General features: G+C 59.0%; 58 protein-coding genes, 1 tRNA gene and 1 pseudogene (1 of these 60 only partly in view). 9 read left to right on the forward strand and 51 right to left on the reverse strand.

Annotated features, from left to right (window positions below):
- Positions 1-502 precede the first annotated feature (502 nt).
- The 7 genes from GGQ68_RS21920 to GGQ68_RS21950 all read right to left on the reverse strand — a co-directional run bounded on the left by GGQ68_RS21920 (position 503) and on the right by GGQ68_RS21950 (position 7,435).
- Positions 503-577: transfer RNA gene (locus tag GGQ68_RS21920), tRNA-Val, on the reverse strand.
- Positions 578-596: 19 nt separating this feature from the next.
- Entirely contained in the window at positions 597-1,088 is a 492-nt protein-coding gene (locus GGQ68_RS24490) for an HU family DNA-binding protein (protein ID WP_246429504.1), read from the reverse strand.
- 578 nt (positions 1,089-1,666) lie between these two features.
- Entirely contained in the window at positions 1,667-4,075 is a 2,409-nt protein-coding gene (gene lon, locus GGQ68_RS21930) for an endopeptidase La (RefSeq protein WP_183969798.1), read from the reverse strand.
- A 240-nt stretch (positions 4,076-4,315) separates the two neighbouring features.
- Entirely contained in the window at positions 4,316-4,480 is a 165-nt protein-coding gene (locus GGQ68_RS21935; RefSeq protein ID WP_183969800.1) for a hypothetical protein, read from the reverse strand.
- A gap of 118 nt (positions 4,481-4,598) precedes the next feature.
- Positions 4,599-5,690, reverse strand: coding sequence for an alkene reductase (locus GGQ68_RS21940; protein ID WP_183969801.1), 1,092 nt, complete (start codon positions 5,688-5,690; stop codon positions 4,599-4,601).
- Between the two features lie 114 nt (positions 5,691-5,804).
- Positions 5,805-6,248, reverse strand: coding sequence for a response regulator (locus tag GGQ68_RS21945; protein WP_183969803.1), 444 nt, complete (start codon positions 6,246-6,248; stop codon positions 5,805-5,807).
- On the reverse strand, positions 6,245-7,435 hold the full coding sequence (locus tag GGQ68_RS21950; protein WP_183969805.1) for a sensor histidine kinase: 1,191 nt from the start codon (positions 7,433-7,435) through the stop codon (positions 6,245-6,247). The genes GGQ68_RS21945 and GGQ68_RS21950 overlap by 4 nt, the downstream gene beginning before the upstream one ends.
- 260 nt (positions 7,436-7,695) lie before the next feature.
- On the opposite strand from GGQ68_RS21950, the gene GGQ68_RS21955 reads away from it, so the two are divergent.
- Genes GGQ68_RS21955 through GGQ68_RS21965 form a run of 3 tightly spaced genes read left to right on the forward strand, consistent with a single transcriptional unit; the run spans position 7,696 to position 10,525 of the window.
- Positions 7,696-8,913: an NAD-dependent epimerase/dehydratase family protein gene (locus GGQ68_RS21955; RefSeq protein WP_183969807.1), complete on the forward strand. Its 1,218-nt coding sequence runs from the start codon at positions 7,696-7,698 to the stop codon at positions 8,911-8,913.
- Complete coding sequence (locus tag GGQ68_RS21960) at positions 8,913-9,707, forward strand: glycosyltransferase (protein WP_183969809.1); 795 nt, start codon at positions 8,913-8,915, stop codon at positions 9,705-9,707. Before GGQ68_RS21955 ends, GGQ68_RS21960 begins: the two co-directional genes overlap by 1 nt.
- On the forward strand, positions 9,704-10,525 hold the full coding sequence (locus tag GGQ68_RS21965) for an NAD-dependent epimerase/dehydratase family protein (RefSeq protein ID WP_183969811.1): 822 nt from the start codon (positions 9,704-9,706) through the stop codon (positions 10,523-10,525). Before GGQ68_RS21960 ends, GGQ68_RS21965 begins: the two co-directional genes overlap by 4 nt.
- 26 nt (positions 10,526-10,551) lie before the next feature.
- Here the strand turns inward: GGQ68_RS21965 and tgt are convergent, their stop codons facing one another.
- Positions 10,552-11,679, reverse strand: coding sequence for a tRNA guanosine(34) transglycosylase Tgt (gene tgt, locus GGQ68_RS21970; RefSeq protein ID WP_183969813.1), 1,128 nt, complete (start codon positions 11,677-11,679; stop codon positions 10,552-10,554).
- 169 nt (positions 11,680-11,848) lie between these two features.
- Here tgt and GGQ68_RS21975 point away from each other — a divergent pair, with 169 nt between their 5' ends.
- The 3 genes from GGQ68_RS21975 to GGQ68_RS21985 all read left to right on the forward strand — a co-directional run bounded on the left by GGQ68_RS21975 (position 11,849) and on the right by GGQ68_RS21985 (position 16,201).
- Positions 11,849-13,606 (forward strand): glycosyltransferase family 2 protein, encoded by a 1,758-nt coding sequence (locus tag GGQ68_RS21975; protein ID WP_183969815.1) that lies wholly within the window; start codon positions 11,849-11,851, stop codon positions 13,604-13,606.
- Entirely contained in the window at positions 13,603-14,538 is a 936-nt protein-coding gene (locus GGQ68_RS21980; RefSeq protein WP_183969817.1) for a glycosyltransferase family 2 protein, read from the forward strand. The genes GGQ68_RS21975 and GGQ68_RS21980 overlap by 4 nt, the downstream gene beginning before the upstream one ends.
- A 196-nt stretch (positions 14,539-14,734) precedes the next feature.
- Positions 14,735-16,201 carry a DEAD/DEAH box helicase gene (locus tag GGQ68_RS21985; RefSeq protein ID WP_183969819.1) on the forward strand — a complete coding sequence of 489 codons (1,467 nt, stop codon included), beginning with the start codon at positions 14,735-14,737 and terminating at the stop codon, positions 16,199-16,201.
- A 68-nt stretch (positions 16,202-16,269) separates the two neighbouring features.
- On the opposite strand, the gene GGQ68_RS21990 is transcribed toward GGQ68_RS21985, so the two are convergent.
- The 17 genes from GGQ68_RS21990 to GGQ68_RS22070 all read right to left on the reverse strand — a co-directional run bounded on the left by GGQ68_RS21990 (position 16,270) and on the right by GGQ68_RS22070 (position 33,092).
- Entirely contained in the window at positions 16,270-16,695 is a 426-nt protein-coding gene (locus GGQ68_RS21990) for an OsmC family protein (protein WP_281374922.1), read from the reverse strand.
- Positions 16,696-17,107: 412 nt separating this feature from the next.
- Positions 17,108-18,775, reverse strand: coding sequence for a ribonuclease J (locus GGQ68_RS21995; RefSeq protein ID WP_183969823.1), 1,668 nt, complete (start codon positions 18,773-18,775; stop codon positions 17,108-17,110).
- Positions 18,776-18,799: 24 nt separating this feature from the next.
- On the reverse strand, positions 18,800-19,582 hold the full coding sequence (locus tag GGQ68_RS22000) for a type III pantothenate kinase (protein WP_183969915.1): 783 nt from the start codon (positions 19,580-19,582) through the stop codon (positions 18,800-18,802).
- A 14-nt stretch (positions 19,583-19,596) separates the two neighbouring features.
- A complete protein-coding gene (locus GGQ68_RS22005) occupies positions 19,597-20,334 on the reverse strand; it encodes a biotin--[acetyl-CoA-carboxylase] ligase (protein WP_183969825.1) in 738 nt (245 codons plus the stop codon).
- Positions 20,335-20,416: 82 nt separating this feature from the next.
- The gene (gene nuoN, locus GGQ68_RS22010; RefSeq protein WP_183969827.1) at positions 20,417-21,871 is read right to left on the reverse strand and encodes an NADH-quinone oxidoreductase subunit NuoN; all 1,455 of its coding nucleotides are present in this window, start codon (positions 21,869-21,871) and stop codon (positions 20,417-20,419) included.
- Positions 21,872-21,879: 8 nt separating this feature from the next.
- Complete coding sequence (locus GGQ68_RS22015; RefSeq protein WP_183969829.1) at positions 21,880-23,460, reverse strand: NADH-quinone oxidoreductase subunit M; 1,581 nt, start codon at positions 23,458-23,460, stop codon at positions 21,880-21,882.
- Positions 23,460-25,595 carry an NADH-quinone oxidoreductase subunit L gene (nuoL, locus tag GGQ68_RS22020; RefSeq protein WP_183969831.1) on the reverse strand — a complete coding sequence of 712 codons (2,136 nt, stop codon included), beginning with the start codon at positions 25,593-25,595 and terminating at the stop codon, positions 23,460-23,462. Before nuoL ends, GGQ68_RS22015 begins: the two co-directional genes overlap by 1 nt.
- 6 nt (positions 25,596-25,601) lie before the next feature.
- The gene (gene nuoK, locus GGQ68_RS22025) at positions 25,602-25,907 is read right to left on the reverse strand and encodes an NADH-quinone oxidoreductase subunit NuoK (protein WP_183969833.1); all 306 of its coding nucleotides are present in this window, start codon (positions 25,905-25,907) and stop codon (positions 25,602-25,604) included.
- Positions 25,908-26,248: 341 nt separating this feature from the next.
- A complete protein-coding gene (locus GGQ68_RS22030) occupies positions 26,249-26,851 on the reverse strand; it encodes an NADH-quinone oxidoreductase subunit J (protein ID WP_183969835.1) in 603 nt (200 codons plus the stop codon).
- Positions 26,848-27,255 carry a carboxymuconolactone decarboxylase family protein gene (locus GGQ68_RS22035; protein WP_183969837.1) on the reverse strand — a complete coding sequence of 136 codons (408 nt, stop codon included), beginning with the start codon at positions 27,253-27,255 and terminating at the stop codon, positions 26,848-26,850. The genes GGQ68_RS22030 and GGQ68_RS22035 overlap by 4 nt, the downstream gene beginning before the upstream one ends.
- A 142-nt stretch (positions 27,256-27,397) precedes the next feature.
- Entirely contained in the window at positions 27,398-27,892 is a 495-nt protein-coding gene (gene nuoI / locus GGQ68_RS22040) for an NADH-quinone oxidoreductase subunit NuoI (protein ID WP_183969839.1), read from the reverse strand.
- Entirely contained in the window at positions 27,893-28,255 is a 363-nt protein-coding gene (locus tag GGQ68_RS22045; protein ID WP_183969841.1) for a hypothetical protein, read from the reverse strand.
- Positions 28,256-28,384: 129 nt separating this feature from the next.
- Positions 28,385-29,422 carry an NADH-quinone oxidoreductase subunit NuoH gene (gene nuoH / locus GGQ68_RS22050; protein WP_183969843.1) on the reverse strand — a complete coding sequence of 346 codons (1,038 nt, stop codon included), beginning with the start codon at positions 29,420-29,422 and terminating at the stop codon, positions 28,385-28,387.
- A gap of 7 nt (positions 29,423-29,429) precedes the next feature.
- Positions 29,430-29,798 carry a hypothetical protein gene (locus GGQ68_RS22055; RefSeq protein WP_246429505.1) on the reverse strand — a complete coding sequence of 123 codons (369 nt, stop codon included), beginning with the start codon at positions 29,796-29,798 and terminating at the stop codon, positions 29,430-29,432.
- Positions 29,799-29,822: 24 nt separating this feature from the next.
- On the reverse strand, positions 29,823-31,841 hold the full coding sequence (gene nuoG, locus GGQ68_RS22060; RefSeq protein ID WP_183969846.1) for an NADH-quinone oxidoreductase subunit NuoG: 2,019 nt from the start codon (positions 31,839-31,841) through the stop codon (positions 29,823-29,825).
- 269 nt (positions 31,842-32,110) lie between these two features.
- Positions 32,111-32,503, reverse strand: coding sequence for a DUF5333 domain-containing protein (locus GGQ68_RS22065; RefSeq protein WP_183969848.1), 393 nt, complete (start codon positions 32,501-32,503; stop codon positions 32,111-32,113).
- A gap of 133 nt (positions 32,504-32,636) precedes the next feature.
- A complete protein-coding gene (locus GGQ68_RS22070; protein ID WP_183969850.1) occupies positions 32,637-33,092 on the reverse strand; it encodes a hypothetical protein in 456 nt (151 codons plus the stop codon).
- Between the two features lie 171 nt (positions 33,093-33,263).
- On the opposite strand from GGQ68_RS22070, the gene GGQ68_RS22075 reads away from it, so the two are divergent.
- Positions 33,264-33,449: a hypothetical protein gene (locus GGQ68_RS22075; protein WP_183969852.1), complete on the forward strand. Its 186-nt coding sequence runs from the start codon at positions 33,264-33,266 to the stop codon at positions 33,447-33,449.
- Between the two features lie 67 nt (positions 33,450-33,516).
- Here GGQ68_RS22075 and nuoF read toward each other — a convergent pair whose 3' ends face one another.
- The 11 genes and pseudogenes from nuoF to GGQ68_RS22130 form a co-directional block, all read right to left on the reverse strand.
- Complete coding sequence (nuoF, locus tag GGQ68_RS22080; protein WP_183969854.1) at positions 33,517-34,815, reverse strand: NADH-quinone oxidoreductase subunit NuoF; 1,299 nt, start codon at positions 34,813-34,815, stop codon at positions 33,517-33,519.
- Positions 34,816-34,818: 3 nt separating this feature from the next.
- Complete coding sequence (locus GGQ68_RS22085; protein ID WP_183969856.1) at positions 34,819-35,037, reverse strand: DUF5337 domain-containing protein; 219 nt, start codon at positions 35,035-35,037, stop codon at positions 34,819-34,821.
- A gap of 27 nt (positions 35,038-35,064) precedes the next feature.
- Complete coding sequence (locus tag GGQ68_RS22090) at positions 35,065-35,757, reverse strand: hypothetical protein (RefSeq protein ID WP_183969858.1); 693 nt, start codon at positions 35,755-35,757, stop codon at positions 35,065-35,067.
- A 185-nt stretch (positions 35,758-35,942) separates the two neighbouring features.
- Positions 35,943-36,710: an NADH-quinone oxidoreductase subunit E gene (locus GGQ68_RS22095; protein ID WP_183969860.1), complete on the reverse strand. Its 768-nt coding sequence runs from the start codon at positions 36,708-36,710 to the stop codon at positions 35,943-35,945.
- A 498-nt stretch (positions 36,711-37,208) separates the two neighbouring features.
- Positions 37,209-37,922 (reverse strand): annotated as a pseudogene (nuoE, locus tag GGQ68_RS22100) (NADH-quinone oxidoreductase subunit NuoE); the annotation flags it as partial.
- A gap of 50 nt (positions 37,923-37,972) precedes the next feature.
- Positions 37,973-38,299 (reverse strand): hypothetical protein, encoded by a 327-nt coding sequence (locus GGQ68_RS22105; protein WP_246429506.1) that lies wholly within the window; start codon positions 38,297-38,299, stop codon positions 37,973-37,975.
- A gap of 43 nt (positions 38,300-38,342) precedes the next feature.
- Complete coding sequence (locus GGQ68_RS22110) at positions 38,343-39,566, reverse strand: NADH-quinone oxidoreductase subunit D (RefSeq protein ID WP_183969864.1); 1,224 nt, start codon at positions 39,564-39,566, stop codon at positions 38,343-38,345.
- Positions 39,566-40,051 (reverse strand): hypothetical protein, encoded by a 486-nt coding sequence (locus GGQ68_RS22115; protein WP_221235691.1) that lies wholly within the window; start codon positions 40,049-40,051, stop codon positions 39,566-39,568. Before GGQ68_RS22115 ends, GGQ68_RS22110 begins: the two co-directional genes overlap by 1 nt.
- A 150-nt stretch (positions 40,052-40,201) precedes the next feature.
- The gene (locus GGQ68_RS22120; protein ID WP_183969868.1) at positions 40,202-40,810 is read right to left on the reverse strand and encodes an NADH-quinone oxidoreductase subunit C; all 609 of its coding nucleotides are present in this window, start codon (positions 40,808-40,810) and stop codon (positions 40,202-40,204) included.
- Positions 40,811-40,998: 188 nt separating this feature from the next.
- Entirely contained in the window at positions 40,999-41,523 is a 525-nt protein-coding gene (locus GGQ68_RS22125) for a NuoB/complex I 20 kDa subunit family protein (protein ID WP_183969919.1), read from the reverse strand.
- Positions 41,523-41,888 carry an NADH-quinone oxidoreductase subunit A gene (locus tag GGQ68_RS22130; protein ID WP_183969870.1) on the reverse strand — a complete coding sequence of 122 codons (366 nt, stop codon included), beginning with the start codon at positions 41,886-41,888 and terminating at the stop codon, positions 41,523-41,525. Before GGQ68_RS22130 ends, GGQ68_RS22125 begins: the two co-directional genes overlap by 1 nt.
- Positions 41,889-42,248: 360 nt before the next feature.
- Between GGQ68_RS22130 and GGQ68_RS22135 the strand changes: the two genes are divergently transcribed.
- Complete coding sequence (locus GGQ68_RS22135; RefSeq protein ID WP_183969872.1) at positions 42,249-42,995, forward strand: glutaredoxin family protein; 747 nt, start codon at positions 42,249-42,251, stop codon at positions 42,993-42,995.
- Between the two features lies 1 nt (position 42,996).
- On the opposite strand, the gene GGQ68_RS22140 is transcribed toward GGQ68_RS22135, so the two are convergent.
- From GGQ68_RS22140 to GGQ68_RS22210, 15 genes are all read right to left on the reverse strand, one after another.
- Positions 42,997-43,383: a hypothetical protein gene (locus GGQ68_RS22140; protein WP_343056049.1), complete on the reverse strand. Its 387-nt coding sequence runs from the start codon at positions 43,381-43,383 to the stop codon at positions 42,997-42,999.
- Between the two features lie 3 nt (positions 43,384-43,386).
- Entirely contained in the window at positions 43,387-44,166 is a 780-nt protein-coding gene (locus tag GGQ68_RS22145) for a crotonase/enoyl-CoA hydratase family protein (RefSeq protein WP_183969874.1), read from the reverse strand.
- 43 nt (positions 44,167-44,209) lie between these two features.
- The gene (locus tag GGQ68_RS22150; RefSeq protein ID WP_183969876.1) at positions 44,210-45,064 is read right to left on the reverse strand and encodes a hydroxymethylglutaryl-CoA lyase; all 855 of its coding nucleotides are present in this window, start codon (positions 45,062-45,064) and stop codon (positions 44,210-44,212) included.
- 208 nt (positions 45,065-45,272) lie between these two features.
- Positions 45,273-45,950: a glutathione S-transferase family protein gene (locus GGQ68_RS22155; protein ID WP_183969878.1), complete on the reverse strand. Its 678-nt coding sequence runs from the start codon at positions 45,948-45,950 to the stop codon at positions 45,273-45,275.
- Positions 45,950-46,219 (reverse strand): hypothetical protein, encoded by a 270-nt coding sequence (locus GGQ68_RS22160; RefSeq protein ID WP_183969880.1) that lies wholly within the window; start codon positions 46,217-46,219, stop codon positions 45,950-45,952. The genes GGQ68_RS22155 and GGQ68_RS22160 overlap by 1 nt, the downstream gene beginning before the upstream one ends.
- Positions 46,216-48,147: an acetyl/propionyl/methylcrotonyl-CoA carboxylase subunit alpha gene (locus GGQ68_RS22165; protein ID WP_183969882.1), complete on the reverse strand. Its 1,932-nt coding sequence runs from the start codon at positions 48,145-48,147 to the stop codon at positions 46,216-46,218. The genes GGQ68_RS22160 and GGQ68_RS22165 overlap by 4 nt, the downstream gene beginning before the upstream one ends.
- A gap of 27 nt (positions 48,148-48,174) precedes the next feature.
- Positions 48,175-48,597 carry an ASCH domain-containing protein gene (locus GGQ68_RS22170; protein WP_183969884.1) on the reverse strand — a complete coding sequence of 141 codons (423 nt, stop codon included), beginning with the start codon at positions 48,595-48,597 and terminating at the stop codon, positions 48,175-48,177.
- 77 nt (positions 48,598-48,674) lie between these two features.
- Complete coding sequence (locus GGQ68_RS22175) at positions 48,675-50,276, reverse strand: carboxyl transferase domain-containing protein (protein ID WP_183969886.1); 1,602 nt, start codon at positions 50,274-50,276, stop codon at positions 48,675-48,677.
- A 52-nt stretch (positions 50,277-50,328) separates the two neighbouring features.
- Positions 50,329-50,700, reverse strand: a complete 372-nt coding sequence (locus tag GGQ68_RS22180) for a hypothetical protein (protein ID WP_183969888.1) — start codon at positions 50,698-50,700, stop codon at positions 50,329-50,331.
- Positions 50,700-51,302 (reverse strand): hypothetical protein, encoded by a 603-nt coding sequence (locus tag GGQ68_RS22185; RefSeq protein ID WP_183969890.1) that lies wholly within the window; start codon positions 51,300-51,302, stop codon positions 50,700-50,702. The genes GGQ68_RS22180 and GGQ68_RS22185 overlap by 1 nt, the downstream gene beginning before the upstream one ends.
- Positions 51,299-52,837: an AMP-binding protein gene (locus tag GGQ68_RS22190; RefSeq protein WP_183969892.1), complete on the reverse strand. Its 1,539-nt coding sequence runs from the start codon at positions 52,835-52,837 to the stop codon at positions 51,299-51,301. Before GGQ68_RS22190 ends, GGQ68_RS22185 begins: the two co-directional genes overlap by 4 nt.
- Positions 52,837-53,322, reverse strand: coding sequence for a lysozyme inhibitor LprI family protein (locus tag GGQ68_RS22195; protein ID WP_183969894.1), 486 nt, complete (start codon positions 53,320-53,322; stop codon positions 52,837-52,839). The genes GGQ68_RS22190 and GGQ68_RS22195 overlap by 1 nt, the downstream gene beginning before the upstream one ends.
- The gene (locus tag GGQ68_RS22200) at positions 53,319-53,711 is read right to left on the reverse strand and encodes a DUF1622 domain-containing protein (protein ID WP_183969896.1); all 393 of its coding nucleotides are present in this window, start codon (positions 53,709-53,711) and stop codon (positions 53,319-53,321) included. The genes GGQ68_RS22195 and GGQ68_RS22200 overlap by 4 nt, the downstream gene beginning before the upstream one ends.
- Positions 53,712-53,732: 21 nt before the next feature.
- Positions 53,733-54,020 (reverse strand): hypothetical protein, encoded by a 288-nt coding sequence (locus GGQ68_RS22205; protein WP_183969898.1) that lies wholly within the window; start codon positions 54,018-54,020, stop codon positions 53,733-53,735.
- A gap of 25 nt (positions 54,021-54,045) precedes the next feature.
- Positions 54,046-55,206, reverse strand: coding sequence for an acyl-CoA dehydrogenase family protein (locus GGQ68_RS22210; RefSeq protein WP_183969900.1), 1,161 nt, complete (start codon positions 55,204-55,206; stop codon positions 54,046-54,048).
- Positions 55,207-55,416: 210 nt separating this feature from the next.
- Here GGQ68_RS22210 and GGQ68_RS22215 point away from each other — a divergent pair, with 210 nt between their 5' ends.
- Positions 55,417-55,941: the 5' end (the start) of a sensor histidine kinase gene (locus tag GGQ68_RS22215; RefSeq protein WP_183969902.1), read on the forward strand. Its footprint extends 840 nt past the window's final position; the window shows 525 of its 1,365 coding nt (coding positions 1-525); it begins with the start codon at positions 55,417-55,419; its stop codon lies beyond the right edge, outside the window.

Here is a 55,941-nt window from a genome sequence, read left to right on the forward strand (position 1 = left end):
GCGCCCGGCGCGCTTGCGCCAGACGGCGAAGCCGAATACCCAAACCCAACCTGCAGACTCTCGTTATAAGTGAGGGACCAGAAGGGGGCAGGTCATTTGGAATGCTTTGCTCCAGCATAACCAAGGCGGAAAATCACATCGCAAACGCCAGGAAACCGTTCGGACAAGCCGAGCCACCTCTGACTGTCTTCCAGGCCTTGAAATACGTTGGATGCGCGGTCAGGCGAAAGTGGAGCGGATCCCACTACGGGAACCACATCGAGACGAAACGTCTAGGAATGCGCTGATGACGGTGCAATTTGACGGCAACGACCATCGACCTTCAGGTCTGCGTTCCCGCAATGAGCCGCTTCAACGCACTTGGCCTGCCCATCAGAGAAGCCATCGGCAAGTGTACGTGAGGAAGTATGTGGCCTGGGGATACCCCAATTCACACGACAGCGGCGCCATTAAACCGAGTGAGATTTCACCAGTCTGCAAGATCTCAGCATCAATAGGGGAATGGTGGGTGATAAGAGATTTGAACTCCTGACATCTTCGATGTGAACGAAGCGCTCTACCACTGAGCTAATCACCCGGTAGCGCGGCTTTTAGACTCACTCCGCAGCCTGTGCAAGAGGGTCTTGGACAGAAATTCCGCTCTCTTCTGGCTGACGCACTCGGGCGTTGATGATCTGAGCATTGCCACCCTTTTTCATGCCTGTGACCTTGAGTTTTCCCAGCGGTAAAAGGTTCAATTCACGGCCTTCAGCCAAAGCTTCCCCCAAGACGGCGAGCGCCGCTTCTATGGCCAGCTTAGCGTCGCGTTTTTTCACGCCGGAGCGTGCTACGGCAGCTTCGACGAGCTCCTTCTTTTTCATCTCGGGCTGAGGAACGAGCGGCAGAGCTGAAACTTGAACAATCTGGGGCTGCTTTGTCTCTCGGGAGACGCCCCAAGTTTCTGAATCCTCGTGTAGGACGTTTTCATCTGTACCAATGGTTATGAGCGGGGGTTCGACACGCTCGATTATGGTCGCGATGCCACGTGTGGACGTAGAGAATTCACGCGTTTTAGACCAACGACTCGTCGGCTTGCTCGTGCTTGTCATGATACCTGCCTCTGATCGATTGTTGCGCCACGGCTCTCCGCAGTCACTTTTTTTTATGAGGCAACGTTAAACCGATAGGAGGTGCCCTGCCAACAGTTGCTTGCCTCCGAAATCCCGCATTTTAATGAGGTCTGGCCGTAGGATTTCTACGGCTGTTTTCAGCTTCATAGATGGGAGTATTCCGCCAATAGCCCTGTTGGGTCACTCGTTGCTGTTCAAGATCAGAGCATGAACTCCTCTTGTTCGAGAGAATGATTGCATAAGCCACTCAGATACCTTGCCGAGAAAACTCCACTTGTGAAGATGCTCTAGTTTTTCGGGATTATCCAAGTTTTTGACTGCCGGCCTGCAGAGTCAGCAATGAGCCTGATCTCGAAATGCTGGGTCCGTTCCGGAATGGATAAAAATGCGCCGCTGCTGATACTTACGACCGCGCCATAGACCGCCGGGAATTGAAGATTTTGAACCGCATTGCAAATCAATCTTTAGACTCGCAGACCCCGGTCCAAAGAGATTTTAATACGCCCGGCACGAGGACCGTACCGGGCGTACTATTAAAACAATCAGATCGCGCAGCTTCAGTGCGCTGTAGCGCTTCGATTGTCATCCGGCTTAGACGCCGCCGCTGCAGCTGCCGCTTCTTCTGCAGCCTCGTCCCATTCAATGGGTTCTGGCTTCGATACCAGCGCCTGCGCCAAAACTTCAGACACGTGTTTGACTGGAATAATCTGAAGACCTTCCTTCACGTTGTCCGGAATATCGGCCAAGTCCTTTTCGTTTTCTTCAGGGATGAAGACCGTCTTTATCCCCCCGCGCAAAGCCGCCAACAGTTTTTCCTTCAGGCCACCAATGGGCATGGCATTGCCGCGCAACGACACTTCGCCAGTCATAGCGATATCTTTGCGAACAGGGATCTGTGTCAGAACTGACACGATAGACGTCACCATAGCTAAGCCGGCAGATGGCCCGTCCTTCGGCGTCGCGCCATCCGGAACGTGAACGTGGATGTCCAGCTTATCGAACTTTGGTGGTTTCACTCCAATCATGGGAGAGATCGACCGAACATAAGACGAAGCCGCATCAATCGACTCCTTCATGACGTCGCCAAGCTTACCGGTGGTCTTCATCCGACCTTTCCCGGGCAGCTTTAGCGCCTCAATGTGAAGAAGGTCGCCACCAACGGATGTCCAAGCCAAACCCGTAACGACACCAATCTGGTGTTCATCCTCTGCCAGACCATAACGATGCTTGCGAACCCCAAGGAACTCGTGAAGATTTTCGGCTGTCACGACGACCTTGTCGGTCTCCTTCTTGACGATCTTGGTTACCGCTTTGCGCGCAAGTTTAGCGATCTCACGCTCCATGTTCCGCACGCCAGCTTCGCGAGTGTAATACCGCACGATGTCGACCAAAGCTTCGTCGGACACCTCGAACTCGCTCTTTTTAAGCCCGTGATTTTTCACAACCTTACCAAGTAAGTGACGCTTGGAAATCTCCAGCTTTTCATCTTCTGTGTAGCCGGAGAGCGAGATGATTTCCATCCGATCCAGCAACGGCCCAGGCATGTTATAGCTGTTCGACGTGGTCACGAACATGACGTTCGACAGATCGTATTCAACCTCAAGGTAGTGATCCACGAAGGTCCCGTTCTGCTCCGGATCGAGCACTTCAAGCATCGCCGACGCCGGGTCGCCGCGGAAATCCTGACCCATCTTGTCGATTTCATCGAGCAGGATAAGCGGGTTCGTGGTCTTCGCTTTTTTCAAGGCCTGAATGATCTTGCCCGGCATGGACCCGATATAGGTCCGTCGGTGGCCACGAATCTCAGATTCGTCACGTACACCACCCAGCGAGATGCGGATAAATTCGCGCCCCGTTGACTTGGCGATAGACTTGCCGAGTGACGTCTTACCGACGCCGGGAGGACCAACGAGGCAGAGGATAGGACCCTTCAGCTTTTGGCTGCGGGCCTGAACGGCGAGGTATTCGACGATGCGTTCTTTGACCTTGTCGAGGCTGTAGTGATCCTCGTCGAGAATGTTCTGCGCCCGATTCAAGTCCTTTTTCACGCGCGACTTGGTGCCCCACGGGATGGACAGCATCCAGTCGAGGTAGTTACGCACCACAGTCGCCTCGGCCGACATGGGGGACATGTTCTTCAGCTTCTTGAGCTCAGCTTCCGCCTTTTCCTGCGCCTCTTTGGACAGCTTGGTCTTGGCAATCTTCTCTTCAAGCTCGGCAATTTCGCCTTCACCCTCTTCGCCGTCGCCCAACTCCTTCTGAATGGCCTTCATCTGCTCATTCAGGTAGTACTCACGCTGTGTCTTCTCCATCTGGGACTTCACGCGGGTCTTGATTTTCTTTTCGACCTGCAGAACAGACATTTCGCCCTGCATGAGACCGTAGACTTTCTCGAGCCGTTCCGAGACGGAAAGCGTTTCGAGAAGCTCCTGCTTCTGCCCCACTTCCACGCCAAGGTGCCCGGCAACGAGGTCGGCCAATTGAGCAGGCTCGGTCGCCTCGCTGACAGCGGCCATCGCCTCTTCGGGAATGTTTTTCTTGACCTTGGTGTAGCGCTCAAATTCTTCGGCGACGGTGTGAACCAAAGCTTCGATCGCCGCAGGGTCACCGGGCATTTCAGTCAGGTACTCAGCCTTGGCTTCGAAGAAGTTTTCATTCTCAATGTATTCATTGATCTGAACACGGCTCTGACCTTCGACAAGCACTTTTACAGTGCCGTCTGGCAGTTTCAGCAACTGCAAAACGTTGGCAAGGACACCGTTGCGATAGATGCCTTCCTTGTCCGGATCATCCACCGAAGGGTCAATCTGGCTGGCAAGCAATATTTGCTTGTCGTCGTTCATCACCTCTTCCAATGCGCGCACGGATTTTTCGCGGCCGACAAAAAGCGGCACGATCATGTGCGGAAATACGACGATGTCGCGCAGCGGCAGCACCGGGTAAGAAGAGTTGAGTGGCTGTTTCATGCTCGCGTTTCCTGTTCTTGGCAGAACGCCCCGGCCCCGCATCGCGGCAGCTTGGGTCGTCCCCTGTCTGGAAGACTATATCTGGGGGTGCTCTGCTTGATTTTCAAGCAGGTCTTGCGACCCTCGTGTCAGCCTATTGCGAACAAGATGGCCCTTCCGAGCCCGCGGTGCAAGCGAAGGATATTTTGCCTTTTCCAGGTTGGCTTGCGGGGTGTAACCCCCGCAAGGACGCGGCCTGCCTCAGTCCGCAGCCCGCTTGTCTTGTGCAGCTTTCATCCGGGCGAGAAGCTCTGCTTTGTCAGCCTTGCCTCCGCGGGCGTCTTTGCCCGAGAGTTTTTTATTGCCGTCGTCAAACTTCGGAGCGCCCTTTGCACTCTTTGGATTGCCACTTTTGCCGTAGTCCATGTCGATACTCCTTATCGCTGTCACGAACGTCGTGGCAGGTTGGCATCCTCTATCGTTAAATGCGCGCGCGGCAAGCGCCAATCCGTCTGCCGCGCGCAACTGTGACTGATTTAAGGTATCATGCGTCGCTCTCTGGCAGCGTCGGATAATCGGTATACCCCTCGCGGCCCCCACCATAGTATGTGCTGGTGTCTCCTTCATTCAGAGGAGCGTTCTGCTTAAGTCGCTCCGCAAGGTCAGGGTTGGCGATATATGGGCGCCCAAAGGCAACCAGGTCGGTCAGGCCTTCCGACAAACGGGACTGTGCAAGATCGCGGTCATAGCCGTTGTTGGCCATCCAAGCGCCATCAAACTGGGTCTTGAGCGCCCGCAAGTCGGCGCCTTCCGGAAGATCGCGTGGACCGCCAGTCTGGCCTTCGATCATATGGAGATACGCAAGCCCCCTGCCCGACACGAAACCGGCAAGAAAATCCCCGAGGGCCGTAGGATCGCTATCCTCGGCGCCATTCGCGCCAGAATAGGGAGATACGCGCACACCCACGTGCCCGGCGCCCCATTCCGCAATGACGGCGTCCAAAACTTCGCCCAGCAAACGAGCACGATTTTCGAATGAGCCACCGTAAGCATCTGTGCGTTTGTTCGGACCGTCTTTCAAAAACTGGTCCAGCAGGTACCCGTTTGCGGCATGCACCTCGACGCCGTCAAAACCTGCGGCGCGGGCATTTCTCGTCGCGCTGGCAAAATCCGCGACAATGCGAGGGATTTCGTCCACCTCAAGAGCGCGTGGCGTCGACACGTCTACCATTTGCTCGCCGTCAAACGTCTGAACCCCTTCCGCGGCCACAGCCGAAGGCGCGACAGGTGCTTTGCCGCCTTCCTGAAGAGAGGTGTGGCTGATGCGTCCAACATGCCAAAGCTGTAGCACAATCTTGCCGCCGGCCTCATGCACCGCATTGGTAACCTTCTTCCACTGTGCCACCTGTGTGTCGGAGTGGATACCCGGCGTCCAAGCATATCCTTTGCCCTCTGGCGAAATCTGGGTTGCTTCGGAAATAATAAGACCAGCCCCGGCACGCTGGCGGTAGTAGTCCACATGCATTTCCATAGGGGCGTCATTTTCCATCGCGCGGTTGCGCGTGAGCGGAGCCATGACTATGCGGTTCTTCAGTTCGATCGCGCCGACCTTGATCGGATCAAAAAGACTGCTCATTAGGATATTCCTTCGAGATTGCTGAATGCCTTTGTCATGCTTAATGCATCCCAGAGCTGCAGCGTTCCCGTGCATTTCAGCACACCCTATGTTCCCGAAAGTCGATGATTTCCGTCACCCCCGAGCGCTCTGCCCCACTTTACCCGGCAAACGTTGCTCGCCGATCTCGATGGCGATGCGCCGCGCATCCAGATCAGTCAAAGGCTTGTTGAGGTATTCCCGCACAAGTTCGATAGCCTCCGCGCGCGCCTGATCCTTAGGATGCAGCGACGTGGTCAGCATGATGACCACGCATTCGACTAAATCGTCGCGAAACTCGGTTTTGATCGCTTCGAGGAAGTCAAACCCGTTCATCCGCGGCATGTTGATATCCAGAAAAATCACGTCAATGCGTTGTTCGGGGTTCGCACTCAGATGCTCCAACGCCGCCTCGGCCGACACGAAATCAAGGATCGTTGCATAAAGCCCTGTGCGTTTCAGAACTCGCCGATTCAGTTTCAGATCAATGGCTTCATCGTCGATACACATGGCCACGACGCCACCGGTGTCACTTGTCATGCGCTGTCCCTCCTATGGTCTTCGATGGGCAGTGTCACCGCAAAACAACTTCCCTCTCCCTGCCCGGATTGAACGGCGATGCTCCCGCCGTGCATGACTGCGATCCGCGCGCACAAGGCAAGCCCCAAACCGGAACCAGGAATATCATCGTGCCGATGAAGACGGCTGAACATGTCGAAAATCCGCTGCCGATACGCCTTCGGAACCCCGATGCCATTGTCGGTGACGGTAATACACACGGAATGACTGGTGGCCTCTCCGGTGCTGACCCTGACCACGGGGGGCACCCCCGGTCGGCGATATTTGATCGCGTTGGCAATCAGGTTCTGCAACAGCAACCGGATCTGGGTGCGTGCCGCTAGAATGACCGGCAGTGGGTCAATGACAACCTCTGCACCGGTGTCGTCGATCATGGCACGAAAATCGCCGCGCACTTCTTCCGCGACTTCGCGAACATTAACCATGGAGATCTGTGCGTCGCCTTTTGCCAGTGTGGCGAAATTCAGCACATCATCCACCAGCGTCTGCATTCGGCCCATTGTCGCAAAGGCATGACCGAGCAAATCAATTTGCTCCTCGTCAAGTGTGTCACCGTCACGCAAAACTTCTTCTACGAGACGGCGGGAGGTTTGCACGGGAGCCTTCAGGTCGTGAGCAAGGCTGTAGGCCAGTGCCTGCATTTCGTCCGTGGCGAGCCGCAACTTGCGGCTTTCCGCCTCGAGTGCCCGTTGCTCCGCCCGTTTGAGCGACGTGACATCGTTATGCGCACCCAACATGCGGATAGCGCGGCCCTTTTTGTCTCGTACGGCGATACCACGGCACCGTACCCAGACGGTCGACCCATCCGCGTGCCGATATCGCACGATCTGATCGTAGGGGTGAGAGGAATCTGCGCAGTGTTTTTTGAAATTATCCAGCGCTACCGCCAGATCATCTTTGTTGATAATATCCTGCCACTCGGCCGGGCTGTGTTGGCGCGTCTTGGGATCGATGCCGAGGGTCTGCCAGAACTCCGGACTCATCCACTCGTCGTTGGGGTTCTCAATATTCCAATACCAGACGCCGTCCAGAGAACCGCGCTGGATGAAGCGCCAAGCCTCCAGATCATTTTGCAACAGGTCGTTGAGTTCCTGTTCAAGGTAATGGCGAGACGCCTCACATTGAGCTGGTTTGTCAAACGTCATCATGCCTCCGCAATCACAAGACGCGACTCTAGACTTGGACTTTTAAGCAAACGTGAATGCCGTACAGTGGTAACGTATGGCTTCGCACCCTGACCGGGAGACTGTGGCGAAAGCATATCAATAGTGCGCCCCAAACCAGTAAACAGGCCGAAATTGCGCGGCTTCCAGACATCAAAACTGTATCAATTCAGAAATATTTCATTTTACTTAACCCGACGACCAACGTAGCCACAGCGCAAGACATGCAAGCAGGAGCTTTCCAAATGCGTATCGCGATCCTTGGCGGCGACGGTTTCGTCGGCTGGCCAACCGCCCTACACCTCTCCAACGCCGGACACGAGGTGCACATCCTAGACAACCTGTCCCGTCGGTGGATCGACACCGAATTGGGTGTGCAATCTCTGACCCCGATGGATTCCATTCAGGAACGGTGCCGCATCTGGAAACAGACCTCCGGTGAGACCATCCATTTCCATCTGCTCGATCTCGCCAAGGAATACGAGCGGCTCAAGCAGTGGCTGGCGGAAACGAAACCGGATGCCATCATCCATTTTGCCGAGCAACGCGCGGCGCCCTATTCGATGAAAACCGATCGTCACAAGGTTTACACCGTAAACAACAACACGAATGCGACGCATAACCTGTTGGCTGCGATGGTAGAATCCGCGCCCGGCGCACATCTTGTGCACCTTGGAACCATGGGGGTTTACGGTTATTCCAGCGTTGGTGCGCCGATCCCAGAGGGCTATCTGGACGTGCAGATCGACACGCCCAATGGTCCCAAGGAGCAGGAAATCCTGTACCCGACGCGCCCCGGTTCGATCTATCACATGACCAAGTCGCTCGATCAGATCCTGTTTCAGTTTTACGCGCAAAACGATGGGCTTCGGATCACGGACCTGCATCAAGGCATTGTCTGGGGCACCCACACAGATCAGACCCGCAAGCACGAACAGCTTATCAATCGCTTCGACTACGATGGCGACTATGGCACTGTGCTCAATCGCTTCTTGATCCAGGCGGCAATCGGCTATCCGCTGACCGTTCATGGCACCGGCGGACAAACCCGCGCCTTTATTCACATCCAGGATTCCGTGCGCTGCATCGAACTGGCGCTCGGTGACGCGCCCGCATCCGGCGACCGTGTGAAGATTTTCAACCAGATGACAGAAACCCACCGCGTCCGCGACCTTGCGGATCTGGTGGCCAAACTGACCGGTGCAAAGGTCAAGAACCTCCCCAACCCCCGCAAGGAAGCGCCGGAAAACGACCTGATCGTCGACAATGATCAGTTCCTTGCGCTCGGACTAAACCCCACCACCCTCGCCGAAGGTCTGCTCTCCGAAGTTGTAGACGTAGCCAAGAAATATGCACACCGCATCGACCGCTCTCGTGTGCCTGCCGTCTCCGCCTGGACAAAGGATATAGCAAAGACCCTCGATCGCGACCCTGAGGGCAAAGATCTGCGCGAAGTTTCCTGATGAAGACTGCCTATGTAACCTTGGTCTCTAACGCCGATTTTGCGTTAGGGGCCAAAGCACTGCTCAATTCTCTTAATGTAACAGGCACGCAGTCGGAGTGTGTTGTCTTGCACACCGGTGGCGTGCCGTCCGAAGCGCTGGACCCGTTGGTGGCTTTGGGTGCAAAGATGATAGCCGTGGACCACTTGCCGGTGTCGGATGCGTTCAACGTGGCCCACTCCAAGCAGGAAATTCACGGAAAGAACCCCTTCACCAAAGGCGAAAAACCGGCCTTTCACACGCCACTCGACAACTTCTGCAAGTTGCGGCTTTGGCAGTTGCCCTACGACCGCGTCGTCTTTCTCGATGCCGATACCTTGGTTCTGCGCAATATAGACGTGTTGTTCGACTACCCTGAATTCTGCGCCGCACCGAACGTCTACGAAAGCCTCTCGGATTTCCATCGTCTGAACTCCGGCATCTTCACCGCACGCCCATCTCAGGAGACATTCGACGCCATGCTCCGGCGCCTTGATGCGCCCGGTGCGTTCTGGAAGCGTACCGATCAGACCTTTCTGGAAAGCTTTTTCCCCAGCTGGCATGGCCTGCCTGTGACGTTCAACATGCTGCAATATGCATGGTTCAATCTGCCGGACTTATGGCGGTGGGACAGTATAAATGTCGTGCATTATCAATACGAAAAACCATGGCAAGACCACGCCAAGGTGGAACAGCTTCGACCGTTGATCGAACTCTGGCGCGCCTATGCAGAGGGCACCCCCCCTGACCTGACGACACTGGCCAACCCCACATGATCGCTTTGACTGGTGCAACCGGGCTGGTGGGCCGCTGGCTTTTACCTTTAGCCGATTTGACCTTTGGCCGCGGGCCTGCGGGCAAGCGACACAGGGACTACAGTCTCACCGGTCCTCCCCCTGACTTGACCGGCGTCACAACACTTATTCACGCCGCGTTTCAGCATGAGCCGGGGCGCTATCGAGGCGGTGAGGGCGACAATCCGGAGGGCTTCATAGAAGCCAACTTACACGGCACCCTGAGGTTATTCGATGCCGCCGCCGACGCAGGCGTTGAGCGCGTCATTTTTCTGTCATCACGCGCTGTTTTCGATGGGCTGCCGCCGGGCACCAACCTAAGCGAAGACCTCACGACAGAGCCGAAGTCACTCTACGGGCAGGTCAAAGCCGCGGCTGAAACCCGCCTGTTCAGCCTCCCAATGGTAGGCATATCTCTCCGCGCCACAGGGATCTATGGTCCCGGCAAGGATCACAAATGGACCGGGCTTTTTGCAGACCATCTGAACGGCAGGCCCGTCGCGCCGCGTCGCGGTACAGAGGTCCATGGTACAGACCTCGCTCAAGCGGCCCGGCTCGCGCTCACGTCGGCGACCTCGGGCGCAATGCATGTGTCGGATATCTTCCTCGACCGGCACGACCTGTTGACCGAAGTGAACCGGCTTACAGGCTGCAAAATCGCCCCGCCCACCCGCGCCACATCGCCCGTCAGTCCTTTGATTTGTGACAAGCTCCGGAGCCTCGGCTGGACGCCCGGCGGTATGAACCTGCTACGAAGCAGCCTTTCGGAAATGCTGCCTGAGACTGCGGCACGGACGTAGCGCGGGGGCTTCCCCCGTCCGTGCGCTCATAGCAGCTCGATATCGCCCGAACCGAACTCAGCCTCGAAATCCGTTTGAAATGATGCAAAGCGCCCCTCGGAAATCGCCGCTCGCATCCCCGCCATAAGCTCCTGATAGTAGTGCAAGTTGTGCCATGTCAGGAGAGTACCGGCGATCATTTCCTTGGACCGCGTGACGTGGTGCAGATAGGCGCGCGAGTAACTTTGACAGCACGGGCAGCTGCAATGTTCATCAAGCGGGCGCGGATCGTCAGCATGGCGGGCATTGCGTAAATTGACTTGGCCGCGCCGTGTCCAGGCCTGCCCTGTGCGGCCCGACCGGGACGGCAGCACGCAGTCCATCATGTCGATCCCACGCGCGACCGCACCGACGATATCCGCGGGCTTGCCAACCCCCATCAGGTAGCGCGGCTTATCCTCGGGCAGCTGGTCCGGCGCGAAGTCGAGACAGCCGAACATGGCCTCCTGCCCTTCACCCACTGCAAGCCCGCCCACGGCGTAGCCGTCAAAGCCGATCTCTGTCAGTGCCTTTGCAGATTCTTCGCGAAGGTCCTGCTCAAGCCCCCCTTGCTGGATGCCGAACAGCATGTGACCGGGACGATCACCAAAGGCCTCTCGCGAGCGTTTGGCCCAACGCATAGAGAGCTGCATGCTCTCGTTGAGGCGCGTGCGGTCCGCCGGGAGCGCCGGACATTCGTCAAAGGCCATGACGATGTCCGAGCCAAGCAGCCTTTGAATTTCCATTGAGCGTTCAGGCGTCAGGTCATATTTCATGCCATCAATATGGGACCGAAAGGTCACGCCTTTCTCCGTCAGCTTACGCAGCGACGCGAGAGACATGACCTGAAATCCACCCGAATCCGTGAGGATCGGCCGCTGCCAATTCATGAACTTGTGCAAACCGCCAAGCTGCGCCACGCGCTCCGCCCCGGGACGCAGCATCAGATGATACGTGTTGCCCAGCAAGACATCGGCTCCGGTGGCGCGCACGTTCTCTGGCAGCATTCCTTTCACAGTGGCCGCTGTGCCCACCGGCATGAAGGCCGGGGTCCGGATATCGCCCCGAGGGGTGGAAATCACGCCGCACCGCGCCTTGCCGTCGCGCGCGTTCAGGGAAAACGATGCTGCACCCATGGCTGCCTCCAAAACTTGTGTCGCGTCCAACTACGCGGTTCATCCGTCGGATGCCAGCGTTCCAGTTTTCCATCTGGATGAAGATTATGCTTAAAGCGCCCTGAAACTGCCGAATTCTACATTCAAAAGCAACTTGCCCCGCCCCAAACTATGTCCCACCTTCGTGATTATGAGCAGCCCTCCCCGTCGTATCGCCGCCCTGCTGACCCAATACGAAACCCGCCGCGATGCCATCGACTGCGCGGAGGGCGAAGGTCTGCCCGATCCTGATATGGATCTTCATCCGTTGACCCTGCAGATTGTCGCTGATCCAAACCTTGATCCGACTTGGAAAGCCCCGTTTCGTTCCGGATTTCACCGCAAAAGCCACGCAATACGACAAGAATTGCAGGGTCTGAGCGAGCTATGTAGCCTACACGGCATGTTGATCGCACATCTGCGCAAGCGCGATATTCCCGAACATGCGCCTGTTTTGTTCCACCGACTGTGGGCTGAGCACTGCGATCATTTGTTGACACATCTGGACTCGCGATGGCTGGTGTCCGCCGTCACGACCTTCGGCGATCATGGGCTGACCGCGGAACAGCGCTGCACCGGACTGGCGCTGTCTACGTTGTTCAGCATGATGAAACTGTATGAGACGGAGCGGCTGTATTCTGACCACGCGCCGGATCAGCCATTCTCTGCGCGCCACCGGCAAAAGGCAGACCTGCCGCTGGATATGGATCCATACGCGTTGGTCGGGGGTGGGCTGGATGTGAACACTCTTGCACGGCTCTGGACAGAAGCCGCTAGGGACGCCGTCATAGCTCCATTGGCACATCATCTTTTGCACACGTTGCTCGACGATAAACGTGCGCTTTTTTCCCGTCTGGCCGAGATGCGTGCAGAGAAGGAAACAAAGCGTGCGCAAAAGCCCCATAACGCCTCACCGCGGCCGGGTGCAAAGCAGCCGCCAGAGACCCGTCAAAACGCGCCCGTCGACCAAAGCCAATTGCCCGCCAGCGTCGCCGAACTGCGCTGGGGCCTCGTGACCACCACCAATGCACCCCTGGATCAGATCGCACGATTTGCCGCGCACCACATCGACCTCGGCGTGGAACGGCTGCATATCTATCTGGACAAGCCGAACCCCGAGGCCGAAGCCTTCCTTACTCACCCACGCATTCACCTGATCTCGACCGATGCAGCCTATTGGGATGGCCATGCAAAGTCTCGGCCCGATGCACATCAGCTGCGCCAAGCCTTCAACGCCACGCGATGTCTGCATGGCCCCGCTGCCCAGCACCATTGGCTGGGTCATATAGATGTGGACGAATTCCTGCTGTGCGAAAAACCAATTGCTCAGCTGCTGTTTGATGCGCCCAATAGCGCGGCTTTTGTCCGTATCCCTCCGGCAGAGGCATTGGCCTGCGCAGGACCGCCCCGCCATTTCAAGCTGACCCATGCGCAGGCGAATGTGAAAAAGGCGGAACTGCAAGACATTTATCCGACCTTCGGAATGCACCTGTACGGTGGCTTTCTGTCCCATACGTCAGGCAAAATCTTTGCCCGGACCGGCATCCCCGACACTCGTTTAGGGATCCACGCGCTCAAGTACAAAGGCCAGGACGCCGGCAACCGCTACAAGCCGAATGGCCTGCTGCTTGCTCATCTCCACACGCCCAGTTGGGACCACTTCATGGCACATCTCGACTTTCGTCTGGAAAAAGGTTCCTACCGCCCGCGGTCCGAGCGCCCAGAATTGGGGCAAGCGGAATTGCTGCGGTTCTTGCAGCAAGAGGACGGCGGTCTACGCGCGTTTTTTGACGAGGTGGTCGCCGACACACCCGACCTGCGCGAACGGCTGGGCAAACGCGGTATGCTGATCACCCGGGACCTTGCCCTCGATGCCAAGGTCGCGCGCGTTTTCGGACGTCTGCCATGATCCGTTGGGGCACTGTCTCCACGGTCAAAGCATCGCTGGATGCGATCCAGCGCTTTGCTGCTTGGCATCTCGAACACGGCGCGCATCGCATTTACCTCTATCTGGATGACGATGTGCCAGAGACACTGGCCGCCTTGAAAACTCATCCTAAATTACGCGTAATACACACCGATGCGGCGTATTGGGCCAAGCGCAATGGCCGTCCGGTCAAACATCAAACGCGCCAATCCCTGAACGCCCGTCACTGCAACAATCGCAAAGTCGAGGTGGATTGGCTCGCCCATATAGACGTGGACGAGTTTCTCGTGCCGACCCGTCCCATCGGCGACCAATTGGCCGGCCTGCCTGATGGGGCGCTCTGCGCCCGCATCCGCCCGATAGAGGCGTTGGCCCCCGGCCCCGGCACCACTCCCGGCGAGACGGTGTTCAAAGCCTTCCACATTGATCAGGCCAAACGCCAAAAAGCGGCTGAAGATTGCTTTCCCAATTTCGGCGCTCACCTCTCCGGCGGCTTTCTCAGCCATGTGGCGGGGAAACTCTTCTTCCGCACCGGACTGAAGGGGCTCCAAATCAAAATTCACAACGTGAGCCTGAACGGCGCGCAAAACCCCGGGCAAGAGGCCTTGCCCGACACGGAACTCGCTCATTTTCATGCCGACAGCTGGGAGCATTTCCGACATGCCTACCGTTTCCGGCTTGATCGAGGCTCTTATCGCGACGAGCTGAAGCCACAGGTCCGCAGAACCGGGGCGTTGTCTCATCACGAGCTTTTCAATGCCTTGGAGGCACAGGGCGGCGAACAGGAACTGCGCAAATTCTTCAACGAAGTCTGCTTGGCAACCCCAGGCCTGTGTGATCGCCTCACCAAGCACGGGCTGCTGCGCAGACACCGGATGGACCTAGAAACACTGCGCGACAAACACTTCAGTTGATCGAGATCTGAAAACCGTCTTCAATTCGGGAAAAACAAGCCAAACCGGTCCTAAAGGCCACGCTTGATTGACCTTTCGCGTTTTTTTTACTATAGGACGCGCAGGGGATGAAATCGACAAGAGGTCGGGCCGACCGGGCCGTCCCCCATACATACGCGCGGGCCAAGTCTCTGTGTCCGCAATCACACGGACATACATGACAAAATTCTCTGATCTGAACCTCAGCCCCAAAGTCCTAAAAGCCGTCGAAGAGGCCGGATACGAAACGCCCACGCCGATTCAGGCTGGAGCGATTCCCCCCGCTCTGGATGGCAAGGATGTGCTGGGGATTGCGCAGACCGGCACCGGCAAGACCGCGTCGTTTACGCTGCCCATGATCACCAAACTTGCGCGTGGCCGCGCACGCGCTCGGATGCCGCGCTCACTTGTGCTCTGCCCGACCCGTGAATTGGCGGCACAGGTTGCGGAGAACTTCGACACTTATTCGCAATACGTGAAACTGACGAAGGCACTTCTGATTGGCGGCGTTTCCTTCAAGGAACAAGACCAGCTTATCGACAAGGGCGTCGACGTTCTGATTGCCACACCGGGTCGCCTGCTGGACCATTTCGAACGTGGCAAATTGTTGCTGACCGGCATTGAAATCATGGTCGTCGATGAGGCTGACCGGATGCTCGACATGGGGTTCATTCCCGACATCGAACGCATTTTCTCGCTCACGCCCTTCACGCGCCAGACGCTGTTTTTCTCCGCTACGATGGCACCTGAAATCGAACGGATCACCAACACTTTCCTGTCCGCTCCAGCGCGCATTGAAGTCGCCCGTCAGGCCACCGCTTCAGAGACGATTGAGCAGGCTGCCATCGCCTTTTCGCCATCGCGCAAAGACCGTGAAGGCAGTGAAAAGCGTGCCGTTTTGCGTGCTCTGCTGGATGCAGAAGGCGACGCTTGCGACCGTGCCATCGTTTTCTGCAATCGCAAGGTCGACGTGGATATTGTAGCGAAGTCGCTGAAGAAATACGGCTACGATGCAGAACCGATCCACGGGGACCTCGACCAATCCCACCGCACGCGCACCCTTGAAGGGTTCCGTGAAAATAAAATCCGCATCCTCGTCGCATCTGACGTGGCCGCCCGCGGGTTGGATATTCCAGCAGTATCGCACGTGTTCAACTTCGACGTACCAAGCCACGCCGAAGATTATGTCCATCGCATTGGACGCACCGGCCGTGCAGGTCGTTCGGGAAAAGCCTTTACCATCTGTGTGCCGCGCGATGAAAAGAACTTGGACGGTGTAGAAAAACTGCTTCAAAAGGCAATCCCACGCCTCGAGAACCCAGCCAAAATCGCCAAGCCTGCGGACACCACAACTGACGAAAAGCCGGAGAAAAGCTCCCGCACTCGCAGCCGCCGCACCACATCGACGTCCGATAAGTCAAAAGTCGACGCCAAGCAGGCAGAGGTTAAAAGCGATCCTCCCAGCGAGAAAACCGGTTCAGTGGCTCTGAGCGACGCATCGCCGAAAAATAAACGCACTGATACAAAGCGCACCGATGACCGCAGGCACGACCGTCGCCCTGATCGTGGCAACAACGTGGTCGGCCTCGGCGATCACATGCCCGAGTTCATCGCGCTGAGTTTTGATGAACGCCGCGCAGGGTAATTATCTCAGCTTCGCTTAAAAAAAGGCCGCTCAATTGAGCGGCCTTTTTTCATTCTTCAATTTACGGTTTACGCAAAGGTTGCCGTCATAGTTATTTCGCAGTCCAAAAGTTTGGAGATCGGGCAATTCTCTTTGGCGGCTTCCGCAGCTTTCATGAAGTCCTCTTCAGAAGCACCCGGCACCTTGCCTGCCACTGTCAGATGGGACTTAACAACTGCAAAACCGCCGTCTTTCTTGTCCATATAAATTTTGGCCGTTGTGCTGATCTCTTCGGGAACGAAATCGCTTTCGCCTAGGATCATTGACAGCGCCATCGAAAAACAACTCGCATGCGCCGCACCGATCAACTCCTCGGGATTGGTGCCGGCACCATCCTCGAAGCGTGTGTTGAACCCGTAAGGCTGGTCTTTCAAGGCGGCGGATTCGGTTGAAACCAAACCTTTACCCGTCTTGAGGTCACCCATCCATTTTGCGGAACCGGCTTTCTCGATCATCATAGTCTCCTAATAGGCAATTAGGTGCGTACTGCACCCTCCACGGTCAACGTGAGGACGCAGCCGAAGTTCCCTATTGTTTTATTTTACCAAAATCGGAACGGCTAAGGCTCAAAATGAAGCCAACACGCGTAAAAGAACTGGACGTTTGCGACATGGCGGACACCGCGATGTCCATCAACGCAATGCCGATATCCCGCCGCTAACCGAAATGACGAACGGTGTAGAATTACGAGAAGGGACGCAATCTGGGTGTAGCTGTCGTGCCCAAAACAAAGACCTGAGGTCAAAATTCACGCTCATTGGTCGCACAGCACGATATTTGTCGCTGACGCGCATCCGTCGACTACTCGAAGAACACGCGCGCCCAGTCTCAGAAATCGGACCTGAAACTGGGCGCGCAGATTGAAGCTTAGCTCAAACGGCTGACCACAACGGTGACTTCAGGTTTTTTGCCAATTTCCGTATTACAGGTCTGCCGAACCACCCGGCGCAGCCCTTCCTCCAGCTTGTCGTCGTCGGTCAACGTCTTTGCACCGGAACGGCCAAGGAACTGACCAAGGTCTGCTTCCAAAACGTCTACCAGTGGAACATTACTGCGCCCAGTCTCTGCGAGGCCCATAAGATCAACCCAAGGCTCGCCAAGCGGTTCATCCTCTTCGTCCATGATCAGCGTAACAACCACATGACCGTTCAGAGCCATGCGAATACGGTCCCGGACGATCCCATCCAGCGCGCCAATCTGTACAGAGCCGTCCAGATAGGTCCGGCCTGTTTCGATGTACTCGGCCACCTTCGGTGCGTTGCCCGTGAGGTCAATCATCATCCCGTTCACGGCCAGGATACCCTGACGGTTGCGATCTTTCGAGATCTTCACATGTTCGCGCAAATGGCGGTGCTCACCGTGCATCGGCACAACGATCTGAGGCTGTACAACGTCCTGCATGGTCAGCAAGTCCGGGCGGTTGGCATGGCCGGAAACATGGTAATCGCCCATGCTGTCGTCCACCACGTCCACACCTTTTTCCGAGAGCTGATTCATGATGTGGATCACGCCCTTTTCGTTGCCCGGAATGGTTTTGGAAGAGAAGAGGAACAGATCGCCCTCTTTCAGCTCAATGCCATTGAATTTGCCGCGCGACAGTTGGGCCGAAGCGGCACGCCGTTCGCCCTGCGACCCGGTAACGATCAACATCAGGTTTTCGCGCGGGATCGAAGCGGCGTCCTCCACTGGAACAACCGGCGGAAAGTCCTTCAAGACGCCGGTTTCCACGGCGGCTTCGACCATCCGGCGCATCGCGCGGCCCAATAGTACGATTGATCGACCCGCCCGTGCGCCAGCTTCTGCCAGCGTACGAACCCGCGCCACGTTGGATGCGAAGGTTGTCGCCACAACGAGCCGCGGCGCTTCAGCCACCAGCTTTTCAACGGCGGGGCCAACGATGACCTCAGACCGGCCAGCCGTGGGCGTAAATACGTTGGTGGAATCGCAGACCAATGCTTTTACACCGGCTTTGGACACATCCGCCCAAAGGTCAGGATCCCACGCTTCGCCAACCAGGGGCTGGGTGTCGAGTTTGAAGTCTCCGGTGTGCACAATGCGGCCAGCCGGGCTATCGATTACAAGGCCGGAGCTTTCCGGGATCGAGTGTGAAATCGGCAAAAAGCCCACCGTAAATGGGCCGATCTTTGTGGTCTCAGGCCAAGGGGAACAAGTCTTCACCGCCTGACCTTCGACGCCGTATTCTGCCAACTTGTGACGCGCGATGTTCGCCGTGAAGGCACGTGCATAAATCGGCACACCCAGATCCTCAAAGGTGTGACCCACTGCACCAACGTGGTCTTCATGCGCGTGCGTGATGACAAGCGCCTCGATCCGATTTTTATTTGCTTTCAGCCACGTGATATCCGGCAGGATAAGGTCTACGCCCGGTGTCCCGTCCATGTCCGGAAATGCCACGCCCAGATCCACGACAATCAGGCGCTCTTCGCCCGGCTTGCCATAGCCATAGACATAACAATTCATACCAATCTCCCCGGCCCCACCAAGGGGGAGGTAGATCAAACGTTCTTCGCTCATGCTTTCGCCTCTGTCTCAGGCACCCTACTCCGCATGAGCACGCGCCTTGTTATGGTCGTAAATCACGGTCAGCCCGTGCATCGTCAAAAATTCGTCAAAGGCATCAAATAGCGGCACGGCCGCTTGGAACAAGGGCGCCAGCCCTCCTGTGGCGATCACCTTCATGTCACGCCCACGTTCATCCTTGATGCGCTCGCATATCTCGCGGACAAGGCCCACATAGCCCCAGAACACGCCTGACTGCATACAGGCGACCGTGTTCGTCCCAACAACCTGCGCTGGACGTGAGATATCCACATGCGGCAGCGCCGCTGCGGCCTGGTGAAGCGCCTCAAGGCTCAGGTTCACACCCGGTGCAATCACACCACCCTCGTAAGCGCCATCCTTTGCCACCACGTCGAAAGTGGTGGCCGTTCCAAAGTCCACGATCACCAGATCGCCGCCAAACTTATCGTAGCCCGCAACGGTGTTCACCAATCGATCCGGACCTACCGCTGTGCCTGCATCCACCCGCGTCTCTATCGGAAGCTCACAGTCGGGTTTTCCCACGACAATCGGGCGCGTCGCAAAATATCGATCCGCCAGAACCCGCAGGTTCCAGACAACGCGTGGAACCGTCGACGAGATGATCACATCGGTGATCTTGGCGTCAATTCTTTGAAACTCCATCAATGTCGACAGCCACACGTAGTATTGATCTGCGGTTCGGTGATGTTCCGTTGCAGTGCGCCACGTCGCGATAAAGCTCGCCCCATCCCAGATAGAGAAAACGGTATTCGTGTTACCGCAATCAATGGCAAGCAGCATAGACATCAGTCCCTTTAGAAGAATACGTCTGCGGCCGCGATGTTCATCCGGCCTGAGGGGGTGTTTAGGACAAGTTGCCCGGTGGCGTCCACCGTCTCGAACACGCCGGCGATCTCTTGCGTCCCGGTACGCGCAATCATCTTTTCCCCAAGACGCGCGGCGCGCGCCAACCAAGCCTCTCGTATCGGCAAAAATCCGTATGTTACAAAGCTCGCTTCGCGCCGAGCGTAGGCCTCTGCCAATGCATCAAGCATCTGGTCAGGCGTCACCCTGACACCCGTTTCCGCCAGGAACGACACAGGAGATACTGCGCCGGGTTCCACGTCCTCCGCTGACGGGGCGGCTATCAGATTGACCCCGATCCCAATAGCAAGCCCCCCGCCCGGCAACCCTTCGAGCAGAATTCCTGCCACCTTGCCACCGTTCATAAGCACATCGTTTGGCCACTTCAGGGACAACCCTGTTTCGATACCTGTCAGCATTACAAAAGCATCGTAAAGCGCAAGAGAGGCTACGAAAGACCGAAGCGCCACAACATTTGGCGTCTCAAGCGGACGCATCACCAGTGTCGCCGCGAAATTTCCCGGAGGGTTCGACCAAGCCCTGCCCCTGCGTCCGCGGGCTGCAGTTTGGCGCAAGGCGCAGATCCATTTGGGGCCTGCCAAATTCGGCAAGACGCGAGCGGCTTCGAGGTTGGTGCTATCGACCTCCGCCAGTATTTGTCTGCCATACCCATTCGGCCAAGCCATCATAGACCTCCCAAACATGGCAACGCGCCCCCGAAGGGACGCGCCACGCTCATCTTGATTTCAGCGAAACGCCTGCGTGCCAAGATCAGTTCACCAAAGACACGGCAGCAGCCTCGGCGCTATCTTGCAAATGTACGGTCAAGCCCAGAGGGTTGAACACAGCCACCACAATGACCAGCGCAGAAACCGCCAGGAAGCCTGAAAGCACGCTGGAAGAAGGTTTATCCAATGCGTCTTCTCGCTCATCACCGAAGTACATCAAGAAGACGATGCGCAGATAATAGTAAGCCCCGATGACCGATGCGATCACGCCCGCAACCGCCAGCCAGACCATACCTGCATCCACCGCCGCCAACATGACACCGTATTTGGCGAAGAACCCCAAAAGCGGCGGCACCCCTGCAAGCGAAAACAGCAGCACCAGCATGGCCAGTGCCCGACCCGGAGACTTTTTGGAGTACATCCCAAGTGCGCCAACCTCCGTGACCGGCTGGCCATCGCGCTCCATCGAGAGGATGAACGCAAATGTCCCGACGTTCATCGTCACGTAGATCGCCATGTAGATCAGCATATTCTGCACGCCAAGCTGAGTGCCCGCGGCAAGCCCGATCAAGGCATAGCCCATGTGAGCGATGGACGAGTAGGCCATCAGGCGCTTGATGTCGGTTTGCCCAATCGCCGCAAAAGACCCAAGGAACATCGAGAGAACCGCCAGAAGTGCAATCACTTGGCTCCAATCCGCGATGGCGCCGCCAAAGGCGTCGAACATCACACGGGCAAAGAGGCCCATGGCGGCCACTTTCGGCGCCGTTGCAAAGAACGCAGTGACCGGGGTCGGAGACCCTTGGTAGACATCTGGCGTCCACATATGGAAGGGAACAGCCGACACCTTGAACGCCATCCCGGAGATCATCAGAACGAGGCCGATCAGCAGTCCAACGGTCAGATGCCCTTCGGTTGCCGCAAGGATAATCCCGGAGAACAGTGTCGTGCCCGCAAAACCATAGACCAAGGATGCGCCGTAGAGGAGCAAACCCGAAGACAACGCGCCCAGTACAAAGTACTTCAGACCCGCTTCCGTTGATTTCACGCTGTCACGGCGCAATGAGGCGACAACATAAAGCGCCAGAGATTGCAGCTCCAAGCCCATGTAGAGCGACATCAAGTCGCCCGCAGACACCATGACCATCATGCCGACGACCGCGAGGGTCACGAGCATAGGGTATTCAAACCGCAGCAGGTCGCGACGCGCCATGTAGCCTTCGCTCATGACCAGGACTGCCGCTGCAGAGATCAATATCAGCACCTTGGCGAATCGTGCAAAAGCATCATTCTGGAACATGCCGTAGAAGGCAGGGAGCGACCCGTCCCCAGAAGTTCCGATCCAGATGGCCATCACCACAAATACGCCAGAGGTCACCCAGACCAGCATTGGGGCAAGATTGTCTTTTCCGGTATAAACCGCGCCTACCAGAGCAATCAGCGCATATAGCGACAGAATGATTTCCGGCAGGATGATGTTCAGGTCAGCCGACATCATGGTACCCCTCAGTGTCCAACTTCAGCTTCAGCTTCGGCCACGCGGTTGCTATTGCCGCCACGGCCTGCGCTTTCCAGCGATGTATCGTAATGCGCCACCAGCGCCTCCACCGACGGACCGATCCGGTCAAGGATCGGGGCCGGGTAAACGCCCAACAGAAGAGTCATGGCCACCAGTGGCGTGAAGATAAGTTTCTCACGGCGGGTCATGTCCTTGATGGTTTTCAGGCTTTCTTTGATCAGGTCACCCATGACCACACGGCGATAAAGCCACAGGGCATAGGCCGCAGAGAGGATTACCCCAAGCGCCGCACCGGCGGCGACCCAAGTGTTCACTTGGAAGACACCAGCCAGCGTCAGGAATTCCCCGATAAATCCGGACGTCCCTGGCAACCCGACGTTCGCCATGGTGAAGAACAAGAAGATCAGCGCATATGCCGGCATCCTGTTCACCAGGCCACCGTAAGCGTCGATCTCACGGGTGTGCATCCGGTCATAGATTACGCCGACGCACAGAAACAGCGCGCCAGAGATGAACCCGTGGGAAATCATCTGGAAAATCGCGCCGTCGACCCCCTGTTGATTGGCAGCGAAGATGCCCATGGTCACATAACCCATGTGCGCCACGGATGAGTAGGCGATGAGCTTCTTCATGTCTTCCTGGACCAGCGCGACCAGCGATGTGTAGACGATGGCCACGACTGACAGGGTGAAGACGAAGTTCTGCATGACTTCGGACCCCACCGGGAACATCGGCAGCGAAAAGCGCAAGAACCCGTAGCCGCCCATCTTCAGCAGGATCGCCGCCAGTACCACGGAACCTGCGGTGGGCGCCTGAACGTGCGCCTCAGGCAGCCATGTGTGCACGGGCCACATCGGCATCTTCACAGCGAATGACGCAAAGAACGCCAGGAACAGCATGGTTTGCAGACCACCAACGATGGGCACGCCCAGGACACTGAAGTCGTCAGAGGCAAAGTTATGGGTCAAAAGCGAGACATCACAGCCGCCGATACAGGTGGTGCCAGCGTCGGCATACATGGCAATCATCGCCACCAACATCAGCACCGAGCCAAGGAAGGTGTAGAGGAAGAACTTGAAGGACGCGTAGATGCGCTCCTTTCCGCCCCAGATCCCGATGATCAGGAACATCGGGATAAGGCCAGCCTCGAAGAAGACGTAGAACAACACCAGATCAAGCGCCATGAACACGCCCAACATAAGCGTCTCAAGCATCAGGAAGGCGATCATGTATTCGGTGACACGGGTTTTGACGTCCCAGCTGGCCCAGATCACCAAAGGCATCATGAACGTGGTCAGCATCACAAACAGCACCGAGATGCCGTCAACGCCCATCCGATAGCTCAGGCCCATAAGCCATTCGCCCTCTTCCAACATCTGGAAGCCGGTGTTTGACGGATCGAACTGCGCAAGGATGAACAGCGAGATCACGAAGGTTGCTGCGGAAGCAATCAACGCCAACCACTTTGCGTTACGCTGGGCCGCCGCATCATCCCCCCGCAGAAACACTGCGAGGATCAGGGCCGCCAGAGCCGGCAAGAAGGTGACGATGGAGAGAAGGTTCGACATCAGTGTGCCCCTCCGGAGATAGACATCCAAGTGATCAGGACCGCGATCCCGATGACCATGGCGAAGGCGTAAGTGAAGATGTAGCCAGACTGAGCGCGACCTGCGAGACGTGTGACCCATGGAATGATCCCCATGGCCAGCCCGTTGATCCCGCCCTTGATGATCGCCTCGTCACCCCCCTTCCAGAAGATGCGGCCCAGCTTTTTGGCCGGCTGCACGAAGAGGAAATCGTAGGCCTCGTCAAAGTACCACTTGTTGAGCAGGAACAGATACAGCGGGCGCTGCGTTTCCGCCAACTTTCGCGGCAGCGATGTGTTCGCAATATAAAACAGATACGCCACTGCGAAACCGATCGCCATCGCGATAAAGGGCGACACCTTTACCCAGACCGGCGCGTGGTGCGCGTCTTCCATGACGGTGTTGTCGGACGCCATAAAGATCGCGCCTTGCGGTGCACCGTGTTCTGCAACGGCCGCATGGCTCTCGGCCCCGGCAGGTGCGTCGCTTTCAGCGCCGCCCTCTGTGGGATCAATTGCGGCGACAGCCCCTGCTTCAGCAGCGCCATCCACATCATGGCCGGCCTCTGCCATTTCTTCGTGATGCGCCGGGATGCCAAAGAACTCGTTTACAGCATCATGGTCGCCAAAGAAGCTGTTGTACCACAGCATACCGGAGAAAATCGCACCCAGCGACAGAACGCCCAGCGGGATCAACATGACCATCGGGCTTTCATGCGCGTGCTCATGCGTGTGCTTGTTGCCGCGCGGTTTGCCGAAGAAGGTCATGAAAATGAGGCGCCACGAATAGAACGAGGTGAAAAGCGCCGCAATGACCAACATCCAGAAGGCATATCCACCCGCAGTGCCCGCCCAGGCGCTTTCGATGACCGCGTCTTTCGACAGGAAACCGGCAAAGCCAATGTGAGTCAGCGGGATCCCGACACCGGTAATCGCCAACGTACCGATCATCATGGCCCAGAACGTCACCGGCAACTTCTTACGCAGTCCGCCGTAGTTCCGCATGTCCTGCTCGTGATGCATCCCGTGAATGACAGAGCCGGCACCGAGGAACAGCATCGCCTTGAAGAACGCGTGGGTAAGAAGGTGGAACATTGCCACCGAGTAAACGCCAACGCCCGCTGCAACGAACATGTAGCCCAGCTGCGAACAGGTTGAATAGGCGATGACACGTTTGATGTCGTTCTGCACCAAACCGACGGTCGCCGCAAAGAAAGCAGTCGTCGCACCAAGGAACGTGACAAACGCCATTGCGTTCGGCGCATATTCCATGAGCGGCGACATCCGGCAGACCAGGAACACGCCGGCCGTAACCATCGTCGCGGCGTGGATCAGAGCCGACACAGGTGTCGGGCCTTCCATCGCATCTGGCAGCCATGTGTGCAGGATCAGCTGCGCCGACTTACCCATCGCGCCGATGAAGAGCAGCAGCGCCATGACTTCGGCCGCGTTCCAATCACCCCAGAGGAATGAAATCTGCGTCTCAGCCAGTTGAGGCGCCGCCGCGAAGATATCATCGAACCGTACGCTGTCTGTCAGGAAGTAGAGACCGATAATGCCCAAAGCGAGGCCAAAGTCACCCACACGGTTGACGATGAAAGCCTTCATCGCCGCCGCGTTTGCCGAAGGCTTACGGTAGTAGAACCCAATCAGCAGATAAGATGCGACACCCACACCTTCCCAGCCGAAAAACAGTTGGACGAGGTTGTCAGAGGTCACCAGCATCAACATCGCGAAGGTGAAGAACGAGAGATACGCAAAGAAGCGTGCCTTGTAGTTCTCTTCACCCTTTTTGAAGTTTTCGTCATGGGCCATGTACCCGAAGGAGTACAGGTGCACGAGCGACGACACCGTGGTCACAACGATCAACATGATGGATGTCATGCGGTCCACACGGATCGCCCAGTCGGTGCTGAGCGTTCCGGACTCGATCCAGCGCATGATCTGAATGTGCTGTGTCTCGGGCCCGTGCGTCAGGAAAACGATCCACGAAAAGGCGCAGGCCAGAAACAGCAGACCGGTCGTAATCCACTGGCTTCCGCGGATACCGATAAACTTCCAGCCAAAGCCCGCGATGAGGCTACCCACCAACGGGGAAAAGAGGATGATGCTCTCCATCGTGGGTTACCCTTTCATCACGTTAACGTCTTCCACGGCGATAGTGCCGCGGTTCCGGAAGAAGCAGACCAGAATGGCAAGGCCAATCGCCGCTTCGGCGGCGGCGACGGTCAAAACAAACAGTGTAAAGACCTGCCCCGCCAGATCGCCAAGATATGAAGAGAAGGCGACAAGATTGATATTTACGGCCAGCAGCATCAGCTCGATGCTCATCAGCAGAATGATCACGTTCTTTCGGTTCAGGAAAAGCCCGAAGATGCCAATCACAAACAGCGCCGCGGCGACGGTCAGGTAATGTTCCAATCCGATCATACGTGTCCCTCCGGGCGTCTGGCCCGTTCGTTTTCGTCTTGCTCGCCCCAGATCACGCCCGGAGCTTGTTGCTTGATAGGGACAGTGCGTTGTCCCTTTGGCCCGACTTGTCAGACCGAATTCTTGCGCTGCGTGGCGCAGTTCCCTTTACCCTAATGGGTCGGCGGGCCCTTTCATCAATCGCAACCGTATCAAGGCAGCTTCTGCCCAGATCCGGTGACGGACCGGCAATCGGGTGACCGCCTTTGTCAGCAACCAAACCCCGGCAGTGAGCTTGAACGCCCAGAACCCCGCGTAGAGCACGATGCCCATCGGTGAGAGGATGATGTCCCAAAGGCTGTTCAAAGGCCCTGCCCCGGACGGACGTTCTTCAACTCCATCGCTTTGGCCGGATCCCGGTACATCTGCTGCAAAACAACCTGACGCTTGACGTCTTTGCGGTGACGGAGTGTCAGAACGATCGCGCCGATCATTGCAACCAGCAGGATCAGACCCGCGAGCTGGAACAGCAGGAAGTAGCGGTCATACAGAACCAGACCAAGCGCCGCAGTGTTGTGCACATCGACGGGCGTCGGTGAGGACAGCTGCGCGGCTGCGACGTCTGACGCTTCCCACACACCAAAGGCCATGCCCAGTTGCATCAAGATTATCAGACCGATCAGCAAACCCAGCGGCAGATACTGCGCCATCTCTGCCTTCAACTCGGCAAAGTCGACGTCCAGCATCATGACCACAAACAGGAACAGCACAGCGACGGCGCCCACATATACAATGACCAGAAGCATCGCCACGAACTCGGCCCCAAGCAGGACAAACAACCCGGCCGAGGACAGGAATGCCAGGATCAGCCATAGCACGGAGTGCACCGGGTTGCGGCTGACCACCGTGAACAGGCCGCCGGCGATCACGCCCAATGCGAACAGGTAGAAGGCAAAGACGGTCATTCCTCGTCATCCTTTCCGTCGGCCATAACCTCGCGAGCCAAATCCATGGCGCGGGTCATGGCAGGTATGCCGGCAAACATCGACATCTGTGCGATGGTCTCGGCGATCTCTTCTTCAGTGGCGCCCGCCTCAATGGCGTGACGAACGGTCATTCGAAACGGAGTTTCGGCCTGCGCGCCCTGCATGGTGAGTCCCGCAAGTGTCAACAACAGCCGCGTCTTGGCATCAAGGCCCGACTTGGACAACCCCTTGCCAAAGAACATTTCCATGGTGTCCTTCGACATGGTCGGCCAGAGCTTCTCATACCCTTTGGGATCAAAGGTGGTCATGGCCGGGTTGAAGGCTTTTGCCATCTCCTGCGCCTGTTCCATCATCAACTCAAATGGAGTTTTGCCACTGGTCATCGCACTGTCTCCTGACAACTTCCAAGGCCACTTCGGCCATGCATGAGCACACCACGGCGCTCTGGACGCGCACCACCCACCAGGCAATCGGCCGAACGCAAAGCGCGCCCGGTCTCAAGCAAGGGAAAATGCGCGCAATCCATCATCTGTACGGCGCATCCAGTTCGAGGTTGCGCGCAATCTCGGCTTCCCAACGATCACCGTTCTCGAGCAGCTTTTGCTTGTCGTAAAACAGCTCTTCACGGGTTTCGGTCGAGAATTCGAAGTTCGGACCTTCGACAATTGCATCCACCGGGCAGGCCTCTTGGCAAAACCCGCAGTAGATGCATTTCGTCATGTCGATATCGTAGCGTGTCGTCCGGCGGGAGCCGTCCTCGCGCGGTTCGGCATCAATGGTGATTGCCTGCGCGGGGCAGATCGCCTCGCACAGTTTGCAGGCAATGCAGCGTTCTTCACCATTCGGGTAGCGGCGCAACGCGTGTTCGCCGCGGAACCGGGGCGACAAAGGCCCCTTTTCGTGCGGATAGTTCAACGTCGCCTTGGGAGCAAAGAAGTACTTCAGCCCCAGCTGAAATCCCTTCATGAAGTCGGCGAGCAGGAAATACTTGGCTGCGCGCCCATAGTCGATGGTCGCCATCTATGCGCTCTCCTCTTTCACGGCTTCGCGCGCTGCTTCGAGCTGCTCCGCCTCTTCGGCGTCCGTCACTGGATCACCGTGTTCATCATATTCCGAAATGCCTTCCGAAACCGTGTCGCCATTCACTTCTTCAGCGATAGAAGCTCCGACGACCGCCGCCTGAGGCTGGGATTTCACGTCTTCGCTCATGGCTTGCATGTCTGCGGCCCAACGATAGATCGCAGCCGCGATTTCGTTTGCCTGAGGCAAAAGGTTACCGTCGGCGTCCACGTCAGGCAGCCCGCAGTCACGGACAACGAAGTCGCCAAGGCCGATCATATCGATGTACTTGGCATCAAGGATGGCTTTCTTCAGGTCGGTCACAATGTCTCTCCCACGGGAAAGGCACACGTTTTGCGTGCCCGTGTGGCGACCTTAACACCGCGCAGGGATGTGCTCGCACGAAGTCCCTCTGCAAAATCAGAAACGAATTGTTTCCGCACCCGGGTCATATCAGCTCCCCACAGCCCAGCGGGCATAGAAGCCCCAGAACCAGTCGAACCGCGCGGCGAAGGAGACAAAGACAACCCACGCCAGGGACATCGGAAGGAAGACCTTCCAACCGATCCGCATCAGTTGGTCGTAGCGATAGCGCGGAGTGATCGCCTTCACCATCGCAAAGATGAAGAAGACAAAGACCATCTTGAGACACATCCAGAAGATGCCATCGGGCAGGAACTCAACGGGAGATAGCCAGCCGCCAAAGAACAGCAGTGACACAAGTGCACACATCAGCACGACTGCGGTCAATTCCCCGATCATGAACAGAAGGAACGGCGTCGAAGAGTATTCCACCTGGTAGCCTGCGACCAATTCCGACTCCGCTTCGGGAAGGTCGAAGGGCGGGCGGTTTGTCTCAGCCAACGCAGAAATAAAGAACAGGAACATCATTGGGAAGTGCGGGATCCAGTACCACGACAGAATGCCAACCCCGTCCTGCGACCTCACGATATCTCCAAAGTTCATGGAGCCGGACGAGATCACGATGCCGATGATGATCAGACCAAGGCTGACTTCATAAGAAATCATCTGAGCCGCAGAGCGCAGGGAACCAAGGAAGGGGTATTTGGAGTTGGACGCCCAGCCCCCCATGATCACGCCGTAGACCTCCAGCGAGGAGATGGCGAAGACATAAAGGATGGCGACGTTGATATCCGAGATCACCCAGCCGTCACCAAACGGAATCACGGCCCAGGCGACGAACGCCATGACCAGCGATACCATCGGAGCAAGAAAGAAAACGAAACGGTCAGCGCCGGCCGGCACCACCACTTCCTTGACGATGTATTTCAGGAAGTCTGCGAATGATTGCAGCAGGCCAAAGATACCCACCACGTTGGGACCGCGACGCATCTGCACAGCCGCCCAAATTTTGCGGTCACCCCACATAAGGAAGGCAAGCGACACGAGAAGCGGCACCAGCAGCGCGAGAATCGTGAACACGATCCAGATCGCGATACCCCAGGGATTGTCGGAGAAGAATTCAGCCATCAGGTCCTCATACCATCGGTATTCCGTTCTCGGCGCAGGCCAAAGCGGTGACCTCTGCGTCGATCGTTTTCAACCCACGGGGCAGCGCCGCCGAGATGGTGTAAACCGCATCTCCGCGCCAGAGGCCACCCTCGTCGTAAACATTCGTACGTACATGCCGGGCAAAGCCGTAGCCGCGGATCAAAGCATACTGCGCTGCTGCGCACTCGCCATAAGATTCAACGTCATCGGGTCCGCGGGCGCCACGCATTTGAACGTGAAAGTTCACCAAATCACCATCGAGGAGGCGCGTGTCCACGCCCTCGTAAACCGGCTTCGCCGCGCTCGGGCGAGTCTGCGCTGTGTCGCAGCTCGCCGTGGCACTCAAAGCCAACATGGCAATCATCCCGCTCACCCGCACTTATTCCGCCGCCATTGGCGCCTGATTGCGCAGCTTTGCGTTTTTGGACAGCTCCGCCATCACCTCAGAGGCACGGGCGATTGGATTGGTCAGCCAGTAATCGGACACGGCATAACGGAAATCTGCATCGCCCAGCGACCCTTCGTCCACCGGCTGCCATTCGTTCTCAGGCACCTCGTCGATCTTCGCAAGGTGTGGAACATCCGCGATCAGCGCTTGACGCAGCTGTGCCAGCGAATCCCAAGGCAGCTTCGCGCCCATCTCCGCGGACAATGCCCGGAAGATGGCCCAGTTCTCCTTGGCCTCGCCCGGTGCAAACCCGGCGCGAAGCGCCAGTTGTGGACGGCCTTCGGTGTTCACGAAAAGCCCCTGTTCCTCGGTGTAAGCCGCACCCGGCAGGATCACGTCGGCGCGGTGCGCCCCACGGTCACCGTGAGAGCCTTGATAGATAACGAAAGCACCCGCACCGATTTCCAGCTCGTCCGCGCCGAGGTTGTAGATCACATCAGCCTCGTTCACGGCGTCCATGCCGCGCGCGTTGACCGCGCCCACGTCGAGCGCGCCGACACGGCTCGCGGCGGTGTGCAGCACCATCAACTTCGACGAACCGGCGGTGGCAAGGTTCATGGCGGTGCCCAGAACGGCGGCGCCGTCGGCCTCGGTCAGCGCGCCCTGCCCCACGATCATGATGCCGTTCACGCCATCCTTGTCACTGTGGTCCATCTCCTTGAGCTTGGCCAGCGCATCGCGGCCAGTCCCAAGTTCGATGCAGTCATAGGTCAGATCGACCGGCGCACCGATGCGGGCAACTTTGGCGCCGCGCGCCCAGGCCGCACGGATGCGAGCGTTCAGAACAGGAGATTCGTCACGCGGGTTGGTGCCGATCAGCAGGATCATCTCCGCCGAATCGATATCCTCGACCGAGGCGGTCCCGACATAGCCAGAACGGTTGCCTGCGGGCAGCTTGGCACCGTCGGTGCGGCATTCGACCGCACCACCGGCGGCTTCGATAAAGGTCTTCAGGGAATACGCGGCCTCAACCGATGCGAGATCACCGACAATCCCGGCGAGCTTGGACGCGCCCTTCACCTTCTCTGCGACAACCGACAAGGCTTCCGGCCACGTCGCCGGTCTCAGCTTGCCATCGACGCGTACATAAGGACGGTCGAGGCGCTGACGACGCAGGCCATCCCAAACGAAACGGGTCTTGTCCGAAATCCACTCCTCGTTCACGCCGTCGTTGTTGCGCGGCAAGATGCGCATCACTTCACGGCCCTTCGTGTCAACGCGGATGTTGGAGCCAAGGGCGTCCATGACGTCGATGGTCTCGGTCTTCGTCAGTTCCCAAGGGCGCGCCGTGAAAGCGTAAGGCTTTGAAACCAAAGCGCCCACCGGGCACAAATCGATGATGTTGCCCTGCAGGTTCGATTCGAGCGTCTGGTTCAGATAAGATGTAATCTCAGCGTCTTCGCCCCGGCCCGTCTGGCCCATCTGGTTCAAACCCGCGACTTCGGACGTGAACCGCACGCAGCGCGTACACGAAATGCAGCGCGTCATGTGAGTCTCGACCAGCGGACCAAGATCCAGATCGGTCACAGCGCGTTTCGCCTCGGTAAACCGCGAGAAATCAACCCCGTAGGCCATTGCCTGGTCCTGCAGATCGCATTCGCCGCCTTGGTCACAGATCGGGCAATCGAGCGGGTGGTTGATGAGCAGAAACTCCATAACCCCCTCGCGGGCCTTCTTCACCATAGGCGAATTGGTCTTGATCTCAGGTGGCTCACCGTTGCGGCCGGGACGCATATCCTTGACCTGCATGGCGCAGGACGCCGCAGGTTTAGGCGGTCCACCGACCACTTCGACCAGACACATGCGACAGTTGCCGGCGATGGAGAGGCGTTCATGGTAACAGAAGCGTGGAACTTCGATACCGACCTCCTCACAGGCTTGGATCAGGGTCATCGACCCATCAACCTCAATTTCCTGACCGTCGATGATGAGCTTGCGCAAGTCGGACATGCCGGTGCCTCTCCAGATTGCAGATGGCGGCGCCTGACGTTGACCAAGACCAAGGTCGGGCGCGACTTGGCCCGGTTCTATCGCGCCAATGACCACAACGCCAGATGCGAGACGCGGAAATTCCCACAGAAATCTGGGAAAAATCGACGCGGATAAAGAACTTCTTCCAGCACGACGACGTGCGTGATCACAAATAAACCCGACCAATTAACTTTGTTTCATGTACAAGCCGCTGAATTTGAACCCGGGGCTTCCCCCGGGCTCATGCCTCAGCGAAGCAAAGACCCGATGTACGTGTCTTTCTTGATTTGGGCTTTGCCAAAGGCACAAAGCGCTTTGTCATCATCGGCTTTCACACCCTGCGCCGCCAACCAGCCACTCGCTTTTTCACGCATGCGACGCTTCTCTGATTTGGAGGAAACGTAGTCATCGATCTCATCGGACGAGTAGCCCAAAGACTTCGCCCGCGATTCGAGTTGCGTGACCTGAGCAAAAGCCCGGATCATACGCGCATTGATGTCATCACAGGTTTTGCGAATTTCATCGGCGATTGCGATTTGCATCAAGGTGTCATCAATTTCCGGCACCTCACGTAGATGCGGTTTCGCGAATGCCGGGGCGGCCAGCGCAAGGCACAGCGTCAGAACGGGAATCAGCCGCATTGGGGCCTCCTTCTTGAGTGGTATTCGACATGAAGAAGGGCCAACGCGGATTGTTATGCAATATCGACGCCTGCCCCGCGACGGGTTGGGCGAAATCTCTCTTCAAGCGTGGCGCAGATCGGCAAGGCAACGCTTACCGATCGCGGCACCGACCGGTCAATGTCAGACTGCTCTCGGAAACCGGCAGCTGAGAGGTCGGTGTATCCGGACCGACGATCCAGTCGATGTCGGATGTGCCGAATGTGTTGATACAGTATTGTTTCCCCTGATACGCCGCAGCTTGGGTCGCACCGGTGATTGACTTGGACGGTTGCCGCGCCGTTGCCACGAACTCCGCACGATCGCCCTGAACCGGTTTTGCGCTGCCGCGAAAGGTTTGCCCATCAAACCGTGGACCCTGACCACCACTGCTTTGGCCGCCGCATCCAACAAGAAGTGTTGCCAACAACAAAACCATGCCGATCTTGAAGACGAGGGATAGGTCCGGAAACGGCAGTGCCTTGGCTTGAGCCGTCTCGCCACGTGTTACCGGTTTCGCCTTATAACCTCTTAGTTGCGCAACGTTCTTCATGCTCTTGCCCTTTGCCATTTATTTTGCCGGCGGGCGGGCTGCTGCGCCGGCTCGCCAAAGCGCAGACACTCTCGCCCTCCCAAATCCAGAGGTCAAGCAAAGGACATGCTCAATGCTGCATGCGACAAAGGTCGGGAAAGCGGAACGCCGCCTGCTTTCGTGCGTTGATTGCAATATGAGGAGGATATCATGACCAAAGATCTCGAAACACGCCCGATGTCAGAGAAAGACGCCGACGCACAGGACCAGACCGAAAAATTCACCGATCACGAAAATGTCGGCGATGCAAAACACGCCGAAACTTCGGATGATATTACGGAGGGAATGCCCAAGAAAGATCGGGAAACCCTCAAAAAGACCACCCAGACCGATTGATTGGCCACAAACGTAAAAAGCCCTCCACGAAACGTGAAGGGCTTTTTCAATTCTCGGAACCGCAAGATTACTCTGCAGCCACCGCGCTCACGCGACCGGCTTTTTGCGCCTTTATGCGATCTTCGATCTCATCACGGAAGTTCCGGATAAGGCCCTGAATCGGCCAGGCCGCCGCGTCACCGAGGGCGCAAATGGTGTGCCCCTCGACCTGCTTGGTGACGTCCCAGAGCATATCAATTTCTTCTTCGTCTGCCTCACCACGGACAAGACGGTCCATGACGCGCATCATCCAACCGGTGCCCTCACGACATGGCGTGCACTGACCGCAACTTTCATGCTTGTAGAACTTCGCCAGACGCCAAATCGCTTTGATGATGTCCGTGTTTTTATCCATCACGATAACCGCAGCCGTGCCAAGACCCGACCCCAATTCACCGCGCAGATAATCAAAATCCATCACCGCATCGCGCATCTTCTCTCCGCGCACACAAGGAACGGACGAACCGCCGGGGATAACCGCCTTGAGATTATCCCAACCCCCACGGATGCCGCCACAGTGCTTTTCGATCAACTCTTCGAAGGAGATCGACATTGCCTCTTCGACAACACAAGGGTTGTTCACATGCCCGGAGATGGCGAACAGCTTTGTCCCGGCGTTGTTTTCACGACCGAAGCCCGCAAACCAGGACGCACCACGGCGCAAAATCGTCGGGACAACGGCGATGGATTCGACGTTGTTCACAGTTGTCGGGCAGCCGTACAACCCTGCGCCCGCCGGGAATGGCGGCTTCATCCGCGGCATCCCCTTCTTGCCTTCCAGCGATTCAAGCAAGGCCGTCTCTTCGCCACAGATGTAGGCGCCGGCACCGTGATGAAGGAACAGTTCGAAATCCCAGCCAGAGCCACAGGCATTCTTGCCCAACAGCCCAGCATCGTAGGCCTCATCTATCGCAGCTTGCAGCGCTTCTTTCTCACGGATGTATTCCCCGCGGATGTAGATGTAACATGCATGGGCCTGCATCGCGAATGAAGCAATCAACGCGCCCTCGATCAGCGTGTGCGGATCATGGCGCATGATTTCACGGTCTTTGCATGTACCGGGCTCAGATTCGTCAGCGTTGATGACCAGAAAGGCCGGACGCCCGTCCGATTCCTTTGGCATGAAGGACCATTTCAGACCGGTCGGGAAGCCCGCGCCGCCGCGTCCACGCAGTCCGCTGGCCTTCATCTCATCGATGATCCAATCACGTCCTTTGCCAAGGATGTCCTTGGTACCATCCCAGTGGCCACGCGTCTTGGCGCCCTCTAGGGTGCGGTCATGCATTCCGTAGATATTGGTAAAAATCCGGTCCTGGTCCTGAAGCATCGCTTATCCTTCATGTTCCTGGCGCGCGCGCCACAGTCCGTATATCATCCAGATCGCCCAGATAAACCCCGCCAATGCGACAAGATCTAACAAAGCGCGCAGGCTCTGGGTCCAATCCAGAGCCTGCCCCAAAGCAGTCACCGCGATCCAGAACAACCCTACACCGGCAATTGTCAACGCAACCTTGCGCCCACGCCGGTTCAGTTCTTCCCTATCAGCCATGTCTGCTCTTCAGTCTTTGATATACAATTATTTCAGCAGCTCGGAGGCTTGAGCCACCCAGCCATTCTTGGACGCGCGGCCACGCACGCCCGCAATATTTGCGTCAATCCAAGTCACATTGTCCTCGGACCATGCCGCAATCTGCGAAAGGTGGTAAATCCCTGCCGCGTTGAGCGTTTCGGCCAGCTTTGGTCCAACGCCCGTGATTACGGTCAGATCATCCATCTCACCCTTGGGTGCGTCGAACAAGTCAGGCGCGACGCCCAACATCGACTCAGTGCTTTCGTCTACTGTGGCGACCGTATTATCAGCGACGTCAGCCGCAGATTCGGCTGCAACTTCGGTCGTCTCAGCCACTGTTGCACTCATCGTTTCAGTGACGTCTTCCGCCGCATCGGCGGCGGTTTCCACACTCTCGTCTATCGCGACGGCAGCAACTTCGGCGATCTCTTTGCTGCTATCCGCAACCGCTTCCGTGGTTTTGTGGGCAACAGGCGCGACCACTTCCGGCATCTTTGCCTTGCCAGTCGGGTTGCAGATCGAGCCGAACCCTGTGGTCGCGAATGGCATTTCCGTCATCTTCGGCATTTGGGCCATCGGCAGCCCCTGCCACGGCAACATCGCCAATTCCATCATGGCTTGGCTGGTTTCAATCACCAACTTCGTCTGCATCTCCATCATTTTGATGACAGGAGAGTAATCGGGTTTGAAAGATATCATCGGGCTTATCATCATGGCTCAGTCCTCGCTCATTACGCAGGATGCGGATTTCTTGCCGCATCGCGTGCCTTGAAGCGCCGTTCCTCCCCAACAGTGCCGCCTTAAGGCGTGACACAACCAGAAAAGATCTGCAAGCCGCGCTGGTGTCGCAGGACGCCCGCACGGACGCCATGCGACAAGAATTTTCAGTAAACACCGCCTTTTTCGACGCGTTCAGAAAAAGCAGTTTCTTCACCGGACGCAAGTATCTTTGCCTGCGCGCGCCACTCGTCACGACTCACCCGGCCCTTGAAACCCTGAAGGTTGGCATCAACCCATGCGACTTCTTGGTCCGACCACGCGGCGATCTGATCAAAATGATAGACCCCCAGCGAATGACACGTCTCCTCCAGCTTGGGACCGATACCTTTGATTTCCTTGAGATTATCAGGCTGACCGTTGCGCGGAGCGTCGAGAAGCGCGGGCTGCTTGCTTTCCTCCGTGCCCGTCTTGGCATCGTTAGCGTCAAACTCGTTTTTGCCCGGGTCACGGTCGTTCGATCCCTCTGGCGAACCATCCTTTTTATAAGTCCAGGTGCCTTTGCGTTCTGCCAGCTCGGCCTCCCCGGACAAAGGCTTAGAAGGTTTAAGCTTGGACGCTGTCTCAGTCGATGGATCCGCTTCGGACGGCTTTTCCGCTTCAGGAGCGGCATCTGTCGCAGCAACCTTTTCCGCCTCGCCAGCGTCATTGCTTTCGTCCGTGGACGACGTCCCAGCCTCTTGGCCGTCTGCCAATTCCGCGTCGCCGGACAATTCAGTGGAGGGCTTCTCACGGGAACCAGACTGATCTGCAACGCCAGCGGCGTCTTCCGCTTCAGGCTCAGAGGCACCTTCAGAGGAATCTTCACGCGCCGTGTCCGCTCCAGAAACACCGCGCGTGTCTGTCGACGCAGGTGCAGTCGCCGCGGCGACCAAAGCCCCCGCTGTACCGGTGACGCCTGCCGCTGCCGATTGGGCACTGACCGTCGCTTCATGCGCAGTCACATCGCCACCGGGTTTAGCAGCGGTAGACACAGGTTTCGAAACCTTGGGAATAGGCGCGCAGAACAGCCAGTCAAACAGCAAACCCAGCAAAACAAAGGCCAGCCCCCCGAGGATCAGAGCAGCGCCAAATCCCTTCCCCAAGAGCAACAGGAAACTAAGTACCCCCAGCGCTCCGGCCATCCCCCAGCTCTTCATCTTGCAATTGCCATCCGTCCGCATGTCGGCACATCTCCCATCTGTTCCCTGCACTGGCAGGATTCAATTTTCACTTTCTTAACACTCTTGCCCGTCTCAGCCGCTGAGGCAATTCCGGAATCCGCTCTTTGGACAAAAGCACAACGCCCGGCGCGTAAGCACCGGGCGTTGTAAACCTGTCTGGTCAAAAGCTGTTTGCGCAGGCGTGCCCCGCGCGTCTCACACGCTGCGGGTGCCCGACTGGTCGTTCCAAGGTGCTTTCAAAGGCACCTCGGTCCCATCAATCCGTTTGATCGTGTCACCGATGTCATGCGCCAACTGCACAGACGCGTTCATTGTGATCGAGGCGTTCACGTACTCGGTCAAAGTGGTCGCGCCGCCTTTGGGCTCTGACCCCATTCGGCCATTTTGCGGACCCGCTTTCGGAACGTCGCCGTTGGCCAAAGCATCCAGCAAATTGCCAAGCTTTTCGACCGTCAGGTCTTCGTAATAGTCTTTCCCGATCTGTGCCATCGGCGCATTGGTGCATGCGCCCAAACACTCGACCTCTTCCCACGAAAACTTGCCGTCCGCGGACAAGACATGCGGCTTTTCGGAAATCTTTTCGCGACAGACACCGACCAGATCCTCTGCACCGCAAATCATGCAGGACGTCGTCCCACAAATCTGAATATGTGCAACAGAACCAACAGGTTGCAGTTGAAACATGAAGTAAAAGGTGGCGACTTCCAATACGCGAATATAAGCCATTCCAAGCATGTCGCCGATGGCTTCCATCGCAGGGCGGCTCAACCAGCCCTCCTGCTCCTGTGCGCGCCACAACAAGGGGATGATTGCCGAAGCCCGACGGCCCTCGGGATATTTGGTGATCTGTTCTTTCGCCCAGGCAAGGTTCGCCTCGGTAAATGCAAAGCTCTCGGGTTGGTCCGGGTGCAGCCTGCGCAGCATGTGGTTCGTCCCTATAACTGGCGCATGGGAAGGCCCAAGCGCGACAATCTTCAGCCCGCTTGGGCAACTTCGATGGCGGGTTCCGTCACCGGCACACAGGCCCCGACGACCGAGCGCACACCGCCATTTTCCAGCGACACGGCCTGGTCCCGCGCGACTTTATACTGCGCGATTTCGATAACCTTCTCGCGCGGCAGACCTGTCTGCAGTTCCACAGGCAGGTAATCGGATTCATTCACCAAATCACAACCGATGGAGGCGACAGACGCGTCCCATGCGGCCAGAACTTCAGGCGTAGCCCCTTCCGGGGCCATCCCAAGCTCCACGCAGCCAGCGGTCAACGCCAGCGCGGGCAAGGCCAAAACCAGTTTCATCATTGTCGTATTCCTCACTTCGGACCCCCTGTTCGGCCAAACCGCCTCAGCGGTCAACCTCGCCGAACACGATATCCATCGTTCCGATAATGGCCGCCACATCCGCCAACTGGTGGCCAGAGGCCACATGGTCCATCGCCTGAAGGTGCAGGTAGCCAGGCGCACGCAGCTTGGCCCGGTAGGGTTTATTTGTACCGTCCGCCACCAGATACACGCCGAATTCACCTTTGGGCGCCTCAACACACGCGTAAACTTCACCTTCAGGTACGTGAAAGCCTTCGGTGTAAAGCTTGAAGTGGTGGATCAGCGCCTCCATCGAGGTTTTCATATCCGAGCGCTTCGGCGGCGTAATCTTGCCGCGCGCCATGACATCGCCCTGCCCTTCGGGCGCGCGTAACTTTTCGATGGCTTGCAGCATGATAGAAACCGATTGGCGCATTTCTTCCATGCGGCACAGATAACGGTCGTAGCAGTCGCCGTTTTTCCCGACCGGGATCTGAAAATCAAATTCGTCGTAGCATTCATACGGCTGCGCGCGACGCAAATCCCAGGCAAGCCCGGAACCGCGCACCATCACGCCAGAGAAGCCCCAGTCCAGGATCTCCTGCTCTGTCACGACCCCGATATCCGCGTTCCGCTGTTTGAAAATACGGTTCTCGGTCAGCAATCCATCCACGTCCTCAAGGAACTGGGGGAATTCATGTGCCCATGTCTCAATGTCGTCGAGCAGCGCCGGCGGCAAATCCTGATGCACACCGCCGGGGCGGAAATAAGCTGAGTGCAGGCGTGCACCGCAGGCCCGCTCATAAAAGATCATCAGCTTTTCGCGCTGTTCAAAGCCCCAAAGCGGCGGCGTCAGCGCGCCCACGTCCATGGCCTGTGTCGTCACGTTCAACAGATGGTTCAGCACACGACCGATTTCCGAATACAACACACGGATCAGGGACGCACGGCGTGGCACTTCCACCCCGGTGAGACGCTCGATCGCCAGGCACCAGGCGTGCTCCTGATTCATCGGCGCCACATAGTCGAGGCGGTCAAAGTACGGCAGGTTTTGCAGGTAAGTCCGCGATTCCATCAGCTTTTCTGTGCCACGATGCAGCAAGCCAATGTGCGGATCGCAGCGTTCCACGATCTCACCATCGAGCTCAAGCACAAGGCGCAACACGCCGTGTGCCGCCGGGTGCTGTGGACCAAAGTTGATGTTGAAGTTGCGGATCTGCTGTTCGCCTGTCAGGGCGTCCTCGAAACCTTTGGAGCCGTCCATCATCAGTGCCTCCTTCTGCCGGATTTGGCCGCGCGCATCAGCGCCAAGCCATCCGGACCATAATGATGCGCGAACAAACCCGCGCGATCCTCGATCATTTCGTTGGGCAGCCGGGCCGCCAATTCATCAAGACACATCGCGCCGTTTTCCGGCTGCGCCACCTTGCAGACAAAGCCGATAAGCGCCGGCATCTCCAGCTCCGCCTGTCCGCTCTCGGCGCAGTTGAGCACAAACGCGAAGGCCCTGGCGGTAAATTCATCGTCACCACGAGAGACAATCATCTCAAGAAGGTCCCAGATCAATCCACGGGCGGACCCGTCTTCAGCAAAAAAGCCCGTGCAAACCAACGCGTCGGACAAGTCGATCATTTCAGGCAGCAGTTCATTGGCCCAAGCGATCCACTCCTCGCCGCTTTCCAGCATGGCGATGGCCTTTTCGGGCTCCCAGCCCTCACGCTCAAGCGTCTCGATATCCGTTTCGAAGCTCACGTCGCCTCGTATCCTTTCGTTCACCATAAGCATTCCAGCCAACAGTGCCTTGTTATATCCCACAACGGGGAAAAGCCGCGCCTCCGGTCCGAGCGGTCCCGTCTGACACGACTTGGGGGCTTTGTCACTGTCAGACACCGCCCCCGTCATTCACTTCGCCTCTTCGGTCTTCTCATCTCCAGGAAGCACATATTGCGCACCTTCCCACGGCGACATGAAATCGAACTGACGGTATTCCTGGACCAGCGACACCGGCTCATAGACCACGCGCTTTTGCTCTTCGTCGTAGCGCACTTCGGTATAGCCCGTAGTCGGGAAATCCTTACGCAGCGGGTAGCCACGGAATCCATAGTCCGTCAGGATGCGGCGCAGGTCCGGATGACCGGAAAACAATATGCCGAACATGTCGAACACTTCCCGTTCGAACCAGTTGGCGGACGGATGCACCGGCACGATGGACGGCACCATTTCGTCGTCGCGGATCGACACCCGCAACCGAATGCGGTGGTTCTGATACATCGACAGAAAGTGATACACGACGTCGAACCGCTTGGGCCGCTGAGGGTAGTCCACAGCAGTGATATCCACCAGCGACGAGAATTTGCACGTTGAGTCGGTCTTGAGGAAATCGACAAACCCGCGGATGTTTGCGGGGGCCACGTCGATGTTCAACTCACCGTGGGTCACATCCCAGGCCAGCACGCAGTCGGGCCGCTTGACCTCGATATGACCACCCAGTTCTTTCAGCGCATCGGTCATGCGTCCACCTTTCTCAAAGCATCAACGGCAACGATGGCCCGACCCACCTCGGGTGCGGCGGAGTGAAACCGGACAGTTTGCGCAGCAAAACGAGCCGCAACGGGCCGGACTATCCAGATGCGGGCCAAAGCAGCGCCGGAAGTCAGTTCAACCATATCACCAGGATTAAGGTCAGCCATCAATTTACCTCAGCGCACCAGGGTGCCGGTGCGGCGTATCTTCTTCTGCAACGCCAAGATGCCATAGACCAGGGCCTCTGCCGTGGGCGGGCACCCGGGCACATAGACATCGACCGGAACAACCCGGTCGCAGCCACGCACAACAGAATAGGAATAGTGGTAATAACCACCGCCATTGGCGCAGCTGCCCATGGAAATCACATAGCGTGGTTCTGGCATCTGGTCGTAGACTTTGCGCAGCGCAGGGGCCATCTTGTTGGTCAACGTTCCCGCCACAATCATCAGATCTGACTGGCGCGGTGACGCGCGCGGTGCGATCCCGAAGCGCTCAAGGTCGTAGCGCGGCATGGAGCTGTGCATCATCTCAACAGCGCAGCACGCAAGACCGAACGTCATCCAGTGCAACGAGCCGGTGCGCGCCCAGTTGATGATGTCCTCGGTCGACGTGAGCAGAAAACCCTTGTCCTGCAACTCCGCGTTCAGCGACTGCGTAGCGTGGTCACGATCACCGCCAGCGGTGTTCACCCCTGTCATCACTCCCATTCCAGCGCCCCTTTCTTCCATTCATAGGCAAATCCTGCGGTCAGGATTCCCAAAAAGACCATCATGCCCCAGAAGGCCACGTCGCTCAGGCCCTGGAACGCAACGGCCCATGGGAACAGCATAGCGATCTCGAGATCGAAAATGATGAACAGGATCGCGACCAGATAGAATCGCACGTCGAATTTCATCCGGGCGTCATCGAAGGCATTAAAACCACATTCGTACGCCGACACCTTCTCAGGATCGGGGTTTCGCACAGCGACAAGAATCGCGGCGAAGATGAAAACCAGACCAATGAGTATGGCGATGGCCAAGAAAACCAGGATCGGCAGGTATTCCCGCAGCATGTCTTCCACGAGGCAGCTCCTCAATAACCGGGGGGCGCGACCGCAGCAGGCGCCCGCGACTTTCGTCCGATCACGGCTTAGCCCCGCAGCCCGTCAGGGTCAACAAGCGGCAGCGATATTCAAAAGATTGATAACAAACAAGTTCCCGCCCCATCGCACCATTGCGACGATTTTGGGCACAGTGTCCTCGCCCTCTTGCCTTTGATGCAACAGGATTTTTCAAGGTTTGCCGTCCCGATCAATGGCAACTCTGTTTGCAAAACCCATCCAGGCCCACCTTGGCGTGGTACATAGTCGCGGCAGGAACCCTGATGACGAACCTTGAGTTATCTCAGAGTGTTGCGAACGCTTTTTTGAAAGGAGTCCCCCATGGCACTCGACACCACAGCCAACCATGCCCGGCTTTATCGCATGGCCATGCCGGACCATCTTTGCCCCTTCGGCCTTAAATCCAAGGCGCTTCTCGAATCAAAGGGCTACACGGTCGAGGATCACTTGCTGGAAACGCGCGAGGCAACTGACCGCTTCATGGCGGAACACGACGTAGAGACCACGCCGCAGACCTTTATCTCCGGCGAACGTATTGGCGGCTACGATGACCTGCAGCGGCACTTCGGAAAGACGCCCCCCGAAGACAAGGAAAAGACATACACCCCTGTCATCGCTGTTTTCGCAACGGCTGCCCTGATGGGACTGGCCATCGGCTTTGCCGCAGGGTTTGGTGCGGCGGCCACGGTCCGCACGATCCTGGCGACGGCAATGGCACTTCTGGCGGTTCAAAAACTGCGCGACGTCGAAAGCTTCTCGACCATGTTTCTGAACTACGACCTGCTGGCGCGTCGCTATGTGCCGTATGCCTATGCCTACCCCTTCCTCGAAGCGGCTGCCGCGATATTGATGCTCGCCGGGACAGCGGCGTGGATCTCCGGCCCGGTGGCCCTCTTTATCGGAGGGATCGGCGCAATCTCTGTCATCAAGGCCGTCTACGTCGACAAGCGAGAACTGAAATGCGCCTGCATGGGGGGATCATCCAACGTGCCGCTGGGCTTTGTGTCCCTGACAGAAAACCTCGTCATGGTGGTCATGGGCATCTGGATGCTGGCGACACTGCTCTGAGCTACATCACGGCGGCGCGCGTCATGACCATGACGTATCCCGCCAGTCCGGCCATCACCAGCGTGACCGGAAACCAGATCGCGCGCTCTGCCGCGGAGGGTGTGATTGCGGTCAAAACGCAGCTCGCACCGCTGACGCCGAAAGCCGCCCATCCAGTCCACAGCGGCCACCCCAAGGGAAAACCGGCCGCATTGATGATGGCCAGCGCCTGAAAGATCTGGATGGGGATCGAAACCGCCGCCACAGCGCGCCCGGTCAGTGGCAGGCGTCCGGCATATCGCCCGCCTTGTGTCCAGGTCCCAAGTGGCGCCCCCGCGATTAACGCCAGCTCGAAAAACACGCTCCCGAGACATCCGATCGCATAGAGGTGCGCAATCTGCTCCGTCACCGATCACGTCACCCAAGGAGCCTTTCGCTTGTCAAAAAACGCCGCGATTCCCGCCTGCGCTTCGTCGGTCTCCCAACGATCTGCCAGCGCCTCGATGGCCATGTCCACGTCTGTCGACGACACCTCCCCCGACAAAGACCGAAGCAAACGCTTTGCATCTTTCACCGCTCCCGGCGCACAGGCCAGGTAGGGCGACACCTCCGCCTGCACGGCAGCGTCCAGATCATCACCCATCACCGAGCCGTTCAGCAGCCCCAGATCGACCGCCTGCGCTCCGTTGAACACCTTGCCGTTCATAAAGACCTGCGCAGACGCACGCGCGCCGAGCTTTGCCACCACATATGGCCCGATGTTGGCAGGAATCAGACCCAACTTCACCTCGGTCAGAGCAAACTTGGCCGTATCGACGCCGATCGCCACGTCGCAAACTGAAATCAACCCAAGCCCGCCACCAAAAGCGTTGCCTTGCACACGCCCGATCAGCGGCTGCGGCAGGCGATACAGCGCCCCCAGCGCTTCCGCGATGCGACCGGATTCCCGCACGCGCGTCGCCCGGTCCATGCCGAACTGCGCACGCATCCAGGCGAGATCACCCCCCGCACAAAAGGTCCCGCCGTCCGCCTGCAACACCACAACACGCACCGCCGCGTCGTTGGAGATCCGGTCAACAGCCTCGACGAGTTCGCCCATCATGCGCGCCGACATCGCGTTATGCTTTTCTGCACGCGCCAGCGTGATACGCGCCACACCGTCCTCTGTCGTCTCGACTCTGATCTCTTCCATCTTCTCTCCCACCTCGCCTAAGGCTTCTGCCTCGATCCAACGCTCATCGCGCGGACCGCATCCCCTTCGCCCGCATCGCCGCTTGCGCCAAAACCGTGCGATCCAACCCTGTCTCATAGCCAAGCGCCGTGACCATATCATGCACGGCTTCGGTCGCGACGTTCCCCGCCGCCCCCGGCGCATAGGGGCAACCGCCCAACCCGCCGACCGCCGCATCGAAAACACGTATCCCCCGCGCCAATGCAACACTGATGTTGTCCAGCGCCCTGCCCTCGGTGTCGTGGAAATGCCCGGCCAGCCGCTCCGCTGGCAGCTCTTGCAAAACAGCCTCCAACATCGCGTCCACGGCCTCCGGCGCACCGCGCCCCAAGGTATCGCCCAGAGACACCTCATAGCAGCCCATGTCCCGCAAGGAGGCGGCCACCCGCCTCACTGCGTCCGGCGACACAGCCCCGTCATAGGGACATTCGACCACGCAGGACACATAGCCCCTCACGCGAATGCCCTTGGCGCGCGCCGCTTCGCACACAGGCTCAAAGCGTGCCAAACCCTCGTCGATGCTTGCGTTGATATTGGCCTTTGAAAACCCCTCAGACGCCGATCCAAAGACCGCCACCTCATCGGCTTTTGCCGCGATGGCGCGCTCCAGCCCTTTCAGGTTCGGCGTCAGCGCTGCATAGGAAACACCGGGCGCGCGAACAATCCCGGCCATAACCTCGGCGCTGTCCGCCATTTGCGGCACCCACTTCGGGCTGACAAAGGAGGCACATTCGATCCGCGCAAACCCCGCAGCAGACAGCTCATCGACCAAAGCGATCTTGTCTTCGGTCGCGATCTGTCGCGCTTCATTCTGCAGCCCGTCACGCGGGCCAACTTCAAATATCTCTACGCGTTCCATTTTTCCGCTCCTCCATGTTCGCGGCTACGGGCGCTTGCGAACCGGCTCGCGTCCGCATTTCTCGGGGTTGCGTGCCAGCCCACTCCTGCAAGCCGCGTGACGGGGCTTATGCCACTCCCGCCGGAAAACAGCCTGAGGCCGACGCGCGCCAGCGCGGCCGCCGAGACACGAGCGCGCGTCAGCGCTCCTTTGAATATCCCGGCGCGGATCATGCCTCCGGCACAGGATAGAAACTCTGTGCGTAAAACCTCTGCGCCCCTTCCCGCGCGACGCTGCGCTGGTGGGCCGCGCGTTGTTCCATCCGGGCCTTATACGCGCTGATCTTGGGAAACTCGTCCATCCGCACGAAAAACGGCGCAGCAAACAGATTGAACCCCTGCATCACATCCGCAGCCGAAAATCCGCTCTCCAACAACCACTCATGCTGCAGACCCGCTTCCAGACCGCGCAGCGTCTGTTTCAGCCGGGCCACCTGAAGCTTGATCACCGACGGCGACGGTTTCGCCGGAGGCCGCAGAAAAACCATCTGCAGGTTGAGGTTTTCAATAAGGCTGGCCTGCGTTTCCGCGTAATGAATCCATTGCAGGTAGGCGGCGCGCTCCGAGTCATCGACACCCCGCCCCAAGCTCGGGGCAAACCGTTCCGTCAGGTATTCGACGATGGCACCGGATTCGCTCATGGCGAGCGTACCTGTCTCCGTTTCCATCTCGATCGCCGGGATGCGCACCGCCGGGGAGACACGACCAAGCTCGCTGTCGGCCATCTCTTTCGTCCCGATACGATGCTCGATCACCTCCAGACCGCCGAACGTCTCGACGCCGATTTCCTCCAGCAGCCAAAGCACGCGGAACGACCGCCCGTATTGCACATGATGCAGCTTGATCATCAGATTTCCTCCCTAAGCAACCAGACGCCTTTATTGTCGCGCTCATAGCGTTGGCCCATCTTCGGCAACTCTTGGCGCGCAAGCAAAGGCCACGCCTCCAGCACATCTCCGAGCCGCCCGTACCGCGCGTCTGTCAACCGGCACACACCGCACCAGACGGTCCATGTCCGGTCCAGATCCGCCGCCACCGACACCGCGCGCCCGAGGTCTTTTGCCACCTCGGGGCACAGGGTCACGGGGCTGTGGGCCGGCAGCTCGGCAAAGGTCATGCCTCCTCCATCACCACCAGCGCGGCCCCGGCGGTCACTTGTTCGCCCTCGCTGACCAAAACTTCGGCGACTGTGCCATCGGCCTGCGCGGTCAGCGTGTGTTCCATCTTCATCGCTTCCAGCACGGCAAGCCGGTCGCCCGCCTTGACCTGTTGCCCGGCCTTCACGTGTACGGACACCACGCGCCCCGGCATAGGGGCCAGCATGGCGCCGTCACCCGCGCCCTCCGCCGCCTTTGCCAAGGGGTCGATCACATCGAATCGCAGGCCAAAATCGGCAAAGACCGTCACCGCCCCCGCACCGACAAAGACACCGCCCCCCGGGACGCCGTCGAACTGCCATCCTGCGGCGCTGCGGGTGCAGTCAACCTGCGCCTCGCCCACGGCCACCGAAGCTGCCGTGTCAGAGGTGACCGTGACCTTCATCGTTTGCTCGACCTCGCCGTGGCGCAGCACGACGCCCCGCGGCACAGGTGTCCAGAGCGCAAAGCCAACCTCCCAGCCGCGCGCCTCGCTCAGCCCAAGCGCGCCCAGCGCCGCTTCGGCCCAATGGCGCGGCGCCACCTCTGGCATGGCCGTCAAAGCCTCCAGCTCGCGCCCGATCAGCCCGGTGTCCACCTCTCCGGCTGCAAACCCGCCGTGTTCCGCCAAAGCACCCAGAAAGGCGAGGTTCGTCACCGTGCCCGCCACCCGCGTCTGTCGCAACCCGCGCGCAAGTTTCTGCAACGCCACCGCGCGCGACGGCCCATGGACCACCAGTTTCGCAATCATTGGATCGTAATGCGGGCTGATGTCGTCGCCCGCGCGCACTCCTGTCTCCGCCCTGACGCCCGTCGGGAACGTGAGCTCTGCAAGATGCCCGGTGGCGGGCAGGAACCCGGCGGGAACATCCTCGGCGTACAGCCGCGCCTCAAACGCGTGCCCGGTGATCGTCAGGTCCTCCTGCTGGCACGGCAGGCTCTCGCCCAGCGCGACACGCAGCTGCCATTCCACCAGATCGACGCCGCAGATTTCCTCCGTCACCGGGTGTTCCACCTGCAAGCGGGTGTTCATTTCCATGAACCAAAAGCCGTCGGGGCGCAGGCCGTTCGCGCCGTCGACGATGAACTCCACCGTGCCCGCGCCGCGATAGCCGATGGCCTCCGCCGCGCGCACGGCCGCATCCCCCATGGCCGCGCGCATCTCGGGGGTCATCCCCGGCGCGGGAGCTTCCTCGATGACCTTCTGATGCCGTCGCTGCAAGGAACAGTCCCGTTCAAACAGATGCACCGCCCGTGTGCCGTCACCAAAAACCTGCACCTCGATATGCCGGGGACGCTGGATGAATTTCTCGATCAGCACCGCGTCATTGCCAAAAGCTCCGCGTGCTTCGGCTTTGGCCCGCTCCAGCGCATCTGAGAACTCCGACGGGTCTTCGACCAGACGCATACCCTTGCCGCCGCCGCCGGCAACCGCCTTGATCAACACGGGGTAACCCACCTGATCGGCCTCGGTCTTCAGATGATCGGGATCCTGATCCTCGCCCATGTAGCCGGGCACCACGGGAACACCCGCCTCGGCCATCAGGCGCTTGGCGGCGTCCTTCAGACCCATCTTGCGGATTGCGTCCTCCGTCGGCCCGACAAAGACCAGCCCCGCAGCTTCCACATCGCGCACGAAGTCCGGGTTCTCCGACAGGAAACCATAGCCGGGATGGATCGCCCCCGCGCCGGTGTCCAGCGCCGCCTGAATGATCCGATCTCCGCGAAGGTAGCTCTCGCCCGGCGCGGCCGCACCGATACACACCGCCACATCCGCCATCTGCACATGCAGCGCGTCCCGGTCCGCCTCCGAATACACGGCGACACAGCGCAGCCCCATGGCACGCGCCGTGCGCATCACGCGACACGCGATCTCCCCGCGATTGGCCACCAGTAGCGTATCAAACATCGGCTTTCTCCTCCCCACAGCGAATGGTCACGCGTAGTCCTCCACCACGCGGAACCGTTCGCACATGATTTCCATGTCTTCCGCCACGCCGCCCGAGCGCGAGAAATAGGCGCGGTACACCTTGCGCCAGTGCGCGAGATCGCGGAACTCGCCTTGGGCGGCGACAAAATCCTCGTCCATCTCGTCAAACCGGCGTGTCGTGACCTCCACCGTCTCCACCATAAGCGCGGGCGTGCCGTTCCAGTTCAGCGCAATGTCGCGGCGTCCCACCTCTGGCAGCGCATCCCCGCCCCGGCCCTGGTAGACGCGCATGGCCTCCACCGTGGCGGTCTTCCTGCCCGCCCGGACAAGGTCGGTGATCTTGTTGCAAAGCAGTTGTGAATCCCCGTAGCGGAATGTCTCCGCATCCGGGTTCTCATCGACGATCTCTTGCAGGGTCTTGCGGGTCATAGGTTTGGTCCAATTCGTAAAAGCATAGGCGCGGAGCATTCTGCACCCCGCTCAGGATCTGCCACGTAACAGAGCACCTACATGCGGAACACGCCAAAGCGCGTCTCTTCGATGGGCGCGTTCAGGGCGGCGCGCAGCGACAGGGCAAGCACCTTGCGCGTCTTGCGCGGATCCACGATGCCGTCGTCCCACAGCCGGGCGGAGGCATAGAGCGGATGAGACTGCTCCTCGAACATCTCCAGCGTCGGTTTCTTGAACGCCGCTTCCTCTTCCTCGGACCATGTGCCACCCGACCGCTCGATGGCGTCGCGCTTCACCGTGGCCAGCACGCCCGCCGCCTGCGGTCCCCCCATGACGGAGATCCGGGAGTTCGGCCAAGTCCACAGGAACCTCGGCTGATAGGCCCGCCCGGCCATGCCGTAGTTCCCAGCCCCGAAAGAGCCGCCCACCAACAGCGTCACCTTCGGCACCGAGGTGGTCGCAACAGCCGTCACCAACTTGGCCCCGTGTCGCGCGATGCCTTCGTTTTCGTACTTCCGGCCCACCATGAAGCCGGTGATGTTCTGCAAGAACACCAAGGGGATCTTGCGCTGTGAACACAGCTCCACGAAATGCGCGCCCTTGGACGCACTCTCGGAGAATAGCACACCGTTGTTGGCGATGATGCCGACGTCCATGCCGCACAGCTTGGCAAAGCCGCAGACCAGCGTTTCGCCAAAGCGCGGCTTGAACTCGTCAAAGTACGATCCGTCCACCACCCGCATGATGACCTCGCGGATATCGTAGGGGGTGCGCAGATCCGCTGGCACCGCGCCGAGCAGCTCCTCGGGATCGTAGCTCGGGTCTTCGCCGGCGTTCAGGTCCAGGCCCTGGCCAACGCCACCAAGCGACCGCACCGCCCGCCGGGCCAGCGCCAGTGCGTGGGCGTCGTCCTCCGCCAAGTAATCCGCGACACCGGACAGGCGCGTATGAACATCGCCGCCGCCCAGATCCTCGGCCGTCACGACCTCCCCCGTGGCGGCCTTCACCAAAGGCGGCCCGGCAAGGAAGATCGTTCCCTGTTCCTTCACGATGATCGACACATCCGACATGGCAGGCACATAAGCGCCCCCAGCGGTACAGGAGCCCATCACCACGGCGATCTGCCCGATCCCCTTGGCGGACATGCGCGCCTGATTGTAGAAGATCCGGCCAAAGTGGTCGCGATCCGGGAACACCTCGTCCTGATTGGGCAGGTTCGCCCCGCCGCTGTCTACCAGATAGACGCAAGGCAGAGCGCATTCCTCTGCGATCTCCTGGGCGCGGAGGTGCTTTTTCACCGTCATCGGGTAGTAGGTGCCGCCCTTCACGGTGGCATCGTTGCAGATCACCATGACCTGCCGCCCCTCCACCAGACCGACACCGGCGATCACTCCGGCACAGGGCGCCGCGCCGTCATACATGCCATGCGCGGCGACCGCGCCGACTTCCAGAAACGGCGAACCGGGGTCCAGCAGGCCGGCCACGCGCTCCCGCGGCAGCATCTTGCCCCGCGACAGATGCCGGTCCCGTGACTTTGCGCCACCGCCTGCGGCCGCTGCCTCGGCAGCCTCCCGGATCACCTCCAAAGCCGCCAGATGCGCCGTCCGATTGGCCTTGTAAGCTTCCGAGCCGGTCAGAACCGCTGATGTCAAACGCATGTCTTTCTCTCCTCCCCGGCAGGTCGCATGTCCGCGCCCGCCGCCGTTTCCCTCAGGCCTTCACCACAGGCCGCCGCCGCATGGACCACGTGGTCCACAAGCTGCCAAACGCCATGCCCAGCGTCACAACCACGAACAGCATTCCGCCCAGCGCCAAGGCACCCAGATCGAACTGCGCCCTTAACCAGTAGGTCAGTGCCAATCCCACTGCGATCAGCATCACCATGCCGACCGTTCCGATCATCCCCTTTGGATCACGCGGGTCGGATTGCAGCCGCAGCGGTGTGTCGCACTCCGGACATGGCAGCACATCCGTCCCGCTGCGTTGCCAGACGCGCTTGCTGCCTTGCTTGCCGATAAAGATCGGTTGCACCGCGTCGCACTCCGGGCAACGTCGATCCGCCTTTGCCGATGCCTTGTCCATCACTGGTCCCCCCTGTCACGTGCCAAAGGGCGCTGCGGGGGCGGCACATCCGCCCAACCCGCGTCCACTGCGGTCTCCGCCGCGCCGAGGTAGCGCGCCAATTGCCAAGTCAGAAAAGCGTTCGACAGCCGGTTGTTTGCCTCCCACGCGGTGCACCAGGTCCCGCGCTGCGGCAGGTCGCCCGCGCAATCCGGCCCGGCAGAGCTTCCCTGCGCCAATGCGTAGACCCGTGGATACAAAGCCTGCTCAAACGGCCCGCCCTTGTCCGCGACCGCTTCGGGCTCCGGCAAACTGGCGCGGACCTTCTCGGCCAAGGCATCCTGTTGCTCGGCAAACTCCAGTTGGCAGGCCTGAACAGCCTTCAACGCGCCCTTGCGGTCACACAGCACGAAGCCAACAGACCCGCAGTAGCCAACCCCCCGGGTATCGCCGATCTCGAACTCCTGCGCCTCGCGCATTCCCGTCAGCCCGCGCAAGGCTCGCTCGTACCGCGCAGCTTCCTCGTCCATACAGGCCTTGAAGGTTGGCAGCGGGTCAAAGCCCTCCGCCTCCTGCGCCATCACGGGCGTCCCGATCGCCAGAAGGACCGCCAGCAGCTTCATGCGTCCTCCTCCGTGGCCATACGCTTCAGCTCCTTGCGGATCACCTTGCCTGTCACCGTCATCGGCAACGCCTCGACAAACGCGACCTCACGCGGATAGCTGTGATGCGCCAGTCGCGCCTTCACCCAATCCTGCAGGGCGACTTCGCTGACATCCTCACCCGGTTTTGCAACCACATAGGCTTTGACGATCTCGGTGCGCAGCGGGTCCGGCTTGCCCACCACCCCCACGGTGGCGACACCGGGATGGGTCATCAGGCAATCCTCGATTTCCGACGGACCGATGCGATAGCCAGAGGATGTGATGACGTCATCTTCCCGCCCGACAAAGCGCACGAAACCGTCTTCGATCACGCCACGGTCTCCGGTCACCATCCAGTCGCCCCGAAACTTGTCCGCCGTTGCCTCGGGGTTGTTCCAATAGCCCAGCATCATGGACCCCGCCCCCCGCCGCACGGCGATGTCGCCTTCCCCGTCACAGGGCAGACCATCGTCCCCGATCACCGCCAGATCGACCCCCGGCACCGCGCGGCCAAGGCATCCGGGCCGCGCCGGGAACAACGCCCCGCAAGAGCTGCCGACCATGTTGCATTCCGTCTGGCCGTAAAACTCGTTGATCTGCACGCCCAGCGCATCGCGCCCCCATGCCAGCATCTCCGCGCCCAACGGCTCCCCCCCTGAGGCGACGGAGCGCAGGCCGCTGACCCGCTCACCCGAGGCTTTCAGCATCCGCAAAACGGTCGGCGGCAGAAACACGTTGCGCACCCCTTGCGCCACAAGCGCACCCAGGGTTTCTGGCGAAAACTTCGCCCCGCGCGCCGCCACCACAGGCACGCCCAGCGCCAATCCCGGCATGGCCACATCGAACAGCCCGCCGATCCACGCCCAGTCCGCAGGCGTCCAGAGCATGTCGTCCGCCATCCCAAGGAAATCGTGGCTCATCTCCACACCCGGCAGATGCCCGGTCAGCACCCGGTGTCCATGCAAGGCGCCCTTCGGCTTGCCCGTGGTGCCGGAGGTGTAGATCAGCACCGCTGGCGTCTCCGGTCCGGTCTCCGCCATTGGCGCGTCCGCCTCCGGTCCAAGATCAGCGGCCACAACGGACACCACGTCAAAGGGCGACAGCATCTCGCGTCCCTCGCTGTCGGTCACGACAACGGATGCGCCGCTGTCCTCCAATCGGGACCGCAGCGACTCCTCGCGGAACAACTTGAACAAGGGGACGCTGATCGCACCCATGCGCCAGACCGCGATATGGGCCGCCGCGCACAGCGCCTCCTGCGACAGGAGAACGCCCACCCGGTCCCCCGCCACGACGTTGCGCGCGCGCAGCGCCGCCTCCACCTGGCGGGACAGGCGGTAGAGCGCGCCGTAGCTGACCTCTTCCCGCCCATCGGACAAATCCAGCAGACACGGACGCTCCGGCTCCCGACGCGCCCAGTCATCGCAGACCTGCGCCGCCATATTCAGCCGCGCGGGAAAGTCGCACCGGACCCCCTCGCGCAAGCTGTCGTATGTCTCCCCCCGGTTCAGCATCAGCGCACGTAGTTCTCCAGATACAGGGCCTGTTCCCCCGTGGTGAGCATCAGACACCCGGTCGCAGCCGGACCGGCCCCGGTGCCGCCGGACCACAGCGCCGCCGCGTAGGTGCAGCGCGCATCGCGGAACGGGATCCAGGCCCGCTGCATCTCGCGCAGGGCATCCGCCTGCGATGGCGCCGACCAGCCGCCTGCCTTGGCTTCGGCATCCGCCGCCTTCGCCTCTTTCATACGGGCCCCGTAGGCGGCATTCAGCCGCGTGTCCCAATAGGCCCGCTCCGCGTCCAGGCACCCACCCATCCCGACGGTGGAGTCACCGCCGTCCGTGTCCTCCATGCACTTGTCCGCCGACGCGCCGATGCAGGACACGCCCGCGCCCGGGTCTTCCATCAGGCATTGCATCGTTGCTTCAGGCGAAAACGTGACGTCTTGCGCCAATGCGCCCACCGGCAGAACCGCCAGTGCCATGATCAAAGCTTTCATTCTGCGATCTCCCGCTTGAGTTGTTCCAACTCCCGATCAAGGAAGAAGGAGGTAATGGATCGAATGATGACCAGCATCAAAAGGAACACAAGGTCCATGAAGGCAAGGCTCAGCGCCGTGTGGATCACATCCGAGACGATGAACAACTCCAGACCCGACAGGATGTAGCGGCCCAGCGCAATGCGCGCCTTGTTCATCCGCCGCACCCGCGCGCCGCCGGACCCGACCTCGGACACCGTGACCGCCACCACGAACCGCGCGGCCCCCACCAGCAGCAATGCGATGGCGAACAGGTCGATGCCAGAGGCCAGCCATTCCAGCCCATGCACAACCCACGCCAGTTCGCCGTGCAACACGCCGCCTTCGGTCTTCATCTCCCATATGCTCATATCAACGCCTTGTCTCGTCCGTCAGGGCCTGATCGAAGTTCGCTCCGACACCAGCCCGCCAAAGCGGTTGATGCCATACTCGCGCACTTCGATCCCCCGGACACAACGCAGATGCAGCCATGTCGTTTCCCCCGGCGTGGCGGTGCAATCGCTGACCAGCCCGCCGCTTTGCCGGGCGTAGCGTTCCGCATAATGCGCGATGGCGTCGCTTTCGGTCAGATGCGCGTCGATAAAGCCCAGGCGAAAGAACATCAGCGCCCCCACCAGCACGAACAACCCCAGCAGCACCCACCACATCCAGCGTGGCATCAGATCACGCCCCCTCGCGTCAAGATTACATGGTGCCCATCAGTTCGCGCCCCACCAGCATCCGGCGGATTTCCGATGTGCCTGCACCGATCTCCATCAGCTTGGCATCGCGGAAGATCCGCGCCACCGGCGCATCGTTCAGAAAGCCTGCGCCGCCCAGCGCTTGCACCGCCTGATGCGCCTGCACCATGGCTTGCTCACTGGCGTAGAGACAGCAGGCGGCCGCATCCTGTCGGGTCACATCGCCCCGATCACAGGCCTTGGCCACCTCGTAGACATAAGCACGGGCAGAGTTCATCGCCGTGTACATATCCGCGATCTTGCCCTGCATCAGCTGAAAGCTACCGATCGGTTGGCCGAACTGGTGCCGGTCACGCATGTAAGGCATCACCTCGTCCATGCAGGCAGCCATGATCCCCAGACCAATGCCCGCCAGCACAACGCGTTCGTAATCCAGCCCGGACATCAGCACGCGCACGCCCTTGCCTTCTTCGCCCAACACGTTCTCGAACGGCACTTCCACATCGTCAAAGATCAGCTCAGCCGTGTTAGACCCCCGCATCCCCAGCTTGTCGAAATGCGGGCTGGTGGAAAAGCCGGTCATCGACTTCTCGATCAAGAACGCGGTGATCCCCTTGGCACCTGCCTCCGGATCCGTCTTGGCATAGACCACCAGCGTATCCGCGTCCGGCCCATTGGTGATCCAGTACTTGTTGCCGTTCAGCACGTACCGGTCGTTGCGCTTTTCCGCGCGCAGCTTCATCGACACCACGTCAGATCCCGCAGACGGCTCTGACATCGCCAGGGCGCCCACATGTTCGCCCGAAATCAGCCCCGGCAGATACTTCGCTTTCTGTGCCGCGCTGCCGTTGAGATTGATCTGGTTCACACAAAGGTTCGCATGTGCCCCGTAAGACAAGGACACCGAGGCAGAGGCCCGCGCGATCTCCTCCACAGCGACGGTATGCGCCAGATAGCCCAGCCCCGCGCCGCCATTGGCCTCCGGCACCGTGACACCAAGCAATCCCATCTCCCCCATCTCGCGCCAAAGCGCTGCGGGGAATTCGTTTGTTCTGTCGATGTCGGCAGCAAGCGGCTTCACCCGCTCCTGCGCCCAACGGTGGACCATCTCGCGCAGCGCATCCACATCCTCGCCCACGTCGAACTTCATGCTGGCCAGAAACACAGGCTCTCCTCCCTCGTGTTTTGCGCCCGATTTATTGAACGCTTGTTCATTAAGCGGAGAAACACCCCATCCGTCAATGGTCCAGTGCCCCCGAATTCATGGATGAACGCCGCGTCGCTGCGTTTCCACGCCAAGGCACCCAGTTCGGCAAACGTTTCTTAACCCGGCGGGCGCATGATGAAGAAAATTTTATGAAGGCGCGCTCGCTGTATGCCCCGCACCAAACGTCACATCGCCCGGAGCATCGCATATGCCGGCGGGTTTCTCGCCGCCGCCAGCTGCTCCGCGTGGTTTTGGCTGGAACATGATCGGCTTCTGACGCGACAAACCGAGCTGGCCAGCACCGTCTTGCGACTGGAACGTTTGACCGGCTACGTCGGCTTCATCCACGATTTCAAAAATGCCGTTTTGCGACCGGCGGAACCCGTATATCTTCAACGGGCAGAGGACCAGTTTGCCGCCGCCATGCAGACACTGGACGATCTGCAACAGATTGCCCAGTCCGAGGCGCTGGACAGCGATCTGAGCGCCTATCGTGCGACATTGCTGAAATATCACGACCACCTCGTTTTGCTGCGCGAAACGCCATTTGATTCATCCAACATCGCGGACGCCGATGCGCTTGTCCGTGTCAGGGACTCCGCCGCGCGCGAAAACCTCGATGCGCTCACCGCCCAGCTCAGCCGCGCGCTGGCGGACCGGGCGGCACCGGTCCAGCGAAACCTTATGGTCAGC

Source organism: Sagittula marina, from assembly GCF_014196795.1.
GTDB lineage: Bacteria > Pseudomonadota > Alphaproteobacteria > Rhodobacterales > Rhodobacteraceae > Sagittula > Sagittula marina.

What these genes read in the sequence shown, in the direction of transcription:
- tgt (WP_183969813.1), bottom strand. Translation starts at nt 11,679, where the DNA reads ATGGGTGCAGCATCGTTTTCCCTGAACGCGCGCGACGGCAAGGCGCGG.
- GGQ68_RS22125 (WP_183969919.1), bottom strand. Translation starts at nt 41,523, where the DNA reads ATGACAGGGGTGAACACCGCTGGCGGTGATCGTGACCACGCTACGCAG.
- GGQ68_RS22145 (WP_183969874.1), bottom strand. Translation starts at nt 44,166, where the DNA reads ATGGAAGAGATCAGAGTCGAGACGACAGAGGACGGTGTGGCGCGTATC.
- GGQ68_RS22165 (WP_183969882.1), bottom strand. Translation starts at nt 48,147, where the DNA reads ATGTTTGATACGCTACTGGTGGCCAATCGCGGGGAGATCGCGTGTCGC.
- GGQ68_RS22205 (WP_183969898.1), bottom strand. Translation starts at nt 54,020, where the DNA reads ATGCCACGCTGGATGTGGTGGGTGCTGCTGGGGTTGTTCGTGCTGGTG.
- GGQ68_RS22105 (WP_246429506.1), bottom strand. Translation starts at nt 38,299, where the DNA reads ATGATGAAACTGGTTTTGGCCTTGCCCGCGCTGGCGTTGACCGCTGGC.
- GGQ68_RS22190 (WP_183969892.1), bottom strand. Translation starts at nt 52,837, where the DNA reads ATGCTGAACCGGGGGGAGACATACGACAGCTTGCGCGAGGGGGTCCGG.
- GGQ68_RS21965 (WP_183969811.1), top strand. Translation starts at nt 9,704, where the DNA reads ATGATCGCTTTGACTGGTGCAACCGGGCTGGTGGGCCGCTGGCTTTTA.
- GGQ68_RS22005 (WP_183969825.1), bottom strand. Translation starts at nt 20,334, where the DNA reads ATGATGGCTTGGCCGAATGGGTATGGCAGACAAATACTGGCGGAGGTC.
- GGQ68_RS22135 (WP_183969872.1), top strand. Translation starts at nt 42,249, where the DNA reads ATGGCACTCGACACCACAGCCAACCATGCCCGGCTTTATCGCATGGCC.
- GGQ68_RS22030 (WP_183969835.1), bottom strand. Translation starts at nt 26,851, where the DNA reads ATGACCGTCTTTGCCTTCTACCTGTTCGCATTGGGCGTGATCGCCGGC.
- GGQ68_RS22110 (WP_183969864.1), bottom strand. Translation starts at nt 39,566, where the DNA reads ATGATGGACGGCTCCAAAGGTTTCGAGGACGCCCTGACAGGCGAACAG.
- GGQ68_RS21935 (WP_183969800.1), bottom strand. Translation starts at nt 4,480, where the DNA reads ATGGACTACGGCAAAAGTGGCAATCCAAAGAGTGCAAAGGGCGCTCCG.
- GGQ68_RS21990 (WP_281374922.1), bottom strand. Translation starts at nt 16,695, where the DNA reads ATGATCGAGAAAGCCGGTTCCGCAAAATGGATGGGTGACCTCAAGACG.
- GGQ68_RS22085 (WP_183969856.1), bottom strand. Translation starts at nt 35,037, where the DNA reads ATGGCTGATAGGGAAGAACTGAACCGGCGTGGGCGCAAGGTTGCGTTG.
- GGQ68_RS22200 (WP_183969896.1), bottom strand. Translation starts at nt 53,711, where the DNA reads ATGAGCATATGGGAGATGAAGACCGAAGGCGGCGTGTTGCACGGCGAA.
- nuoG (WP_183969846.1), bottom strand. Translation starts at nt 31,841, where the DNA reads ATGTCCGACTTGCGCAAGCTCATCATCGACGGTCAGGAAATTGAGGTT.
- GGQ68_RS21940 (WP_183969801.1), bottom strand. Translation starts at nt 5,690, where the DNA reads ATGAGCAGTCTTTTTGATCCGATCAAGGTCGGCGCGATCGAACTGAAG.
- GGQ68_RS22075 (WP_183969852.1), top strand. Translation starts at nt 33,264, where the DNA reads ATGACCAAAGATCTCGAAACACGCCCGATGTCAGAGAAAGACGCCGAC.
- GGQ68_RS21945 (WP_183969803.1), bottom strand. Translation starts at nt 6,248, where the DNA reads ATGACAAGTGACACCGGTGGCGTCGTGGCCATGTGTATCGACGATGAA.
- GGQ68_RS21985 (WP_183969819.1), top strand. Translation starts at nt 14,735, where the DNA reads ATGACAAAATTCTCTGATCTGAACCTCAGCCCCAAAGTCCTAAAAGCC.
- GGQ68_RS22065 (WP_183969848.1), bottom strand. Translation starts at nt 32,503, where the DNA reads ATGCGGCTGATTCCCGTTCTGACGCTGTGCCTTGCGCTGGCCGCCCCG.
- nuoK (WP_183969833.1), bottom strand. Translation starts at nt 25,907, where the DNA reads ATGATCGGATTGGAACATTACCTGACCGTCGCCGCGGCGCTGTTTGTG.
- nuoI (WP_183969839.1), bottom strand. Translation starts at nt 27,892, where the DNA reads ATGGCGACCATCGACTATGGGCGCGCAGCCAAGTATTTCCTGCTCGCC.
- GGQ68_RS21960 (WP_183969809.1), top strand. Translation starts at nt 8,913, where the DNA reads ATGAAGACTGCCTATGTAACCTTGGTCTCTAACGCCGATTTTGCGTTA.
- GGQ68_RS22000 (WP_183969915.1), bottom strand. Translation starts at nt 19,582, where the DNA reads ATGCTGCTTGCCATTGATTGCGGTAACACGAATACCGTTTTCTCTATC.
- nuoN (WP_183969827.1), bottom strand. Translation starts at nt 21,871, where the DNA reads ATGATGTCGGCTGACCTGAACATCATCCTGCCGGAAATCATTCTGTCG.
- lon (WP_183969798.1), bottom strand. Translation starts at nt 4,075, where the DNA reads ATGAAACAGCCACTCAACTCTTCTTACCCGGTGCTGCCGCTGCGCGAC.
- GGQ68_RS21950 (WP_183969805.1), bottom strand. Translation starts at nt 7,435, where the DNA reads ATGATGACGTTTGACAAACCAGCTCAATGTGAGGCGTCTCGCCATTAC.
- GGQ68_RS22185 (WP_183969890.1), bottom strand. Translation starts at nt 51,302, where the DNA reads ATGAAGCTGCTGGCGGTCCTTCTGGCGATCGGGACGCCCGTGATGGCG.
- GGQ68_RS22150 (WP_183969876.1), bottom strand. Translation starts at nt 45,064, where the DNA reads ATGGAACGCGTAGAGATATTTGAAGTTGGCCCGCGTGACGGGCTGCAG.
- GGQ68_RS21955 (WP_183969807.1), top strand. Translation starts at nt 7,696, where the DNA reads ATGCGTATCGCGATCCTTGGCGGCGACGGTTTCGTCGGCTGGCCAACC.
- GGQ68_RS22195 (WP_183969894.1), bottom strand. Translation starts at nt 53,322, where the DNA reads ATGAAAGCTTTGATCATGGCACTGGCGGTTCTGCCGGTGGGCGCATTG.
- GGQ68_RS21980 (WP_183969817.1), top strand. Translation starts at nt 13,603, where the DNA reads ATGATCCGTTGGGGCACTGTCTCCACGGTCAAAGCATCGCTGGATGCG.
- GGQ68_RS22120 (WP_183969868.1), bottom strand. Translation starts at nt 40,810, where the DNA reads ATGACCGATGCGCTGAAAGAACTGGGTGGTCATATCGAGGTCAAGCGG.
- GGQ68_RS22015 (WP_183969829.1), bottom strand. Translation starts at nt 23,460, where the DNA reads ATGTCGAACCTTCTCTCCATCGTCACCTTCTTGCCGGCTCTGGCGGCC.
- GGQ68_RS21995 (WP_183969823.1), bottom strand. Translation starts at nt 18,775, where the DNA reads ATGAGCGAAGAACGTTTGATCTACCTCCCCCTTGGTGGGGCCGGGGAG.
- GGQ68_RS22180 (WP_183969888.1), bottom strand. Translation starts at nt 50,700, where the DNA reads ATGGACAAGGCATCGGCAAAGGCGGATCGACGTTGCCCGGAGTGCGAC.
- nuoF (WP_183969854.1), bottom strand. Translation starts at nt 34,815, where the DNA reads ATGCTTCAGGACCAGGACCGGATTTTTACCAATATCTACGGAATGCAT.
- GGQ68_RS22170 (WP_183969884.1), bottom strand. Translation starts at nt 48,597, where the DNA reads ATGACCCGCAAGACCCTGCAAGAGATCGTCGATGAGAACCCGGATGCG.
- GGQ68_RS22160 (WP_183969880.1), bottom strand. Translation starts at nt 46,219, where the DNA reads ATGACCTTTGCCGAGCTGCCGGCCCACAGCCCCGTGACCCTGTGCCCC.
- GGQ68_RS22090 (WP_183969858.1), bottom strand. Translation starts at nt 35,757, where the DNA reads ATGATATCTTTCAAACCCGATTACTCTCCTGTCATCAAAATGATGGAG.
- GGQ68_RS22055 (WP_246429505.1), bottom strand. Translation starts at nt 29,798, where the DNA reads ATGTTGGCTTTGAGTGCCACGGCGAGCTGCGACACAGCGCAGACTCGC.
- GGQ68_RS24490 (WP_246429504.1), bottom strand. Translation starts at nt 1,088, where the DNA reads ATGACAAGCACGAGCAAGCCGACGAGTCGTTGGTCTAAAACGCGTGAA.
- GGQ68_RS21975 (WP_183969815.1), top strand. Translation starts at nt 11,849, where the DNA reads ATGAGCAGCCCTCCCCGTCGTATCGCCGCCCTGCTGACCCAATACGAA.
- GGQ68_RS22070 (WP_183969850.1), bottom strand. Translation starts at nt 33,092, where the DNA reads ATGGCAAAGGGCAAGAGCATGAAGAACGTTGCGCAACTAAGAGGTTAT.
- GGQ68_RS22035 (WP_183969837.1), bottom strand. Translation starts at nt 27,255, where the DNA reads ATGACCAGTGGCAAAACTCCATTTGAGTTGATGATGGAACAGGCGCAG.
- nuoL (WP_183969831.1), bottom strand. Translation starts at nt 25,595, where the DNA reads ATGGAGAGCATCATCCTCTTTTCCCCGTTGGTGGGTAGCCTCATCGCG.
- GGQ68_RS22155 (WP_183969878.1), bottom strand. Translation starts at nt 45,950, where the DNA reads ATGATCAAGCTGCATCATGTGCAATACGGGCGGTCGTTCCGCGTGCTT.
- nuoH (WP_183969843.1), bottom strand. Translation starts at nt 29,422, where the DNA reads ATGGCTGAATTCTTCTCCGACAATCCCTGGGGTATCGCGATCTGGATC.
- GGQ68_RS22175 (WP_183969886.1), bottom strand. Translation starts at nt 50,276, where the DNA reads ATGCGTTTGACATCAGCGGTTCTGACCGGCTCGGAAGCTTACAAGGCC.